This is a genomic window from Nostoc sp. 'Peltigera membranacea cyanobiont' 210A (assembly GCF_002246015.1).
Lineage (GTDB): Bacteria > Cyanobacteriota > Cyanobacteriia > Cyanobacteriales > Nostocaceae > Nostoc.
In genome coordinates this window covers 412,273-468,986 of record NZ_NOLJ01000001.1, presented here as the reverse complement: position 1 = coordinate 468,986, position 56,714 = coordinate 412,273, and the positions used below count along the sequence as shown (strand labels likewise).

Below are 56,714 nucleotides of genomic sequence, written 5' to 3'. Positions count from 1 at the left end.
TAAAAGCGTCCTCCTGCTAAGAGGAAACGGGTAGCTAATACCCGTCGCAGGTTCAAATCCTGTTCTCTCCGTTTTGAGAGTGTGGTGTAACTGGATAACATCTCAGTCTACGAAACTGAAGACGTGAGGGTTCAAATCCCTCCACTCTCGTTACATAATCTCTTCTTTTATCCCCTGGTAGCTCAGTTGGTAGTTAGCGCCTGTCTGTTCGCGAAGCGTGTCTGAAAGACAAGAACAGGAGGTCGTCGGTTCGATTCCGACCTGGGGGGCTTCGTTGCCTCATAGCTCAATGGTAGAGCAAGCGGCTGTTAACCGCGCGGTTGTAGGTTCGAGTCCTACTGAGGCAGCCATTCATTGCCGGGTGGACGAATTGGTAAGTCGCATCGCTCTGAACGATGAGGTTGCAGGTTCAAACCCTGCCCTGGCAATAAAGCCCTGTGGTGTAATTGGCAACATCGCGCCCTTTGAAGGCGAAGATTCCAGGTTCGAGTCCTGGTGGGGCTGCCAAACTTTGCTCTTGTAGCCCAACTGGAAGAGGCTGCCGTCTCAAAAACGGTAAGTTGTGGGTTCGATTCCCACCAAGAGGACCAAAATTTGCTCCTGTAGCCCAATTGGAAGAGGTGGCAGACTTAAAATCTGTTTGGTTGTGGGTTCGACTCCCACCAGGAGCACTAACGGGATGTAATTCAGCGGCGAGAAGCCATGCTTTGGGAGCATGGAGTCGCAGGTTCGAGTCCTGCCATCCCGATATGCCCCTGTGACGGAACTGGCATACGTGTTGGAATCAGAGTCCAGATTTTGCAGCTACCCTTCGGGAAGCCGCTTCGCGTCTACAAATCCTGTCAGGGGTACTAAGCTCTCGTGGCGGAACGGAAGACGCACGCTTACCGAGGATCTAGTTTTTTGCAGGTTCAAATCCTGTCGAGAGTACCAAAACATCTGGGTGTGGCGCAGATGGGAGCGCGGGAGTTTCGGTAACTCCAGTCGCAGATACCGTGCGGGAAGCCGCTAGGGCGTCTACAATCCCTGCCACTTAGACTTTGCCCTTGTAGCCCAACGGAAGAGGCGCTTCGCTTAGAACGAAGAGGTTGCTGGTTCAAATCCAGTCAGGGGTATTGGTGAATATGCGGGGATAGAGCAACGGTGGCTCGTTAGGCTCATAACCTGAATATCCACAGGTTATGAGCCTGCCCCCGTCACCAAATTTTAGATTTTAGATTTTCAATTTTGGATTGTTGATTCAAAATTGAAAATCTAAAAAGGTGTGAGAGCAAGCTTGTTTTATTTGTCCAACAAATAGGGAGCATCCCAAATCTACAATTCTTTACTCAAGCTCATATTTGAAGTTATGGGGTCAATCTAAAATCCAAAATCCAAAATTCAAAATTAGTGCTGGTGTAGCTCAATTGGCAGAGCAACTGACTTGTAATCAGTAGGTTGCAGGTTCAATTCCTGTTACCAGCTTGATGCGGGTGTGATGTAATCGGTAGCATCTGAGTGCGCCATACTCAGCGCGTGGGTTCAAATCCCTCCACTCGCTTGCGTAGTCCTGTAGCTTCAACGGTAGAGCAAGTGCCTTACAAGCAAGAGGTTGCAGGTTCAAATCCTGCGAGGACTACCAAATCTTGGGAGTGTAGCTCAATGGAATAGAGCTTCGAGCTTCTACCTCGAAAGTTGTGGGTTCAAGTCCTACCACTCCCGCCTAAAAAAGTCAAAAGTCAAAAGTCAAAAGAATGAATTTAATATTTCTCTTTCTTTTTAGTTTTTACTTTGCTCTTTTTACTTATTCGATGGGGTCATAGCTCAAATGGCTAGAGCGCCTGCCTTGCAAGCAGGAGGTTATGGGTTCAATTCCCATTGATTCCACTGATGGTATCTGAAGCCAAAGTGGTCGAGGCGCTGGTTTGTGGAACCAGTCATAGCGGGTTCAAGTCCCGTCAGACACCCCTGAATGGAAGATGTCGCTGAATGGACGGCAACTGGTCTTGAAAACCAGGGTATGGGCAACTGTAGGGGTTCGATTCCTCCATCTTCCACCTATCCACCTGAAGCCGAAAAGCGAGGCGCTGTGCTGATAACACAGAAATAGGAGGGGCAGTACCTCCCTGGTGGATTTATATGTAGTGTTGGTGTTACAAAGCTGCGATGTAATACGATCGCACTTGCTCATTTCTTTTTCAAATTAACTAGGGTGGTTGGCATACCGGCTGTGCAGCGGGCTTTTAACCCGCAGAAATAGGTTCGACCCCTATACCACCCACTAAACAATTAAAAATTTAAAATTTAAAATTCAAAATTAAGAAATGCAATCTTAGTTAGCCTTTTGGCAATTGCTAATATGCAACTTGAATGCGCGTTGGGTTATGAATAGCAACTAGCGATCGCTAGTTGAGCATGTTGCAATAATACATCTTTATCCAAAGCATGTATGGGATATTGCGGTGTTACTGCCAGTAGTTTCTCAATTCTTTCTCTAGCTGCTTCTACCACTGCTTCATCTAAGCTACCGTTACTGAGCGAATCAGCAAAATCTTCAGCAATCCGATAAGTTCTTTCAATAGATGATGAATTAATATTACGCGACACAATAAACAGATCGCAGCCTGCATTTAATGACCGCGCCACAGTACCAGCTTTCATAAACATATCTGAGATCGCTTTCATATCCAAATCATCAGATACAACCACTCCCTCAAAGCCAAGTTGCTCTCTAAGTATGGTTTTGAGGATAGCCTGAGAAAGCGTTCCTGGTACATCAGGATCTATCTTGGGAAATAAGATATGGACAGTCATAATCAAAGGAATCTGTACTTCGATTAAAGCTCTGAAGGGTATAAGTTCTCGAAGTCGCAGGTCTTCTAGAGTTAAATTCAGTATTGGTAGCTCAATGTGAGAGTCCTTGCTGGTGTCTCCATGTCCGGGGAAGTGTTTAGCGCATCCCAAAATTCCTAAATCTCGAAGTCCAAGGTAATAGTCACGGGCACCTTGAGTAGCGGTTTCGGGAGTGTTACCAAAGGCGCGAGGCCCAATCACGGGGTTGTCGGGATGGGAAAAAATATCGGCTACGGGTGCCCACGATAAGTTAATGCCCAGTGATTTTAGTTCTACTGCTGTGGCTTTTGCTACTTCATAAGCGTGCGATCGCAGTAATAAGGCATGAGGAAAGCGGGTAATTGGCGGTGGTGTACGAATTACACGACCTCCTTCATGATCGAGAGTGAGGAACATGCAATCACGTTCAGTATATTCTCGTATCTGTTTATTCAAATTCTTGAAGCTTTCCAACCAAACCTGATATGGAGTGCCATCCAAAAAGTTTTTAGCAAAAAATATCGCCCCAATCGGTTTCAATTCATTGAGTGCGCGTTTATCGTCATCGCTTAATGTCGTGCCCGAAATACCTAAAATCAGGTGATGTCCAAAGCGCTTTAGCTCCTGCGATACACCCATAATCTTTTACCTATAAGTTGTGCGGTAAACAACTTGGTTGTTCAACCTAGAGGACATAGACTTTTATCCTACACCCTTATGGGAAGCGGAAAGTTTTCCAAGTAGTCTTTAAGCAATACTCCAAATATTTCCTCAAAGCAAATACACGAATTAGGAAATAAATCAACTACTTTAAGACCGCATTTGGGATTACCCTATTTTCAGTCAAAGGAAATACTTTTGTTTGCCTAAATTTCTTCTATGTAAAGATAAATGAAATGCTCGCTCAAACCTATTGCCAACAATGGTATTAACAATTTGTTCGGGTAGGTGTGCGTAGGTAAAATTCCCTTTGGCAAAAGTTTTTTGGGGAAGCGATCGCACAATAACTGCCAAATGTAACGGATTGCAACGTATAATGAGAACGATAAAACGGTTAAGAAATATTGAAGAGCAGTAGGGTTACATGCGAGTAGCGATCGCGGGAGCGGGACTAGCAGGACTTTCCTGCGCGAAATATCTTACAGACGCAGGTCACACACCCATTGTCTTGGAACGTCGAGACGTTCTAGGCGGTAAAGTGGCTGCATGGAAAGATGCTGATGGAGACTGGTACGAAACAGGTCTGCACATCTTTTTTGGCGCATATCCCAATATGTTGCGGTTATTCAAAGAACTGGATATTGAAGATCGATTGCAGTGGAAAGAACACACAATGATCTTCAACCAGCCGGATGCACCAGGTACTTACAGTCGCTTTGATTTCCCAGATTTGCCAGCACCGATTAATGGTATAGTGGCGATTCTGCGAAACAACGACATGCTGACATGGCCAGAAAAAATCCGCTTTGGCATCGGATTATTGCCAGCCATGATTCAGGGGCAAAAGTACGTTGAAGAAATGGACAAATATTCTTGGACAGATTGGCTGCGTAAACACAAAATTCCAGAACGGGTCAATAAAGAAGTTTTTATTGCCATGGCCAAGTCGCTGAATTTCATCGGGCCAGATGAAATTTCGGCAACCATTCTTTTAACTGCCCTGAATCGTTTCCTCCAAGAAAAAAAAGGCTCGAAAATGGCCTTTCTGGATGGTTCGCCAACAGAACGATTGTGTCAGCCACTAGTGGATTACATTACCGAACGCGGTGGAGAAGTCCGCTTGAATGCCCCTTTGAAAGAGATTTTGCTAAACGCCGATGGTAGCGTCAAAGGATACTTGATTCGGGGGTTGAATGGCGAAGAGGATGAAGTTTTCACGGCAGATTTGTATGTATCTGCTATGCCAGTTGACCCTCTAAAGGTGATTTTGCCAGCACTTTGGAAAGAAATGGAGTTTTTCCAAAAGCTAGAAGGCTTGGAAGGCGTGCCTGTGATTAACGTGCATTTGTGGTTCGATCGTAAACTTACGCAAATTGATCACTTGCTATTCTCGCGATCGCCCCTCCTCAGCGTTTATGCTGATATGAGCAATACCTGCCGTGAATACGCCAACCCCGAACGCTCGATGCTGGAATTAGTTCTAGCCCCGGCAAAAGATTGGATTGCCAAATCCGATGAGGAGATTGTGGCTGCCACTATTGCCGAGTTAGAAAAACTCTTCCCCGACCACTTTGGGGGAGATAATCCAGCAACATTGCTGAAATCTCATGTGGTGAAAACGCCCCGTTCAGTTTACAAAGCGACCCCTGGTCGTCAACAGTACCGTCCCTCGCAAACAACCCCCATTAGTAACTTCTATCTCTCAGGGGATTACACCATGCAACGCTACTTAGCCAGTATGGAAGGTGCCGTACTTTCTGGTAAGCTGACAGCGCAGGCGATTTCTGAGGCCCTCCCGGTAGCAAATTCCTCAAACCTGCAAACGCTCACCCGACCGCCCGCAACGAATGCTGCAACTGCCTGATTCCCCCCCGCGCATGAAAACGCTGGTCTCTGTAGACGAGTCATACAAACTTTGTCGGCATCTCACAGCAAAGTATGCCAAGACTTTTTACCTGGGTACTTTGCTCATGAGTCCGGTAAAACGTCAATCTATTTGGTCAATTTACGCTTGGTGTCGCCGTACAGATGAATTGGTGGATGGCCCCGCATCTGCTATTACCACGCCAGAAACCCTAGACCTATGGGAACAGCAGCTGGAATCGATTTTTGCGGGGCGTCCATTAGAAAATTACGATGTAGCTTTAGTTGATACCCTCCAGCGCTTTCCGATGGACATTCAACCATTTCGGGATATGATTGCCGGTCAGCGTATGGACTTATATCGCAGTCGTTATGAAACCTTTGAGGATTTATACCTCTACTGTTACCGCGTTGCTGGCACTGTTGGCTTGATGTCAACATCAGTTATGGGTGTGGATAACACCATATATGCAGCACCGTGGCAACAGAACAAACAACCTTATGTTCCCATAGAAGAAGCGATCGCTCTCGGAATTGCCAATCAACTCACCAACATCCTGCGGGATGTGGGAGAAGATGCCAAACGAGGACGGATCTACATTCCCCTTGAAGACCTGGCAAAATTCAACTATACCGAGCAAGACTTCTTCAAAGGTGTGGTAGACGATCGTTGGCGGGCATTGATGCGTTTTCAAATTGACCGCGCCCGCCAATTTTACACCACATCCGACCAGGGAATTACTTACTTAGCATCCGATGCCCGTTGGCCTGTGTGGGCAGCATCAATGCTGTACGGTCAAATTTTGGAGGCGATTGAACGCAACGATTACGATGTATTCAGTCAGCGGGCTTACGTTCCCCAGTGGAAAAAGTTACGCACCTTGCCCATAGCTTGGATGCGATCGCAAGTCCTTTAAAAAATTAGTCATTTGTCCCTAGTTCTTAGTCATCAGTGTTTTATAAATAACCAATGACCATCACAAATGACCAATGACAAATGACTATTGACTCTTACTGGCAAGTCTGGTAACATTGATATTCGTGAGTCAGGAGAGGTGGCTGAGTGGTCGAAAGCGGCAGATTGCTAATCTGTTGTACGGCAGGCAACTCCGTACCGAGGGTTCGAATCCCTCCCTCTCCGTTTTTCAGCTTTTGATACACGGAGAATATTCTGTGTACAAAAAGAATTACTAAGATCGGCGTAAATATTTCTACTCCCAAAGATGGATGATATGATTTATCCTTTGGAGTCTTGATAAGATCCAGCTAAGTTACAAACCTAGTTTGGATCTTATTTTTAGGCTCCTAAATATCTGAGGAGTGAAAGTAATTTATGAGAAAAATTAGCGCCGCCTTAAGTTTAAGTATAGCTACCCTAGCAACTGGCTTCCTACTTGGGGCTTGTGGTGATAGCAGTACCCCGAACGGCACAGCTAACAACGGAAGTACCGCTACCCCAGCGGCAAACTCAACTACTACAAGCAGTGCTAAAGGGCTAAAAATTGGTTCCTTGCTACCGACAACAGGCGACTTGGCTTCTGTGGGACAGCAGATGTTAGGCTCTGTACCTTTACTAGTCGATACAGTCAACGCTTGCGGTGGAGTAAATGGCGAACCTGTTACTTTGGTGCAAGTAGACGACCAAACCGACCCGAAAGCTGGAGCTGCCGGTATGACCAAACTAGCAACTTTAGATAAAGTAGCAGGTGTAGTTGGTTCCTTTGCCAGTAGCGTTTCTAGTGCAGCAGTCTCCATTGCCACGCCGAATAAAGTCATGCTGGTTTCTCCTGGTAGTACCAGTCCCATATTTACCGATAAGGCTCAAAAAGGTGACTATAAAGGCTTTTGGGCACGTACCGCTCCCCCCGATACATACCAAGCACTAGCTTTAGCCCAACTTGCCAGAAAAAAAGGTTTCAAGCGAGTTTCTACAGTCGTGATTAATAATGACTATGGCGTAGGGTTTGAAAAAGCATTCGTGCAAACTTTTGAAAAATTGGGTGGAACTATAGTTAATAAAGATAAACCTGTCCGCTACGACCCAAAAGCCCAGACATTTGATACAGAAGCGGCTGCTGCATTTGCAGGTAAGCCAGATGCAGTACTGGCTGTACTCTATGCCGAAACTGGTAGTCTGTTCCTGAAAGCCGCCTATCAGCAAGGTGTGGCGAAGGGAGTGCAAATTCTGCTGACAGATGGGGTAAAATCACCTACTTTTCCCGAACAAGTTGGCAAAGGCAGTGATGGTAAATATATTTTAACTGGAGCGATCGGTACAGTACCGGGTTCCGATGGTAAAGCATTAGAAGCTTTCAACAAGCTGTGGAAGGATAAAAAGGGTAGTGCGCCAGGGGAATACGCTCCTCAAGCTTGGGATGCAGCAGCTTTGTTGACATTGGCGGCGCAAGCTGCTAAAGAAAATACAGGCGTTGGCATAGCCAGCAAAATCCGGGAAGTTGCTGATGGGCCTGGCACAGAAGTTACTGATGTCTGCGAGGGACTGAAGTTACTTAAAGATGGTAAAAAGATTAACTACCAAGGAGCTAGCGGCAACGTAGATGTTGATGCTAACGGCGATGTGGTCGGTGTATACGATGTTTGGACAGTAGGAGACGATGGCACAATCAAGGTGATTGACAAAGTTACCCCTAAGTAGAAACTTAGGAGTTAGGAGTGATGAGTTATAAATTTAATAATTTAATCTTAATAACTCCTAACTCCTAACTCCTAACTCTTAACTATTTAATCCCACTGAAGTTGTAACCAACTCCTAACAACAAGCCCACATCAGTTTCATCGAAAAATCCGGCATTGATAGCAGCTGTTGCCGTAAATTGAGAAGTTAGAGGCACATCAATGCCACCAGACACCAAAAAGGCAAATTTTGAATCATCACCAGTTTTGTAAGCTGCACCCACTCCGACGTAAGGTGCGATCGCTAATGGTTCGCTAAAAGCATCTGCTGATTTAAAGGTAAAATCGTAGGTGATCGGAAGTAGAACTGTGGTGTTGTCCCCAAATATGGCTGAGGGTCGCACTGATATAGAATTTGTCAGTCCGATTTTGCTGACTACTGCAAAGTTACCGTCGCCCAAAGACGTGTCACCACCATTCAAACCAATGTTAGCAGCGATGCCAAGATAGCTGCTGCCACCACGGGTATTTGTACCTAAATCAATATCCGATTGCGCCACTCTTGTCGCAGATGGTTGAGCAGTCGTTTGAGAAGTCGGTTGTACAGGTTCGGTGAGCGTTGCAGATGAGGTCGCCACTGTGCCTGGAACGGGTATGGGTGTTACACTGGCGTTTTCTTGTATCGCAGTGTTGGGCAATTGCTCTACCTTAGTTAAATTTGTGACTGTAAAAGTTTCAGTTGTTTCTGTAGAGAGATTTTGGCTAAACTCTTGGGGAGACACTACGGTTGCGGAAGGTTCAGTTAATGGCTGATTGCTCAACTTGTTTACTGTCTGGGCGCTTGCAGATAAACCGCTACTCAGGAATGCAAGAGCAGCTATACTTGGCAACCAAAAAACACCTTTACGAAGAAAAATAGTATTCACGTTCACTCCTAAAACAATGTTGCCATGAAAAATAAAGATTTTTGTTGATTTAAGTCAACAAATTCGGGCAATATTCAAAATTTAACATCAAAAAATCGGTTTTTGCATTCTGACTTTACTTGATTTCTCTAGTTAATATTTACTAACAAAAAATTAAATTTTATAGCAATCCTGAATCACTGATGAGAAACAAGATACCCAACAACTTTTACAAGGTCGGCGATTTTTGGGTTGTAATTTTCACAAATTAAATAGAATTGCTATATATATTTATTTTAAATATCCTGAATTAGATAGATGACAAATAGTCTCTTTGGTTAAAATTAAGATAGTGTTTGTTAAGGAGCCGATCGCGACCTCTCCTAATGCAGAGAAGAAGTTTTTTAGCATAGCTGTCTTACCGCCAAAGGCAGCTAAATTGTAAAGTGATATTACGAAGCTTGCAAAAATATTTAGAAATTGCCTAGAAGGCAAACATAGTTCTAACGTAGAACCTATTAGGAGAGACTGGAGGCAAATGTGATGATCGGAAATAATATTCAAAAGTATCGGTTTGTCTGTACCCTGACTTTCGGTGATATCTACGGTCAAATAATTGTTTGGTTAATTACGATTACCCTAAGTTTGGCATCAGCTTTGGCGCTGATGGGTGCCAAGCGGCCCGTGTACGCTTTAGCAACAGCGGGTCTGGTCGTTCTGTTATCGCTACCTTTCTTGTTGTTTGCGTTTGTCACTACCTTGTTAAATCATATTGAACTCACTCCTGTAGGGCCTGAAACCAAAATGGAACCCATGCCAGGTAATGTGTCTCAGCAACAACCTGTAGAAGCAACTAGCTAAAGAGTTAAGAGTTAGAAGTTAGGAGTTATGAGTCACTCTATCTGTCCCAATAATTCTTCATTTTTAATTTTTTACTCCTAATTCCAAAATTTGTAATTATATCCCTGTCATTTGTAGGCAGGGAATTTTTTTTTGAAAGATGCTACTGTTGCAACGCATTACCTGATTAATCACGTCTCTACAATAGAACAGCAGGGGTTTGCAGTCAGGGGCTAAATATGATTGAACATGATGTGATTATTGTCGGGGGTGGATTGGCAGGATGTCGCGCTGCTGTAGAAATTGCCCGTATTGACCCTAGTTTAAATATTGCTGTGGTTGCCAAAACCCATCCAATTCGTTCCCACTCGGTTGCGGCTCAAGGTGGTATGGCTGCATCGCTGAAAAATGTTGATTCCGAAGATAGTTGGGAAGCACACGCTTTTGATACTGTCAAGGGTTCTGATTACTTGGCAGACCAAGATGCCGTAGCAATTCTCACCCAAGAAGCGCCAGGTGTGGTGATTGACTTGGAACATCTCGGCGTTTTGTTCTCTCGCTTACCCGATGGGCGCATTGCCCAACGGGCTTTTGGCGGACATTCCCACAACCGCACTTGCTACGCCGCTGACAAAACCGGTCACGCGATTTTGCACGAATTGGTTAACAATTTGCGGCGTTATGGGGTGCAAGTTTATGAAGAGTGGTACGTGATGCGTCTCATTTTGGAAGAGAATGAGGCCAAGGGTGTGGTCATGTTCCATCTTTTGGATGGACATATAGAGGTGGTGCGAGCCAAGGCGGTGATGTTTGCCACAGGGGGCTATGGTCGCGTTTATAACACTACCTCTAATGATTACGCTTCTTCGGGTGATGGTTTGGCAATGACTGCGATCGCAGGTTTGCCCCTCGAAGATATGGAATTTGTGCAGTTTCATCCCACTGGTTTATATCCAGTAGGGGTGCTGATTTCAGAAGCGGTACGGGGTGAAGGGGCGTATCTGATTAATAGTGAAGGCGATCGCTTTATGGCGAACTATGCCCCCAGTCGCATGGAACTAGCTCCTCGTGATATTACCTCACGAGCGATCGCTTACGAAATTCGTGCCGGACGTGGTATTCATCTTGATGGCAGTGCTGGCGGCCCCTTTGTCTATCTGGATCTACGCCATCTGGGCAAAGAAAAAATTATGAGTCGCGTTCCCTTCTGCTGGGAAGAAGCCCATCGTTTAGTAGGTGTTGACGCAGTAACTCAACCGATGCCAGTCCGTCCGACAATTCACTATTGTATGGGTGGTATCCCAGTTAACACCGATGGTCAAGTTCGCAGTAGTGGCGATGGTTTAGTTGATGCTTTCTTTGCTGCGGGTGAAACATCTTGTGTTTCTGTACATGGTGCAAATCGTTTGGGGAGTAATTCACTGCTGGAGTGTGTAGTTTATGGTAAAAGAACTGGGGCTGCGATCGCCAAATTTGTGCAAAAACGTAAGTTACCTTCTGTAGATGAGCAACGGTATGTAACAGAAGCCCAGCAACAAATTCAAGCTTTGCTAGAACAACCAGGACAGTACCGCATTAACCAAGTCCGTGAAGCTTTTCAGGATTGTATGACTGAGTACTGTGGTGTTTTCCGCACTGAGGCATTAATGACTGAAGGGTTGCAGAAATTAGAAGAAATACAAAAAAAATACCCGCAAATTTATTTAGATGACAAAGGTAGTTGCTGGAATACAGAACTCGTAGAAGCCTTAGAATTGCGAAGTTTGATGGTAGTAGGGCAGACCATTTTGGCATCAGCCCTAAATCGCCAAGAAAGTCGTGGCGCTCATTTCCGCGAAGATTATTCCGAGCGAGATGATAGCAATTTTCTCAAACACACAATGGCTTACTATTCACCCGCGGGAATTGATATTCAATATCGACCGGTAGCGATTACTATGTTTGAGCCAAAAGAGCGGAAGTATTAACCAAAAGTAAATTTATGTGAGAAATCGAGGGGACTACAAAAATTGTGTCCACCTCGATTAAGAATATGAAATTATTAAGTTATCAATCAGAACCTAATTGTTTTTGAATCACAGCTATTATCTTTTCTTCCCAAGCCGGATCATTTAATTTTATTGCAGCATCACGATGACGAGATTTTCGTCTATCCATGTAAGCATAAAAGGCTTCCTTATCATCTCTGTGGGTGAGAAAGTAACTCTTTAGCTCTTGGTCGCTCATTGCTGCATAGTTTACCATATTCATAGTTCTATACTACATTCATGGTTCTATACTACCATCTGGCATAATTTCTAGCTGTATTCCTTCATTTTGGCCAGCTAATATAAATATATTGAGCGATCGTTCATCTAATCGCACGATGTGAATTGGCTGAAACACCACATTTGTAAGTTGATGGCAAAGTCTATATAACGATTGTAGCTGTTCTACTCTTGGTTGTAGCTCGTCCATAAATTTTCCTCTTTATAAATTTATATGTAACGAAATTATTAATATAAACCCATCAAGTGATGCTCTCATAGTTGTGATTCTCACATCCTATTTAGCATTCCAAATGAACTTCGCTTTCTCACCGGGATACGCTGCTCCCTCTTTGTCGCGCCACTCGAAGTATATTTCGATTGGCATTTTCAAATTCTTCATTAAGTGCAAAGTGTTACGCCACGCTAGATTTGAATCTACACCCTGTATCGAAATGTTTACCTCTGGCAAGTAGTGAAAACCAGAATTAATTTTTTCACCCTTAACGACATGAGATAGAGTTAGTTTGATCAGATCCTCTACTGAAAATCCTTGTCGAATAGCAATTTCGTGCGCTGCATCAACGATTTTGTTCCAGTTCGGTTGATGAATATCCTGACCACCAATGACGGCTCGAAGCACTCTGGTATGGTGCAAATTGCTTACAGCATCAGGTTCAATAACTCTATAATTTTCAGTTTCAGAAACTTGCTGAGGCTGATAACGTGCCTCATATTCATTCAATAACTTCTCAATAACAGTGATGGGTGTATCCTCGAAAGGGACAGCCAGGGCTTGGAGCCTTTTGTAAATGGGATCAGGTATTCTGATAACTGGCATCATATATCCTTGTGTATTTACTCTTATCTATATATAGACGTAACACATATATATTTAAAACGCCAACTACTTTCTAATCTGTATCAGTCCATCCAGATTTTCTGCTACGGCCAAAAGATAGCGAATTAACAGAGAAAATCTTTTGAGTGTAGAGTTAGCTACAGAAACGACCCTCAAGCATCTAAGATATTATTGAACCGTAAAAAAACTGATTATACAATTACACTTGCTAAATCCCAGATTCAGCAAGTGCGAAGGTATTTTCTGTATGCAGTAAAATTCTGACTATAAAAACAAGATTTTTATTTAAAATATGAACGCTCCACAAACTTGGTATATTGTCAAGCGCTCTGCTGGAAGTTGCGAAATTATCCCCAGCGACCAAGTTGATAACGATAATTTAGAAATTATAGAACAGTGGGGGCCTTTTAGTTCGCAAGAAGAAGCGATCGCTCGACGTGTCGGACTTATTAGGGCTGGAAAGTGCAAACCAGTTTAAGTTAGTAGTTAGAAGTTGGCAGTGATGGACTTTATTCCTAACTCCTCACTATTCACTCCTAACTTTATTCCTAACTCTTCATTTTTCTGCTGTAGGTGTCCCCTGAGCAGCAATTTTTTTACCTATCACTTCCACTGCTTTAGCGAATTGAGGGTCTGCAAGAGTCGCGAGTTTGTCACGTTCATGGAGCCACAAATCCTCCATCTGCTTTTTGCTCAAATCCACCTTCACATCTGGCGAAATGCCTTTGTGATTGATATCTGTACCATTGGGAGTATAGTAATGAGCAATTGTCACCGCTAATCCTGAGCCATCTTCCAGGGGACGCACCGATTGCACTAGTCCCTTACCAAAGGTTTGAGTACCGACCAAAGTAGCACGCTTATTATCCTGCAAAGCCCCTGAGAGGATTTCACTGGCACTAGCTGAACCTTTATCTACCAGCACCACCAATGGTTTAGTTGTCAAGGCTCGTCCGTTTGCCTCTTCCTTTTCTGCCTCTCCTTGGCGTTCAACTGTGGAGACAATCTTACCTTTATCTATCCACATCCGGGCAATATCGACACTGGAGAAAAGTAAGCCGCCTGGATTACCGCGCAAATCAAGGATATATCCAGCTACCTTTTTGCTTTCTAAATCTTTGATGGCAATTTGCATTTCTTTACCAGCATTGGCGCTGAACTGGTTCAAGCGGATGTAGCCAAGATTTCCGGCTGGGGTTTTCTTTTGAGAAAACTTAACTGGATGGATTTCAATGCGTGCCCGTTTGATGTCAAACTGTTTTGTCTTACCATCGCGCACAATTGTCAAGCTGACTTGAGATCCTGCTTCACCCCTAATCAAGGACACTGCCTGATTAGTATCCATCCCCTTAGTATCTTTGCCGTCAATTTTGAGAATGATATCTTTTGCTAAAACACCAGCTTTAAAGGCTGGTGTATCTTCGATTGGCGCAATTACAACCAATTGCTTGGTTTTTTCATCCTGACTAATGGTGATTCCAATCCCTGTCAATTCTCCAGAGGTATCCACCTGCATATTCTTGAATTCTTCTGGGTCCATAAATCGGGTGTAGGGGTCTTCTAGCTTTTTCAGCATTTCCCGAATGGACTTATACGCATCCTGCGGATTACTGTAGGACTTGCTCAAATATTCCTTACGAACAGCCTGCCAATCTACCTGATTAAAAGTACCGTCAACATATTGGCGCTGAACAATTTGCCAAACTTCATCTACTAATTCTTTAGGACTTGCTTTAAATAAAGCCTGACCTCGCGAATGAATGCCAAGGCTTGTAACAGCGATCGTGGAGAGTGTAACTGCCGTAGCACCCAAAACAAGCCTACTTTTTGTAATCACCATAATGACAGCTGCGTCAGAGGGAAAATTTATAGTCAGTATGCTCAATCTAACACAGGCTACTACTGTACAGACCGAGTATGTATTCTTAATTTAAACAAAATACTTGACAATCTGGCAAATTGGGGGATTGGGGACTAGGGATTGGAGATTGCTTATTCTTCCCCTGCTTCCCCTGCTTCCCCTGCCCCCCTGCTCCCTTTATGGTTCTACCCAGCGTTCATCTGCCTTAATGAGGTTAATTAATTCCTCTACACCTTTGTCTTCTGGGACTTTTTTAATTTCTTCTCGGCCACGATACAAAGAAATGTAACCAGGTGTTTTGCCAACATAACCATAGTCGGCATCTGCCATTTCTCCCGGGCCATTGACAATGCAACCCATAACTGCAATGTCAAGACCTGTTAAGTGTTTAGTGGCTTCCCGAACTTTGTGCAGCACTTCTTCTAGGTTAAACAAAGTGCGTCCACAGGAAGGACAAGCGACGTATTCCACCATCGTTTTTCGCAATCCCAAAGCTTGGAGAATGCTGTAACAGACGGGAATTTCTTTTTCTGGTGCTTCTGTGAGTGAGACGCGGATTGTATCACCAATGCCATCAGCAAGTAAGGTAGCAATACCAGCCGTAGATTTAATTCGCCCGTATTCGCCATCACCGGCTTCTGTAACGCCTAAATGTAACGGATAATCCATACCCAGGTCATCCATGCGCTTGGCGATAAGGCGGTAGGCGGCCACCATCACCGGGACTCGTGAGGCTTTCATGGAAATTACGAGGTTGCGGAAATCCAAAGATTCACAGATGCGGATGAATTCTATAGCAGATTCCACCATTCCTTCGGGGGTGTCACCGTAAGTAAATAGCATTCTCTCCGCGAGGGAACCATGATTTACCCCAATTCGCATCGATTTTCCTTGATCGCGCAAAGAAACTACTAGAGGTTCTAAGGTTTCGCGGATTTTATCGCCAATTTCGTCAAATTCGCTTTTAGTATATTCAGTTCGATTGATGTTTGGCTTTTCAAACACATACAAGCCCGGATTAATCCGTACTTTCTCTATGTGCTTGGCAACTTCAACGGCGATTTTCAGCCCATTGTGATGGACATCAGCCACAATTGGCACGTCTTGGTAAGTTTTAATTAATTTTTGTTTAATTTCCCCTAAAGCTTTAGCATGAGCCATACTCGGCACTGTGACGCGGACAATTTCGCAGCCAATTTCGTGCAGACGACGAATACCAGCCACGGAACCATCAATATCAAGAGTGTCTTCGTTAATCATTGACTGCACTACAACGGGATAGCCGCCGCCAATGGTGACATTTCCCACCTTCACAGGACGGGTTTTACGCCGCTTGATAGTTGTATCAAAGGTGGCTTGAGGTGATGTGATGCTTGAAGTGTTTACTGTGGGCAGAGTTTGCATAACCTGATTAGGTAAATTTGCTGTAGCTCAAATATCAGATTTAATAAATCTCTGTTTCCCAGATTGCCACAGCTAGCGCTTTTTTGGACGATTAGTATAGAAAAAAATGGAAAATAATACAGGCAAAGAAATAAACGAGCATTTGAGGAGTTTTGCTCATTTGTAAAGATATTTTGCTTAAAAATCCTTTTATTGAGTAGCTTGAGTAGCGATCGCTTTAACCAGACTAAGTTGCGTTGCTCCTAAATTTACAGACACCAGATACTATCCGCTTTGACTATACCTCCGTATTCATGGGAGAAAACATATTGACCAGATTCTAAACCAGTGGCATATTCCTCTAGCCAGTTGTGAAAACTTGAAGCGACGAGTTGTCTCTCGCCGTCATCGTGCCACATCTGAATAATTTGTCCAACTTTGCCACCTTTAGCAGGAGCTAAGTCTAGACAATCGTGATTGCCAGCACCGTCATAGGTTAGTGGTATCTCCACCAATCTGTACAAATTCCCGCATTTATGCAACGCCAATTTATTTAATAATACAAATATACTATAGGAATCCGGTTTGAATTTTGAAAACATACTGAGACTTAAATGCATATCCAGCAAGGATTTATCTCTAAAATCCGTTCAAAAATCAAATAGGAGTCCTATATTAAGTAAAGAGGATTGAGGAGCGATCGCTCCTATCACTAGCTAAATTAGACTTATCATCAAATTCTTTGACGCCAATGCTAGAAAAAACATCTACATTCCAGAAAGCCATAGAAGCGGTAGAAGCATTAGATCCAGAAGCTCAGGCTATTCTTGTAGATATTATCCAAAAGCGCCTCAAACAACAGCGACGGTATGACTTAGTAAAGGCGGTTGCAGAAGCTCGTGAAGCCTATGCTAAAGGTGAAGTACGTAGTGGAACTGTTGCTGATTTAATGGCGGAGTTAGATGGGGATTGAAGTTATAGATGTTATTACAGAATAAAAGCGACTGTAATTATGAACACCCAAATAACAACCCAACTACCAATTCCCCCACACTTTAATCCTGAAGAAGTGGGCAAAGTCTGGCGCGTACCTTATCAAGAACGTGCCGCCGAAGCTGAAATCTGGGCAAAACAACACGATATCAAACCTGCATCTTTAGATAAAACCAGCATTTGCTTACTGTTAATTGATGTTCAAAACACCTTTTGCATCCCAGGCTTTGAATTATTTGTAGGGGGAAAATCTGGGAAAGGGGCGGTGGATGATAATGTCAGATTATGTGAGTTTATCTATCGAAACTTGGGAGTAATTACAAAAATTGTACCTACTCTAGATACCCACACAGCAACCCAAATCTTCCATCCGATATTTTGGGTGAATGCTGCCGGAGAACATCCCACCCCAGCTGCGACTAGCATTACACCAGCAGATATTCAACAAGGTATTTGGAAAGTCAACCCAGCGGTTGCTAACACTGTTACTAATGGGGATTATGAATTATTAGAAAAACACGCTTACCATTACCTTAAAAAACTTAGTCAAGATGGGAAATATCCCCTCACTGTTTGGCCTTATCATTCTATGTTGGGTGGTATTGGTCATGCTCTAGTTTCATCGGTAGAAGAAGCGATATTTTTCCACGGCATTGCGCGTCAGAGTCAAACGCAATTTGAAATCAAAGGTGAAAATCCTTTAACAGAAAACTATTCCATCTTACGTCCAGAGGTGTTAGAAGATTTTGCACAACGTCCACTTGCTCAAAAGAACACACGCCTGATTAAACAACTTTTAGAATTTGATGTTGTCATTATTGGTGGTCAAGCTAAAAGTCACTGTGTCGCTTGGACAATTGACGATTTATTAACAGAAATTAAACAGGTAGATACCACCCTTGCTCAAAAAATCTATTTGCTAGAAGATTCCACTTCGCCTGTTGTTGTTCCTGGTGTTGTGGACTACACAGAACAGGCAGATGCAGCATTTGCAAGATTTGCAGAGGCAGGAATGCACATCGTAAAATCTAGCGAAAATATAGCATCCTTTATTTAACGCAAAGGATCGCAAAGGTTTCGCAGAGTAACACAGAGATTTCCTTTGCGTTCCTCTGCGCTTTCCTTTGCGTTCCTCTGCGTTTCAAAACAAACCTCATTTCTTCAAATAACCCTTGGGATCTTCCGCTACCCAACCCAGAGATGAGCTAGAACGTACTTCAAAATGGAGATGCGGTTGAGTGGATGTTGGTTTTCCACTAGTGCCTACTGTTCCTAGTAAGTCTCCTTTTTTCACTTGTTGACCGACAGTAACTTTGATACTGTCAAGCTGGGCGTAGCGGCTTTGAAGTCCGCCACTGTGGTTAATAATGACCAACTTGCCATAGGAACCTTGATCGTTGGCAAAGGCTACAGTTCCAGGTGCGATCGCTACCACATTAGTACCAACTGGTGATAATAAGTCAACACCACTATGGAAGAAAACTTCACCTGTCGCAGGATTTATTTGCCAGCCGTAAGCTAATCCTACAGTTGCCACTTGTGCTAAGGGGTATCCAGACAAAGATGCACGGTTTGGTGTACCTGCATCAGTAGGTAAAGGGGACTTAGTTACAACACCATTAGGCGACCAATTTACCCCCGGAACAAACACGATTCTGGGGTTTTGTTGGCAGCCATTCACCTCAAACAGGCTATCAGCACGAACTTTGTATTGTGCCGCCACTTGTCGCCAAGTTTGACCGCGAGGCACTTCGACTACAATCCCATTGTAGGGAGGAATCTGAAGCACACTACCAACGGCGGCAGCTGCACCGTTCTGCAAAGCTGGATTCATGCCAATAATAGTTGTCGGAATGAGATTGTAGCGCTGCGCTATACTCTCCAAAGTTTCGCCACGAACAACTTTATGGCGTTGGAAGCGAGATAAGGCTGGAGTTGAGCAACCACCCACAGCAGCGTTAGCACTGTTTGAGTTTGAGTATGGCAGTATGCTTACTAGGCCCAAGGCGCTAACTAAGCTACAGAGAAACAGTTGACGAAAGGGTAAAGTCATGTACACAGGTCAAGAGCGCATTAACTTTAGATTTTAGATGGGAAGAATGGGAATTGGGGACTGGGGACTGGGGACTGGGGACTGGGGACTAGGAACACAAAGGAGAATAATCATGCTCAATTCCCAATCCCCAATCCCTAATCCCCAATCCCTAACGCCCAGTCCCTAATTTCTCGTAAATTGATCTGTCCACTTGCCGTTCGCTTGACTACACTTAGAAATTAGCAACTGCATTGCTGTTATTGAGCAAAACAATTATGAAGTTATCCTTAAAGCAACTGGCGGTTTATGTGTTTTTACTGGTAATTGGCGGTGGTGCAGGTTTGTTTGGCAGTCGCTATCTCCTGCCACAAAATCGCTCGTTCCAACAGTTAAAAAATGTAACAATGGCTTCGCCTCCAGAATCCGTAGTTCCGAATTCTCCTAACGGAGCTATTGGAGCTACTGGTGGCGACAACGTGAATTTTATTGCGACGGCAGTGCAAAAAGTTGGTCCGGCTGTAGTGCGAATTAATGCCACTCGCAAAGTAGCCAATCCCATCTCTGACGCTTTGAAAAATCCCCTCTTGCGGCGATTCTTTGGAGAGGATGACCAACCAATTCCTCAAGAACGCATTGAGCGCGGTACAGGATCGGGATTTATTTTGAGCGAAGATGGGGAATTACTCACCAACGCTCATGTAGTGGCAGATACAGATACAGTACAAGTTACTCTCAAGGATGGTCGGAGTTTAGAGGGGAAGGTGGTAGGAGTTGATTCTGTGACAGATGTGGCGGTGGTAAAAATAAAAGCGAATGGTTTGCCGACAGTGAAACTGGGCAATTCGCAAAACCTGGTGCCGGGACAATGGGCGATCGCTATTGGCAATCCTCTGGGTTTAGATAATACTGTTACTATCGGCATCATCAGTGCTACCGATCGCACTAGCACTCAAGTTGGTGTCCCAGATAAACGAGTCAGCTTTATCCAAACTGATGCCGCAATTAATCCTGGTAATTCTGGTGGTCCCTTATTAAACGCCCAAGGCGAAGTGATTGGTATTAACACTGCCATCCGCGCTGATGCTCAAGGACTTGGTTTCGCCATCCCCATTGAAACCGCCGCCCGCATCGCTAATGAACTTTTTACTAAAGGGCGTGTAGAACATCCCTTCTTGGGTGTTGAAATGGCAGACCTTTCTCCCATCAGAAAACAGCAGATTAATCAAGAAAATCAACTAAATATTCAGCAGGATGCTGGAATTGTGATTAAAGGAGTCACAGATGATTCCCCAGCCAAGCGTGGAGGACTGCTTCCTGGAGACGTGATTCAAAAATTTAACGGCAAACCGGTCAAAACTTCAGCCCAAGTTCAGAGGCTGGTAGAGTCTAGCAAAGTTGGAGACATAATAGCTCTCGAAGTCAACCGCAGCGGTAAAGTTCAAACCTTCAAAGTACAATCAGGAGCTTATCCTGAAAAGAAGTAGTCAAAATAATTCGTAATTCCTAGAAAGCGTCATTCCGAATTACGAATTAGTAATTATTTGGTCAATAGTTCCAGAATGTTTGACTACTGACTATTAATTATTGGCCATTAGACAAATGCTCTAACTGCATTCTTTGTTCCATCTGGCGCAGAAAATACCCTGTCATCATGGCTGATGCTAGAAGCCCAGCTAAGTTTTCCCTATCTGTTGTGATTTGCACGTTGAAATTTTCCGCGGGGAGCATTCCCACTAGCCCTTGGACATTTTGCGAGATGATTTGTTTAATTTCGGGGCTGGCGGACTGAGCAACCCTAGCTAAAACATCAGGAGACTGATGCTGTAGATATTTGAGTAACTGATTAGGGTATTCCTCAGAGTGGTCGGAAAGAAGTTGATTAGGGTGTTCCTCGGAGTTGTCATTCAAAAAGTCAGGATTAAACACCATTGGCAGTTTTATTTAGCTTAATTGCTAACTCTACTCTAAACCATAGTACAAGGCTAGCGCATTCACCACGGGTATAAGTCTAGAGGAAGGGAGTGTGATTAAGGGAGAGATGACAGATGACAGGTTATAGGGAATAATCTGCACGCTGTAACCTGTACCCTATTCCCTTCTTTACTCCCCACTCGCCACTGCCTTTAGTTCTAGTTCTAGTTCTAATTGTTCTTCCTTCTGACTGGTAGAAAGTATTTGCGGGAGTTGTTCTATTTGGAAATATTGATGAAATTTTGGGGTTACTTGGAGTGAGTAGGAGCGAGAATCGCTGTCTCGGCGCTTGCGGATGAAACCAAGTTCGACGAGTTCTGGAACGTGTTGATATACTCCCGAACCGCGCAGGTTAATCAGGTCGCTCTGAAGTATGGGACTATTAAGAGCGATCGCAGCTAAAGTCCGTAATGCACCTACACCCAATTCCACTGGTATCATCGTTTGCACTAAATCGTGAAAGTCAGACCGGAGTTGCAAACTATAACCATCTGGGGTTTCTATTACCTCTAGGGCGCTATCTCGGTGAGCATAATTGTCCATGAGTTCAATTATGCCTTCTTTGACAGTGGCGCGATCGCACGCGGCATACTCGGCGATTTCGCCGAGCGACAAGGGTTTACCCTTTAAATAGAGAATTGCTTCTATCTTCGTCGCTGTGGCTGTAATCATTTAGTCATTAGTCGTTAGTCATTGGTTATTAGTCACTTGTACTGAGCGTAGTCGAAGTATTGGTCATTAGTACATGACAACTAACAATCAACAAGTGTGTGGCATTATATCGTAAATTGTCAAAGTATTGTTTGAAACTTTCAAATTGGGGACTGGGGACTTGGGATTAGGGATTGGGGACTGGGGACTTGGAGACAAGGGGAAAGATTTGTTGCAAGTTCTCACTCAAATCACTTTGTCCTCCCCTGCCTCCCCTGCCTCCCCTGCTCCCCAGTCCCTAATCCCCAATCCCTCTACTTGTGAGAATAAATTCTGCGATCGCTAAATCTTGTGGAGTGGTCACTTTTAAATTTGTTTCCTCTCCCTCGACAATTCGGACTTCGATGCCGCACTTTTCAAATAAGGCGGCGTCGTCAGTTACTTCCCAACCTTGACGGACTCCTTCAGCATGGCACTGTTTCAACAACTTGACATCAAATCCTTGGGGGGTTTGTGCCGCCCATAGTTGTCGTCTGTCGGGTGTATCTTGAATTATGCCTTGTTCATCAACAACTTTGATGGTGTCTTTGACGGGTACACCAGCAATTAAACCGGGACAGTGGCGAATGGCCTCGGCACAAGAGTTAAATAAATCTGGTGTGGCCAGGCATCTAGCACCATCGTGAATCAACACTTGTTCTGCGGCTACTGGCAGAGATTGCAAACCATTGTAAACAGATTCTTGGCGGGTGGAGCCACCTTGAATCAATTCAACTGGTTTAGTCAGCTTCAGATCGGCGAGAATTGCATTGAACTCTGGCCAATCGCTAGACTGAGAAATAATCCCGATCCAACTGATTGTACTGGCGGCTTCTGCGGCTAATAAAGTCCAAGCAATAATTGGTTGCGATCGCACGACTAGCAGGAGTTTATTGCGGTTACTCCCCATTCTTTTTCCGATTCCCGCAGCTGGAATTAGTAAATACACAGAATTCCTCAATCTTTAAGCTATATATTTTCCCCTAAAATAGGGAGCGAGTAAGCGTCAATAAATATTATGCGAGTAGTAGCCCTTGTACCTGGCGGAATTGGCGACCAAGTTCTCTTCTTTCCGACTCTAGATGACCTGAAGCGCCATTACCCTAACGCTCAGATAGATGTCTTTGTTGAACCCCGGTCAAAGGCTGCCTACCGAGTGAGCAAGTCAGTTCACGAGGTGCTGAACTTTGATTTTAATGACCGTAACAGTCTGGCAGATTGGGGTAATTTAGTGGGGACAATTCGCGATCGCGAATACGATGTTGTCATTACTGTTAAGCAAAATTGGTTGCTTGGTCTTTTACTCTGGTTGACGGGAATTCCTATACGTATTGGCTACCAAGGCAAAGGATCGGGTTTTCTAACCCATGCTGTGCCATTTAAAGCATCCCAATATGCGGCGGCACTATACCACGATTTGCTGCAACCGTTGGAAATAAATAGCCCTGTCCCAGAGTTAGCAGTAAATGTGCCAAAACCAGATATTGAGTGGGCACAAAAGGAACAAAAACGTTTAGGGGTTCATGAAACAGGCTATATCTTGATTCATGGCGGTTCTGGCCAGTTATCCCAGGCTAAAGAACTAGATAAAATCTACCCTGTCGAAAATTGGCAGCAAATTATTCAAGCCTTCCAACAAAAACAGCCGGATTTACCTGTGGTTGTTATTAAGGGTGTTGATGATGAGCAGTTTGTGCGATCGCTTCTGGAGTCTTCTCCAGATATCAAGGTGACTGCCCCAGATGATATTGGTAAGTTAACTGCCATAATTGCCGGGGCAAATTTGATGTTATCTACTGATAGCGCGGCACTACAACTGAGTGTTGCAGTCCAAACCTATACCATTGCCATCTTGGGCCCCAGCGATCCGGCTAAGTTGTTGCCGAAAAACGATAAATTCCTGGCTATTGAATCCCTCACGGGAAAAACGGCGGATATTTCACCAAACGCAGTTTTAGAGAAAATTTGGGGTGGCTAAACCAGTAACTTTTTGAAGAAGTCAGAATTCAGAAGTCAGAATCAGAAAGTGGGAGATTCAGACCCGCTATTACGAAAGTTGACCATAAAATCTATGATTTTATGGGGGTGCAATAAATGCCATTGATTTAGTGTTCGACTGAGCTATCATGCCGAAGTCCGCTTTTTAGTTCAGAATTCATACTGAATTCTGGCTCCTGACTCCTGAATTCTTTCTTGTTAAAATATCCCAAAAAAAGCATCATCTAATTCATAACCCAGCATTTGGGCCATGGACTTTAGGCGCGAGAGGCTGGGGATGTCTTGTTGTTTGAGCCAATCGCCTAAGATAAAGATTTTATGCATCAAAAATATCTCTAAGGCTTCAGGATTGTACTGAATACCTTCTTGGGAACTAAACTGGTGTGGTACAAGCATGGCGGCATAACGAGCAAATTCTCCAGCTTTCCAATCTAGTAAAAATGGCAACCAGGGGTATTTAGCATCTAGGCGCACAAACCACAGGCGCACCTCTGGAATTTCTGAGAGTTCCCGTGGATCGCCAGGTTCGAGATTGTAATTGATATCAAAGCGTAGCTGCTGTTCATAGGATATAACCCCATCTTGCAGCAGTTTTTCAATCACCGTTGACGCAGGCGACAAATCCAGATTGTTAATGAAGTCATTATTGAGTGCGATCGCAATTGTCATTGATTCAGCAGCCACTTTCTTGATGCTCAACTGTAGGATCGAGAATATACAGTAGCAGCTTTCAGGGATTGACGCTACATTGACTTTTAATAGGACAAAGTTTTCTTCACAAATCAATTAGTATTTACTGATACTTTTTTGCTGATAATTTCGTCAACCTATACAAGGTTTAGACACAAGTCTGAACTGCTTAAATTTATTTGATACTTTTACTTAATTTTCGCTAGTTATAACAAATATACATCCAGTTACTAGCCCTGATATGAGCCACTGGCTATGGCTACTCACTTCACCGATTTTTACTCAAGTTAAATGTTACTTTTATCGTTGCTATAATTACTCGCCTTTAGCTAAATAAATACTACACGATTAATATGGTACGCCATTAGAATTAGCCTACTTGGGTAAGGCAATGCCTGCCCCAAGGTGGACATTTACAGCAATTTTAAGTTAAAGTTGTAATGAGTTTGTTTTAGATTAAGGTCTGACATAGTAGCCGTCAACAAGCAAAAAAAAATCATTATCGCCACCTGTGACTTCCACAGCATCAAAAGCCAAAACATAAGTGCAGGTAAAACAGCGGTGTGCAATATCATTGCATATATTAAATAACCAATAAACATTTAGATGGGAAAATTCCCTCAACAGTTAACAAGCTGTAATATGCAAAAACAAACAATTACTACAAGACCAATTCGTTCCTTAGAAGATGCACTTGAGCGCTGTCAAATCCTGGGTATGCGCGTCAGTCGTCAGCGTCGCTTTATTCTGGAATTACTTTGGCAAGCAAATGAACATCTTGCTGCAAGAGAGATTTACGATCGCTTGAACCACCAAGGCAAAGAGATCGGTCATACCTCTGTTTATCAAAATTTAGAAGCATTATCCAGTCAAGGCATCATTGAGTGTATTGAACGCTGTGATGGGCGTTTGTACGGCAATATCAGTGACTCTCACAGTCATATAAACTGTGTGGATACAAATCAAATTCTTGATGTTCATGTGGAACTACCAGAAGATTTGATCCGCAAAATTGAAGAAGAAACAGGAGTGCGGATTACTGACTACAGTATTAACTTTTTTGGCTACCGCAATCCGCAGGAGGGTTAGGGGGCAGGGGAGCAGGGAGCAGGGAGCAGGGAGCAGGGAGCAGGGAGCAGGGGAGCAGGGAGCAGGGAGCAGGGAGCAGGGAGCAGGGGAGCGCGGAGATGAGGGAGATGAGAGAGATGAGGGGACAAGGAGATAAACAAAACTCCTAACTCCTAACTCCTAACTCCTAACTCTTAACTCCTAACTCAGCACGGGCTAAACCTTAGCTATCCGCTAACAGCACTCAGCACTCCTAATGCCCAATCGAATTAATTACCAAAAACTGTCTCATCATCGGCATCATCATCATCATATAAATCTGCTGACAAAATTGCGCCTTCACAGCTTTCAATTAGTCCGATCGCAGGGGTTTTGCTCCAATTGACGTTTGTGTTTGGCGTGATTTTCACGGTGTTTAAGAAGGGTTGCTGCGATCGCAAATGTTTCAGTTTTTGAAACATTTCTTTAGAGAACAAAGCACCATTATCAGCGGCCAATTTTTTGTCAGTCGCCGCAAGGATAGCGTCAAATAAGCAGGCGTTGGTGAGATCGGCAGAATTAAGATTTGTCCCCATCAGGTTTGCCTGTTGCAGGTTTGCGCCTGTGAGATTTGCCTGTTGTAGGTTTGCGCCTGTCAGGTTGGCGTTTTGTAAGTTCGCGCCTGCGAGGTTAGCCTGTTGCAAATTGGCTCCAGCCAAATTCGCCCCCATTAACTCCGCATTAGATAAGTTTGTTTGCTCAAGACTCACCCCAGTTAACATCACTTGCGATAAAGAGGCTCCCGATAAATTGAGTCCAGACAAAGACTTGATTCGGGTTGCAAAAGCGCTTTTATGCAAAACCGTTGTTCTAGCAATTAGCACACTCAGCACCTCTGGGTTGAATTCTGTTAAATTGACTGGATTCCCACAAGGCCAAAATGGAACTTTTGTTTCTCGGTAGCAAGCACAAAGCAATAAAAACACATTCAGTCCTACCGCAGCATTCACCTGTTCAACATTCACAGGGTTTTGCAGTTCGTGAAAATTAGTCAAAGCGTTGTGGGCTATCCCCTCATCTAACCAACGTCCTTGACAGTAAGCACGCCAGAAAGATAAAAGACGTTGAAATAAAACTTCAAACGAAAATTTGTGTTTTTGCTGGCGACGCAATCCGGCGATCGCCAGTTCTTCAATTTCTTGGCTAAGTATCCCGTAACCTAGTAAATTATAAATATTCTGGGCCACGCTACTGGGATCAAGTACAAAAGTGGGCGTACCATAAGCCTCATCTTGGTATTGAGTCAGAAATTTAAGTTGGGCAGCAATAGCATCTGCACAAAGAGATTCTCCTAACTTGAGATGCGAAAACTCAATTAAACTACTTTTCGCTGCGCTTTTCACATCCCAAATTTTAAAATAAAACGCTGGTAAACTATTAAATTCACCAGCTAGATTAATTTGATGACGCTGTGAGTGTAAAATTTTGAGAGCGATCGCTTGCATCTGCTCAAGTAAATCTTGGGGATGACGATTAGCGAGTAAATTAGCGATCGCTTCTGGAGTCCGGTGGATATGAGCCGATCCTGAACGTAGTAGCATCGTCTTGATCCCACCAATTAGCGGATAACCCAACAACCATCGACTCAGGCGATGATGAATTTCCCATAACAGAAAAGACTTTTGGGTATCAGCAGCTAACTGCAATAGTTCCTCATCTAGCAATCCCTCGCGGTGCAAAATGCCCAATAAATGCAGCATTAGGGGTTGACGGATAAGGGCAGATAATTCTCTTAACTTTAATTGGTTGGCAAATAACCCTGCCTGCTTTAACAATGTAAATAAATGTTGAGCAATGGGTAACGATTGCACTTTTGCCCACTGCTGAAACCATTGTTTGAGTTCGTCCCCGTCCAATGGCTGAATAATGATTCGCCTCAACAATAGCGGTAGTTCCGAGACGATTTCTGGTAACGTCGCTGAACGACTTGTCAACACAATTTTGTGGCGGTGCTGAGATTGAAAGTTCAGTAATTGCTGAATAAAAATTGCTTGTGCCCTGATACCCTGAGCAGAATGGGGCAATTCATCCAAACCATCCAGCAGCAATAGACAAGGGAGATTTTCTTGCTCTAACCAAGTTGAAAGATTGACACCAAAGGCAGAATTTAGGGTTTCGATTAAAGTTTTACCGTATTGTACATCTCGCAACCTAATTACTATAGGCATCCAAGTAGGGTACAATTCCTGTGCTACCTGTGCTGCCCAAAGTTGGCAAAAACTAGTTTTTCCATAACCCGGTTCTGACTCAATGACAGCGATCGTTTCTAAATCAGTTAACTGTTGCTGTGCCCATGTTTTTAAATCAACTGGTTTAACAGCTTTTTTATCCTGCTCAGAAATATTTTCCTCTATTGGTAAGCCTTTTTGTGACACATAGATATCCTTAAGAGCAAAGGATTCCATTAGCAAAGGGATACTGAGGTTTTTAATCAAACTTGCACGGTAATGTTCTCGGTGCAAATCAATTTTTTCACTAACTGTAGAACTAACTTCTGGGGTGATGAAACTGGGAGATAATGAAATCCCCAAACGGAAAAATTTTTGCAGTTGGGCTAAAGGTGCAGCATTTTCGGTGACAACTACCAATATGTCACCAGGTAGTGAGTTGACTAAACGCTGTGTTAGAAGTTTCGCTTCCAGTTCCTCTGCACCATTGGCAACTAACCAAGCGATAGCAGCGTTATTTATTTGTTGCACCAGTAATGAATCTGCAACCGAAGACAGTGCTTGTTCTGCTTGAGTATCAGTCAATTTACCTGGGCTGAGGGTTTTCAGCAATCCTTGTAGTTGCGGATCTTGGAGGATGAGTTTACCCACGTCCTCTTTAAGTATGTGTGGTTGCATGGGTATAATTGCCCGGTCTAACCACGGTTTTTGTAAGCTTGCTTCCTGCTCTAAAATTGCCTGCAAAGCTTGGAGATAGGCAATTTGAAACGCTAGCCACGTTCCTTCGTTACGTTTTAACGGTTTTTTTTGGCTGAGGCTACGCAAAAGTTTTTCTGTCAACTGGGAAATGACACTGATTTCTTCCCAAACAATACTTAAGGGCAGTTCTAAAACCTCTACCAAGGTACAGATATCAAAAGGCATGAGGCTTTTGAGTTCCATATCCTGAACAATACGGTAGGCAATACCTGCCAATTGCCCCTCAGAAAACTCTCTGATTTGATTGATTGCGATATGGCGTTCTGCCAACCAGTGCCGAATACTCAGGTTCATTTAATCACACAGTGAAAGCTGTTTATGGCAATTATGATCGATTTATCAGTTTGCGAAAACAGGTGACAATGGGGAAGACAAAGTTTTGTATAAAAGTTGTTTTCTGATTGGTAAAAAACAGTGCCGATCTAATTGAGTGGATTATGAGCGATCGCCCTTTAAAATTATTGTTAATCGACCAAGACCCGATTTTTCGTCTAGGATTACGGGTAGCTTTAGAAGCGATTCCTAACTTAGAAGCGATCGCAGTTGTAGAAACTGAGACCGTTGCCTTGCAGATTTTAGCAGAAATTGCTGAAAAAGACCCTAACCAAGTAAATTTGGTAGTTTTAGAATTCGGTAATGGTCGCTCTACCACCAGTCAACAGCTAGGTTTACAATTCTGTCGGCAACTCAGAGGCTTATATCCCAACCTACCAATCCTGCTCCTCAGTTCTATTCAAGAACAAGGACTGCTATTAGCTGCGAAATCTGTTGGTGTAAATGGCTACTGCCCCAAAGGTACACCACTTCCTGAGTTAGTCGCCGCCATGCAAGAAGTTGCAGATGGTGGTTCCTATTGGTTCCAGGACAGAGAAGCAATAATAACTCCTAATTCCTCACTCCTAACTCCTAACTCCTCACTCCCCTTCTCTAAACTGCGAAATAATTTACGTTTGTCAGGAATTGCTAACATTGATGCTACCCTAGCCGTAGTAACAGCACAATTACAAGTTCCCGGACTACCAGTACTAGATCGAGCAATTCTAGCTGGACAGCGGCGAGAACTGCTAGCGGCTCGTTGGTTGCTAAATCGGTTGTTGTTTTTACCACAAGAAAGGCAAGAGGAACAGATTCCGCTTGCTGATGAGCCGCCTGTGACTCCTTCATTAAGCATTCAACAAAGACAAACCCTATCACCTTTACTTAGTCCGGGAACCCTACAATCTGCCTTGTTTACATCTTGCGTTACTAAGCTTCAATTTCCTTTAATAAATGTCACGGATATACCTTTAGAAATTGATATCTTTCGTGAAGATAAAAAACGTGAATTGCTTTATCTAATCCTACAAAAATTGTCCGAGCAGTTAGATGAATTGCGTGCTTCTCAAATAGAGATAGATCAATTACATGAGCTAAAAAATACCTTAATACGTGATTTATGGCAAATAGCGATTATAGACTTTTTTGGAAAGTTTTCTCGGATAAAAGTAGCTAATCGAAACATAGAAATTGTTAAGTTATTGCTAGGAAATACAGAGGTTGTACAAAGAGAGATTCTTCAAAAAATCCCGCTATTTTGTGAGTTGTATTCTTATCTCTTATTTCAAACAGAATTGAACATTGATAATAGCTCATATCCAGTAGTTAGCGCTGAAGCCAAGTCCCAAGCATTGATGCTTTTAGAGAACTTATTGATTCAGGTAGCGAATGGAGTAGTTCAACCACTGTTAAATTATTTAGCAGATGTAGAAGAGATTAAGCAAAACTTTTATGGACGCCAATTGATTTCTACAAGAGAAATTGAACGGTTTAGAAATGATTTGTCGTGGAAATATAGATTAAAAAATTATATAAATGAGCCAAAAGCCGTTTTTGAAAGTCGCTATGAGCTATTTGTAATTGCACCTCGTGGCATTGCCAATACTTCAGTTTATGCTCCTCGAAATCAGGAATTAGTAAAATTTTCTAATATTCCTTTAATAGTGACATTGCTTCTAGAATTTAGTGATGCGATCGCACCGCGTTTAAAATCACTATTAGCTGTTTTCGGTAGCGGTATAGTTTTTATCCTTACCCAAATAGTTGGTCGAGGTTTAGGTTTAATCGGTCGTGGTATTCTTCAAGGTATTGGTAGCGTTTCGTCAGTAGAAAAGAACTTTAGACGAAATAGCGATCGACCTAAGTGAAGGAGCAGGGAGGATAAAGGAGACAAGAGGGACAAAGGAAATAACTTAATGACAAATAACAAATGACAAATAATTTTATCGGGCTAGCAATTTCTTATGTTTACGCTATCAGTCTGCTTGTGATTGGCGAGGGACTACGTAGGCTATTTGGTGTAAAGCCGGATTTGACCCGCAAGGTAATCCATATTGGTGCAGGGATGTGGGCTTTCGGAGTCCTGCTACTGTTTAAGAATTGGGAAATCGGAATTATACCTTTTGCTACCTTTATCGGACTCAATTACCTGTTTTACCGCTACCGAATCATCGGCGCAATGGATACCCAAGATAGCTCACCTGGTACGGTTTATTTCGCTATCTCAGTGACATTGCTGTTCGGGCTATTGTGGCGACCAGATGGGCCAGTAGATAGCGTTGCGATCGCTGTAGCTGGGATAATGGCAATGACCTGGGGTGACGCACTAGCAGCATTAATCGGTAAACGTTTTGGGCAACATAAATATCAAGTGGGAAGTTCTATACGTTCCTGGGAAGGTTCAGCAGCAATGTTTATAGCAAGTACAGTAGTAATTTTCTTGGTGCTATTACTGCTACCTGGTTCGTCGCTGAGTCCCCTAGCAACGCCTTTAAGTTTAGGTTGGGCCTTTTTGACGGCAGTAGTAACTGCTACTTTCGCAACTCTAGCAGAGGCAGTCTCGCCCCACGGCACAGATAACCTCAGCGTACCTCTAACAGCGGCGGGAGTAGTTTGGATTTTTATGCAAGTTTTTAAGGCACTCCCAATTACTTCGTTCCCAGTCTAAGACTAGAATTTCAGCCACTCATAATATAGATTCTCAATAAAAACAGCTATTTCACTGCGATGTCTGCGGCGGTCTATGACGCTCGACGGCTCAATAACGCTGTGCTATCGGTATCGCACTATTAAATTGGTGATTTATACCCCTAATTTTTAGCACCTAACTTTGGAGTACTGCTCCTTCATACTACTTCCATACTACTATTTTGAAGTTCGCAGTGTTCGGAAACACAACATGTCTGTGATCAAGAACACATATTTTTTAATTGAGACAACTATATGATCTTGCCCACATGGACATACAGCAAGAATACATTTTGCAACTTGATGTCCATCTTCTTTCTGTTAACTCCAGCTATACACAGTTATGCTTCATTTTCTGATTGAGCAGAAATTGTCAAAGCATATCTGAAAGGATTTCCCACAATTGAAGAAGGCAGAAGCCTGTAAGTATCAATCGAAACTTTAGTTGTGGGTGATTGCCCACTACTAGAAAAAAATTGTGTCGAGATATGTAACACCAGACACAAAGCATCCTTGCTTCAATCTCATGTTTTTAAGCGTGGGATTAAAGCAAAAATGCCTTCATACCTCGTACCTTCTGGCTTCTAAATGCATTTTTCATCAAAAAACAACTCTAGCAACATAGGTACAATCAATATGAACTTTAAACAATTTGGTGTATTACTGTCTATATCTACAATTCTTGGACTCAACGTGATTGCGACCAAGGCTTTGGCTGAAGAGCCTAGTATTACTTTTGGAGATGCAATTGGGTCTGGTGGATGTATTGTTGACGATCAGCTTCCTGGAGAGGATGGTAGAAGCTTATCGATCGTCTTGGATAACTTTAGTGCATTCAGTGGTGACCGTAAAAGGTGTATTTTACGCGTTCAAACTTTTATTCCAAGTGGTTTCATCGTCCAAAATGTACAAGTACTGTACCAAGGAAATACTGATATTGATAGCAAGAGTAAAGGTACCAGCTTAAGCAGAACTTATAGCTTTAGTGGTGGTGCTCTTGGGCAAGCCGTAGCTCGCCCTCAAACTACCAAGTTTCTAGCGACTAAGGCATTTGCGGAGCAAGATGAGATTACTGTTCTAGCTGCTTCAGGTTTATGTAGTGGTGGTGGGCAAGGACAATTAGGTATTAATATCGTTGCACAATCCTCATCAGGAAGTTCTATTTTCGTTGATACAGCCGATATCAATGCTGGGGATGTGATACTTTCTTTTGACCTAAAGCGTTGCGACTAGTTGCTTTTATCGATTCTGCTGATAGATGGTGATACACCGCACTAAATTCCAACTTTAGTGGTCTTCAATGAGTGGGAGATTTAGACACACCACTCATTGAATCTACTGAAGGTATTCTTCTTTGAAGATTACAAATATTCTGTTAATGGAGAATAAGATGATGTTGAGATTAAGTGATGCACGTAATTTTTTCATATTAATGTGCTTGTTTTTTTTCTCTTGTTATGATGCCAATTCATCTAGCGCTGCTGCTCCAATAAACAGCCAGCTACGATTTTCGGTTAATAGGGGATGTAATATAAGTTTCGATCCGAAAATAAGTCAATTTACACTTCGCTCTCCTATAACTGTAAAGGCACAATCGCCAAGGGCTAGATGTATCATTAGAATTGATACCTCTAATACTCAAAAGCAATTTAGGCTCGTGCCTTTAGCTGTAAAAGGTGTAGTCAAGAAAGCACCAGCACAAGTAGCTATCACATCATTTTTACTTGGCGATAAACCAACTCCATATCAAATAAGATATGGAAATGCCATAAATTTTGATTTGACCAAGCAAATACTTCCAACTAACTATACAAGTACAGGAAAAAGTGTTTTAGGTATTAATTTAGTATTAACAACAACCGGAGGAGAATTAGAGTTGACAGATTTAAAATTTGCAATTCAACAAAAATAATCAACTCAATTTTGAGGGATGCTCCCCAATTCTGATGACGTTGCGTTTGCAATCAAGGTGCTGTCAATATTGGCAAAGGTAGCGAGAACTACAAAGTCAGTATCCTTGTGGAAGTTAGTAATGATATAGGACTCATATCTGATTTTTGAACGAGATTTTAGATAAAACCCTGATAAAACGGGCTTTTCAGTCTCAAGATGTTTTCAGAAATCAAATCGGAGTCCTATATCAGTACCTTGTTTAAGTTCTTATAGTGACAACTCCGTGCGTAAGTGCTAATTCCAATTGCGGCGGAAATGGAAGAAGCCTTCTAAAAACTCTTGCAAAGGAATGTTGGTATTTAACTTTTGCTTACTCCACTCTCTTGCAGTTCGTTCCAGAATTTCTGAGAAACTGGGATAGGCAGGAGATAAATTTGCTAGATGTTTGACTTTAATTTTTTGTGATATTGCCAAGGCAATCAAATTAATTAATTCTCCAGCTTCTGCCCCCAATATCGAAGCTCCCAAAATTTCCCCATTGCGTAGCACAATTAATTTACACATACCAGTGGTTTCATCCCGAAGTTGGGCTGCTGCCACTGTTTTAAAATATTGTCGCAAAACTAAAATTTTATCTCGACTAAATAGGCGTTTTGCCTGTGTCTCTGTCAAACCCACTTGCGCCAGCATCGGCACAGAAAACATCGCCCAAGGAATTGAGGAATAATTTACTCGTAATCTAGGGAAAAATAGTGCATTGTTCAGGGCAATTTTTGCTTCATAATTAGCGACATTGGCAAAGTCGTAACCACCGATTACATCACCACAAGCATAAATGCGGTGGTTAGTGGTTTGCAGTTTATCATTTACCACTAAACTACGCCGATGCCATTTCACACCTACTGCTGCCAGATTTAGAGATTCAAGATTCGGCTGTTGTCCAGTCGCCACTAGAATTTCATCAGTTTCAATGGCCTTATCTCCTGCTTGAATCCACTTTTTATTTTCAATTAGCCTCACCTGAGTTACTGGTTTTTCGGTGAGGACGCGCACACCTTCTACTTCTAACTGCGCCTGAAGCAATATGGCTATCTCAGAGTCTAGATATGGAAGAACATAAGGATGCTTGACTACCAGCGTCACACTGCAACCAAACCTTGCTAAAGTTTGAGCAATTTCAATGCTTTGGGGAATTCCACCGATAATTACCCAATTTTTGGGTAATGTCGTTCCCTGGAAAGATTGCCAAATATTAGAAAGGGTTAGATAGCCAGTGGTTTGTAATCCTTCAATCTCAGGAATTTCTGGACGCGAACCACTAGCAAGCAAATAAGTACGGGCGCGTAGTAGGCGATTGTTAACGGCAAAAGCCAATTGGGGTGAAGATTGAAATTGACCACTGCCAACGATGATATCGACTCCCTGCGCCGCTAGGATGCCTGGGGAATGCTGTTCTTGGAGATTTGAGGCGACGCATTGAGCATACAGCATCGCTTCTTGCCATGCCATATATATATGGCATTCTTCTGAGGTATCAGTGTGTGTGGCATGAATACCAAAACCAGCCACATCCTTCAACTTCTGCGCTAGTTTACCAATTTCGGTAAGAGTATGGTGATGAGTAAACCCATAGTCTACTTTGGGTTGTACCAGGGCAACTGTAGCACGTAGTTGGGTTGCAGCAAGTGCAGCATAGTATCCAGCAAGACTGCCGCCAATAATTACAACATCGTAGTCAACGGTCACGTGAATTTAGATTAGAGTTAGGAGTTAAGAGTTAGGAGTTAGGAATTAGGAGTTAAGAGTTAGGAGTTAGGAATTAGGAGTTAAGAATTAAAACCCTTTTTTAACTTATAACTCCTAACTTATAACTTATAACTCCTAACTCTCTTTTAGCGCTGTTAGTAAGCGTTGGTTATCAGACTCTTCACGTACAGCAACCCGGAAAAAGCGATCGCCTAGTTCTTTAAAACTAAGGCAATCGCGGATTAAAATCTGGTGATACTTGAGTAATTGTTGCTGTAACTGGGAAGTAGATTCTTGAGACTCAACCAGTAAAAAGTTAGCAGCACTTGCTTGGGGTTGCAATCCTGGGATTTCAGTTAAACCCTGAAACAGTTGGTTTCGTGCAGGTGGTAGCCATGCCCAGGTTTGTTGCTGAAACTCCGTATCTTGGAGTGCTGCAATTGCCGCCGCTGCCGCTAGTGTGTTTACAGGCCAAGGATCTCGCCATAGCTGCCATTTAGCTAGGCAGTCAGGATGTGCGATCGCATATCCTAATCGCAGTCCTGGGAGACTGTAAAATTTGGTCAGCGATCGCAATACTACTAAATTCGGATATTCCTGCACCACCGGAATCAGGCTTTGTTCCTCATTGGGCGGCACAAAATCCATAAATGCTTCATCCACCACAACCAAAGCAAATTGCTCCAGATAGGGCAAAATAGACTCCCGTGTAAATAGTTTTCCGGTTGGGTTGTGCGGATTATTCAGCAATAGTCCTTTGTCCTTTGTCCTCTGTCCTTTGTCAAGGAATAATGACCAATGATCAGTGACCAATGACAAAGGACACTCCAGCACATTAGCGTTGTACGCTGCCAAGGTTCGGTAGTAGTCGCCAAAGGCTGGAGTGATTAAAATTGTCGCGGCTAATTGAGCTAATTCCCTACCGATTAAAGTGAGTAATTCTGCGGAGCCGTTACCCGGCAGAATCCACTCAGACGGCACTTGATGGAAGTGACTGAGAGCTAGTCTCAGTTCACTATAATTTGGGTCTGGATAGTGCTTAAGATTACCAATTTGGGACTTAATAGCAGCGATCGCGCTGTTTGGAGGCCCCAACGGGCTGATGCTAGCAGAAAAATCCAGAATAGCATCAGGGGGACAGCCAGCCAGTGCTGCTGCCCAGGCTAAATTTCCCCCGTGTGCAGGTTGCCGCATTAAAAAAGGGTTCCCGAAGACAGAACCTATGCTTTTGGGGGTGCTACCTTTTCTCTAAACAGTTTTCCTGCGGAGAAAGCAGGAACCCTCGTCGCTGGAATTTCCATTTTTTCATTTGTTTTCGGGTTGCGACCTTCACGGGCTTTACGTTCCCGTGATTCAAATGAGCCAAATCCCACCAATGTCACCTTATCACCAGAGGAAACCGCTTCAATAATCGTTTCCAAAGCCGCAGTTAAGACTGCATCCGCTTGTTTCTTGGTAACACTAGCCTTTTCAGCTACGGCATCAACTAATTCACCTTTGTTCATGTCAAACTCCTGAAGGTTTACTTGAGATTCTTTACGGATGCAAAATAATACATCTGTATTGAAATCTTTGTTCGCAGAAATACAAAAATCATCCTTTGGGAGTATTTTTACTCAAAACGGCTGTACATCCCATCGGCTCGACTTTTCAATGAATCATTCTAAGGTGTTGTAGCCTGATGTGGATAGATGAAACCATTAATTTATATAGATTTCAGGATTTTTTGTAATTTTAGAGTACTTGTTCCACTAAAAACCACCCCAAAAGTAGGAAAAAATACCTAGTAAATCCCGCAATTGCCAAGAAAACAGGGAGTGGGGAGGTGGGAGATGGTCAATGTTTGTTGGCATTCATTACCAATGTTGAAGAGTTATTGCTGAGATTAAGCAATTTTTATGGAAATTGAAGGCTCAGATTCCCGATTTCTCTAAAAAGTCGGAGATTTTACTCACTTTTCATCTGATGTGGAAAATTCAATGCAAAATTTAACCCCATAGCAAGCTTCTTTAGTAGGGAAGGGGTAAAAATTAAAGCTTCTCCGCTACAAGGCTATCCATTAATCACATCTTTCTTAACATTTATGGTGGCGATGCCTACGGCGGTAAACTACGCTGCGACAACTTCTCCTCTGCAAGACGTTACGCGTAACTTGCTTCCACCTAGTATTAACGTGAGTTCGATGAACCTCTCCCTCCCAGCCTCCCTCTCCGAAACGGAAAGGGAGGAGCAACGAAAAATTCAGCTTTTTGCTCTCCTCTCCGACACGGAGAGGGGTTGGGGGAGAGGTCAAATAAGACTTGTCGAACTCACGTAGTATTAGGGACTTCCAATTAAAAAAATAATCAATCGCTGTGTAGGCAGGGGAGCAGGGNGGGGAAAAAGAAAAATATCATCTAAATAAATTGGGTAATTTATTCTCTGGAAGTCCCTTATGACGAACGCAGGCACTCAACAAACCCTTGTAAGAATAAATGCTGAAAGCCCCTGAGTATGTGGCTGTTGAATATCCGCGCCTTCATACCGAGTGAGTCAATCCCTAGCAGAAATTTTTTGTTGCACCCAAGCCCGAAAAGCACGGGTAGTAGCAATTTCCCCATTCTTTTTAGCTTCTTGAATAAACCGAGGAATCTCCTTCACCGACACAGACACAAAAGTAGGGCTGGTTTGAACTTCTGAATATTGTCCACCTGCAAGCGTGTAAACTCTCAACACACTGCCGTTACAACGCCAAAATTCGGGGACTCCCATTGCAGCATAAAGCCTCAGCTTGTCTATTGCAGACCTGGAATATTCGACTTCCAGCACCAGATCAGGGGGCGGGTCGGTGGTGAGGTCAATATTTTCTTTATCTCGAACTAACGCTTCATTTTGAATGTAGTAGCTACTATCTGGCTCGGCTCCTTTCTCTAAATCATCTCGCGTTAAAGTTAATGAACCAGCGCGTCTAATTTCCCAGCCCAACTCTTGGCACAGGACAACAACAAAACCTTCAATTACACGGTTTGAGTTCTCCTGTGGCATTTGTGGGGTCATAATTTCTATCGTTCCATTGTCATAAGCAAATCGGGAATTACGCTCTGAACCCATTTCAGCCAGCATGGTTTTAAATGTCTGCCAGCTGATGTTTTGGAGTAAAACCCGATTTTCTGCGGATGTTGTTATTGCCACCATAGTTAACTTCTCCGCAACAAACTTTTTCGAGTACTGTACCCCTTAATATTACTGTTAAGGCTGAACGTAAGAAAGCGATATGATCGAAACGACTACTAGGGGTAATAGATTATGACTCAAGCCATACCAAAACTAGTAACCTTTGAAGATTTTGCAAGCTGAAGGTCTGCCAACTTAGCCACAACCCCACTTGCTGTTTTATAAGTATGTGATAAATAAAGTCTATAGACCGAACCTTTTACCAAATTCGTTGTATATCAAGTACAAAACCAAGTAAAACATTTTCCCCAGAAATAGTTTGAGGATATTTTAAAACTTCCACGTCTTGTCCTGGACGATAAATTTCTACTTCCTGTTTTTTTCGGTTGATCAACCAACCTAGACGACAACCATTTTCGATATACTCTTGCATCTTCTTCTGAGTTTTTTTCAAGCTGTCATTAGGTGAAAGTATCTCGATAACAAAATCAGGACATAAAGGAATAAATTTTTCTTTTTGTTCTTTAGTCAAAGCATCCCAACGAGATTTTTCCACCCATGAAACATCTGGAGAACGGTCAGCCCCTGAAGGTAAAGTAAATCCAGTTGATGAATCAAAAACTTCACCCAATTGATTTTGGTCGTTCCAGAACCATATTTGAGCGTTAATAGTAGAATTACTTTTTCCTGTTTCTCCTCCCGTAGGTGGCATTATAATTAACTCTCCTTCGGCATTGCGTTCTAATTTTAAATCGGGGTTCTCTTCACACAATTGATAAAATTGCTCTCTTGTCAGTTTAATTACAGAATTGAGGTTTAATGTAAGTGCTGTCATAAGAGTATTTCCCGTTTTTGTTAGCTGACTGGCTACAAACCTTGAGTTAAAGTTTTTTAATGATAATTATAAATCACAAAGACACGATAAATGGTCGTATTCATATTACATCTAGATTATTTCTCACATTTATTATAGTAATTCAATCAAAAATAAAAACTACATTAATACTAGTTACTCGATGCATGGGCTTTGTTCTTTTCTCGGTTGTGACTAATTCTTCTGCACCAACTGACAACGCCGCAGCTACATGAAGCACGTCCATAGCTGCTAAACCATACTGAGAAGCAATTTGGTAAGCCTCCTGAACAATATGAGCCAAATCACTCGCCCAGTAGGTAACATCACTAAAAAACTCTTCATAGAATTGAGCTTCTTCGGTTTGCTTGTTAAAAACCGCTTTTGGACTTACCTCCAATTTGACAAACTCACTACAAGCAAATTCCCGTTGGGAATCTCCTAATATTTCAAGGGCTTTATCGGCAATTCTACCAACACCATCTGTTGCGCTGATTAATACCCCTGAATCAATATAAGTTAGTTATTTTCATTCTTCTCTACCCTGTAGCCCACCTCTGCGGCTGGCGAGTTCTTTTTCGATTTCATCTTCATCTAATAAATGTTTACCAGAAGCAACAATCCTAGTGCGAATTTGCTGCAAACGTTCTCCCAATGAGACTTTATTTGCAGAGTTTTTCAAACCAAGAAATTCAACAAAATCTAAAACTTCCTCTTGTTTTTCTTGTGGAAGAGAACGCCACTTTGTTAATAACTCTTGTTCTGAACTCATTAGTATTTACCCACTACTGCTACTTCTATTGTGATTGGGTATTTTTATTGTAGAATGACATTTAAACTTAAACCTACTCGTAAAAAAGAAGATCCCCAACTTCTTTAAGAAGTTGGGGATCTGAGCCTTTAGCAGAGGTGATTCACCTACTAATTATCTTTAATTACCTGCCAGGACTCTTCAACCCACGACGCTCAAGGATTTGCCGCACTTCAGGGCTAGGGGCATAGTTATAGCCGTAGGAGGAGTTCTCAGAGTCGTCCATAATCTGAGGTGTAAGCAACACAATTACCTCTTGACGCTGGTTCTGTCGGTTTGTACTTCTAAATAGCGAACCAATCAGTGGGAGATCGCCTAAGATAGGAATTTTGGAGACAGCTGTCCGATCTTGGTCTTGTATTATACCACTCAGAATCAGTGTTTGACCATCCCGTAAGCGAATTAAGCCAGAAGTAAGAGAGCGCTCAGACACTAAAACAATTTGTCCATTTCCTGTATCTTGTGAGGCGGAAGGAGCGCTGACAGTAGGAGCAACCGATAGAGAAACGAACCCATTATCGTCAATCCGCTCAATTTTTACACTCAAGGTTAAGCCAACTTTTTGTTTCTCAATTGTTCTTTCTGTCCTAGAACCACCAGAAGTATCCGTTGTTTCCAGGGTTATATTTCCCACTACTTCTTGAGTCAGATTCACCAGAGCCTGTTGACCTTCTTGCACAATTAGGGTTGGGTCGGTCAAAATCTTGGCATTGCCATTTGTAACCTGAGCCTTCAAACTAGCGAGAAGACTTTTAGTAAACCTATATGGTGATGTAATAGTGCTAGCAACATTATTGATGATCGGTGTACTAGTCAAGCTATTTCTTGATTCATCACTAGTAGCTGGTCTAGCACCGCCAAAATTCAGAGAGGCGACACCACCATCATTGCTAAAGTAGTTATTACCAACCCCAAAAGAAAAGCTAGTGTTGTAGTCCTGAATATTCGAGAGGTTGACATCAATAATCTTGACGTTGACTACCACCTGACGACGGCGGATATCAAGCTGAGTTAGTTGAGCCATCGCAATCTCAATGAGTCTAGGAGGGCCAATTAAGGTCAGGGAATTGGTGCGCTCGTCTCCTAATGCCTGTAAACCTCTTAGTAATGGACTAGAGTCTTGAAAACTAGCGCGCTGGGTTTCTAGTCTGGTTTCCGTGGTCGTCTGAGTTTGGGTGATGGGAGCAGCCGTATTACCCACGGCTACGGCACTAACACTGGTAACTTGTCGTTCGCGGCTGACGGCACTTTCTGCTCCTAAGCCAACCAAAAAATTTAGTGCGGTTCCCACCGTTACCTGATTGAGTCGCATACTACGCATAACCATATCACGGGTCGCATTAGGTAGTTTGGCTCCGACAAAAACTGTACGACCACTACGGTTAGCTTCTAAACCACTCAGGCGCAAAACGTAGTTAAATACATCTTGCACTGGCTCATTTTCTATATCTAAAGAAATAGTTTGAGAAACTGCTGGTGAATTAGCACCGCCACCTGCCTGACCTCCACCACCTTGCTCACCTCCGACGTAAGCTAAGTTCAAACCAGCAGCACGGGCAAGCAATGATAAAACCTCACGTACTGGGGCATCTCGCAGTACTAGACGAGGTACACGTTCCTGAGTTGCTAAGTCAACGGTGCTAGGAGAAGCATCGGTAGCGGAAATAGCAATATCTCCCACTGGTGGGGCGACGGCTCGAGGTAAGAATGGTGGAGCCTGACTCAGAGGTTGACCTGGCCCAGCGGCTTGTGCAGGTTGTCCGTCAATAGTTACTTCCGGGTTAGGAACGAGAACACCTGGATTTTGACCAGGTTGGGCTGGAGTAGTAACGGGTGGTGCTGTGGATATTGGGGCTGTTGGGGCTGTTGGCGTTGGCGCTGATGCTGTAGTGCCTGTTGAAGGGCTAAAGCTGAGTGTAATTCCATTTGGCGATCGCATCACAGGTTGACTGCCAGGTGCATCGTTGCTCCCAGTTACCGTTACCCGAACACTATTAGCATCAAGCTGACTAACCTCAACAGATGCAATTCCTGGTGCTGGGTTATCTTGACGAAAACTATTACCTTGTGGTAATCGTAATTGAGTGTTGATAAGATCAGCGACTAAAGCCTTGCCTCTTTTCGTAGTGAAAACTTGGGGGCGTGACCCAGAAGAAGTTTTCAAAGCAACGCTAATTCCACCATTAACTGGATTTAACTGGACATTAGTAACTTGACTAATTTGTGCCCAAACTGGTTGAGCCGCCAAAAATACAAAAGCGGCAGTACCTAAAATAAAACTATTACCGTGAAGCTGTTTCACAGTTCATTCCTCACCTTATAAAACCCTGTTTACATACAATTTTGATTAGGCGGTTAGAAACCGCACGCCAATTGCTTATGGGGAAACCCCATTGGCGCTAGCCTCTTCCTGTGGGAGAAGACCGCGCTTTGACTACACGAGACTTTACCCACCTACCCTGCAAAAACGCCAACGGCGAACGTGAGTTTCAAAACCCTCAATTATTTCCTTAGTCTGCGGGAAGGTTTGTCTACGCTTGTGTAGCCGCGAATTCTATTCGTCCTAGCTCTAATGTGACTACTTTTTCGGGGCAGCTGTAGCAGCAGCTGCGGCTATTTCTTCTGGACTAAGTGGCATCAATACCTGTAACTGGAATGATGTATTAATCGCTGCTGGGCCTACCTGCATCGGCGTTTTATCTAATGGGGATCTTGTCTCTGCTGGAGCCAAAGTTGCTTGATAATCTTTAACTATTAACAAAGGCTGTAACCGCTCAATGTTACGAATTATCGATTGTGTTTGTTCATAAGTTGCTGTAATCTCAGCGCTGATAGTACTGCGTTGCAGCTTGCCGTTAACCCCTATTCCTAGACTTCCATCGGTAATCGGTTCTGGTTTTTGGGAAATTGGCACATATTTCTTCAGTTTGGCTCTTACTGCATTAATAGAAGTTGCAGTATTACCAGACTCAATTAAGCGGTTCAAATCCAACAGTAATGTATCTAAGGTTTTTTCGTTAGCAAATAAACTTAAAACCTGAACTTTTTGCTGCTTTGCCTGTGCTAGTTCGTCTTTAACTTTGTCAATCTGTTTGATATTGGCTTTTTTTTGCTCAATTTGCGCTTGCAGTTCAGTGCTTTTGGCTTGCTGCTGCTGATAGCTTTCCCAAGCTGGCATCAGCAGGTTTAACAATATATAACCTGCTCCTGCTAAACCAATTACCCCCACTAAGATCCCAATAATTTTTGGTGTGAAGGCAATACCAAATACCACACGTGGGGCTGGCCCTGCCTGATCGAATTCCCCACCATGTTCGGCAAAATTTAAATCATCACTCAGCGTCATTTTGAAATGACTCCTGTTTGTTGCATATTACGAATTCGAGTTACTAACCCCACTGTGCCTTTTTTTTCTAACTCTCGAATTAATTCCGACGCTGGAACGTCGTTCATGCTCGATTGAATAGTGTATTTAACTACTTGAGGTGGTTTAATAATTACATCAGTAGAAGATTGACTCGCACTTGCTGTTAAGGGAGCCTCTACTAACGTTGCTGTGAGAATTCTGGTTTCTGTGGGCTTTAAAAACTGAGACTGTTGTAAACTCAATAAGAAATCATTGACATCATTAAAGGAACGAGCCAATCCGTTAATTTCTAATCCCCCGGCGGGATTATTTGGTGGCTGACCTGCCGCTACCGCAATGGGTGGGATTTGCTTGATGTTCTCGATTTGCACTGCGCTTGGGATGCGATCGCGCAAATCTTGCAGCATTGCTGACCAAGGACGAATCTGGTCAAATACAGTTACTAAAGCTTGGGTTTCCCCTTTAATTGCGTTTGTCTCGGCTTTGATTTTGTTAATATTTCCTATTTCTGTATCTAACCTCTTGCTTTCTTGGTCTAGTTGTGCAATCTGACCATCTAATTCAACAATCTTCCCTTGCAGCAACCACCAACTAACTCCTAATAAAGCCGGAAGACCTATACCTACTGCAACTCCCACATACAGTAGTGTCAAATCCCCCGTAGGAAATTTTAGAGATATTCCTCCCTTTCTCTCTGGCTTTTTCTGGAATGCTGGGCGGTCTTTAAGAAAGTTAACATCTAGGCTGTACATTTTGTTACACCTCCCGCATTCCTAGACCAAGTACAATCGCCAAGCCAGAGCGTTGTACCTGTGGATATTTATCAGTGTCAACTTCCAAAGATAAAGACCCGATTGGATCTATTTGGGTAGTTGGCAAACTCAATCGTTGGGTAAAAAATTCGTCTAGCTGTTGAAGTCCACCTCCTGGCCCAGCTAATAAAATCTGCGCTACCTCCAAATTTTCACTTTGATTCAGGTAAAAATCGATGGAACGGCGCAGTTCATCCGTTAGTTCTCCCAAGACTCTCAATATGGCAGCCATGCCAGGATCGAGTTCGGTAACGCCAGTTTTACCGCCGTCTATGGGAGTTGCAGGAATAACCATTCCGTGTAACAGTTCCATATCTCGTGATGTAGGTAAGCTCATTGCCCTTGCTAAGGCAGTTTGCATTTGATAAGTCCCGATTGGGACTGTGCGCGAAAATTGCGGCACTCCGTTAACGATGATGGCTATTTCTGTACTGTCGAACTCGATATCAACTAGTACTGCTGCTTCTTGCGGGCCAAATTGTCGCAGTTGTTCGCGAATAGTCCGAATTAGAGCAAAACTGTTAATTTCTAAAACATCAATGTGTAATCCTGCCTGCTCGAAGGTACTTATATAGGTATCCGTGATCTCCTTACGGGTGGCAACTAGGAGGACGTGTACTTTTTCAATGCCATCTTCATCTACAAAATACCCAAGTTTCTGATAATCTACATCAGCCTCTTCACGAGGATAAGGTAAATACAAACCTGCTTCATGGTTCAGCACCATTTCCCGCAGTTCTTTATCATCTAACTCTGCTGGCACTGGTATAATCCGAACGATAGAATCTCGTCCTGGTACACCAGTAGCAACATGAGAAGTTTTGATTTTGCTTTCAGCTAGCGCCTGCTGGATTAATTGCGCCATTGCTGGAGGGTCGCTGATTTGACCATCGATAACTATCCCTTCTGGAACTGCTACCGATGTATAGATTTCTAGTTTCAAGCCTTGACCCTGCTTGCGTAGCTGAACAACATTCACCCGTTCGGGAGCAAGTTCAATGCCTACCCCTTTCTTCGATTTGCCAAACAGACTATTGAAGCTTTTTACCACAGTTGTGCCCGCTGGACTGCTAAATTGAAAATTTAAATTTGTTGCAGTAAAGGCGTTATATATTACGTCTTTACGGGTAATTTATTTAACCTATAGTCTCAACAATTCTGTCTAAGCTTTTCACACTGATCAAGCGTAAAAATACTGGGAAAATGATTCAATTACGAAAATTTAAACAACTTGTTGCTTTGGTACTGCTTGGCTTATTAACCAGTTGGATTGTAAGTTGCAGCACAGGTAATGTTAATACAAGTACAAAACAAGCTACTTCAGGAGTGGGAACTGTTGAGTTTTGGACAATGCAACTCCAACCTCAATTTACCGACTACTTCAAAAGCCTAATTGCGAATTTTGAATCGCAAAATCCAGGTATAAAGATTAACTGGGTTGATGTACCTTGGGCAGCAATGGAGAACAAAATATTAACAGCTGTCTCCGCAAAAACGCCACCTGATGTAGTCAACTTAAATCCGGGTTTTGCTTCCCAACTTGCCGGACGAAATGCCTGGTTAGATTTAGATGCGAAAGTCCCAAATGATGTACGTTCCTCCTATCTGCCGAATATCTGGAAAGCAAGCACGCTTAATGGTAAGAGTTTTGGGATTCCCTGGTATCTCACCACACGGTTAACCATTTATAACACTGATTTATTAAAACAGGCAGGTATCAATAAAGTCCCTGCAACCTACGCAGAATTGGCACAAGCCGCGCAACAAATTAAAGACAAGACGGGTAAATATGCCTTTTTTGTGACTTTCGTACCGCAAGATTCTGGTGAAGTGCTGGAATCTTTCGTGCAAATGGGAGTCACCTTAATAGATGCTGAGGGTAAAGCAGCGTTTAATTCAGCACCAGGGAAAGCCGCGTTTCAGTATTGGGTAGACTTGTATAAAAAAGGGTTGCTTCCTAAAGAGGCTTTAACCCAAGGACATCGCCACGCGATCGATTTATACCAATCTGGAGAGACTGCGTTTCTAGCTTCTGGACCAGAGTTTCTGAAAACGATCGCTAATAATGCCCCAAAAATTGCTCAAGCTTCAGAAATAGCACCTCAACTCACTGGTGACACAGGTAAGAAAAATGTTGCGGTGATGAACATAGTTATTCCCCGCGATAGCAAACAACCAGATGGCGCTGTGAAGTTTGCTTTATTTGTCACCAATGACGAAAATCAGTTAGCCTTTGCTAAAGCTGCAAATGTCCTACCTTCTACAATCAAAGCATTGTCTGATACTTACTTTAAAGATATTCCAGCTAATGCTTCAACAATAGAAAAAGCACGAGTTATGAGTGCTCAAGAACTGCCAAAGGCAGAAATATTAACCCCTACCTTGAAGGATTTTAATAAACTGCAAAAGGCAGTTTATGAGAACTTGCAAGCAGCAATGTTAGGGGAGAAAACTGTAGATAAAGCTGTAGAAGATGCGGCGCAAGAGTGGAATCAGAGGTAAATTTGTAATTCGTAATTCGTAATTCGTAATTATGATTTACGAATTATATTGGTGGTTGCTAAAAAATCGCCGACTAAATAAAAGGAACCACACAAAACGATTAAATCTTCTGTGGTAGCGGTTGAGGTTGCGGCTGCTAGTGCTGTGAATAAATCTGGATGGATTTGGCGATCGCTTAATTGGGGGCAGAGGCTGTAAGCTAGGTTTGATAAGTAGTCTAGATTAGCGGAAGTTCTACCGGCCCAAGGTTCTACTGGTATTGGTACTAAATAAAGGCGATCGCCTGGTCGCAGTAATGCAGTAAAAATATCAGTATGATCCTTATCGGCAAACATTCCCATAACCCAATTTATGGGTTTGGGGTTAACTGCGTCTAAGCTATCAACATACTGGCGGAGAACTTGGGCGGCGGCGGTATTATGAGCGCCATCAAGTAATAATTTATGGTTTTCCCAAGTAGTCCATTGCATTCGCCCCGGCCATTTAGTTTTGGCCATGCCGTTAATTATGGCTTTTTCTGAAATCTGCCAACCCTGTTGTTGGAGAATTTCTAAAGCAGCTATTGCCAAAGCTGAATTAGTTAACTGAATTTGTCCCACTAAGGGCAAAGGGTATTTAATTAATTTTGAATTTTGAATTTTGAATTTTGAATTTTGAATTGTTTCATACTCTGCCCATCCTGTAGCGATTTCACGGGCAGGTTGAGGTGTAAAAATTGGGCATTGTAATTCTAAGGCACGCGATCGCACCACTTTCTCTGCCTCTGGTGGTAATGGCCCAACCACAACGGGACATCCAGGTTTGAGAATACCTGCTTTTTCTCTAGCAATATCAGCGACGGTAGGGCCAAGTTGCTGCCAGTGTTCGCGGCTAATAGAAGTAATGAGCGTAACCAAAGGTTCCAAGCAGACATTGGTAGCATCTAAGCGCCCTCCTAGCCCAACTTCTACCACAGCCACATCAACTTGTTGCTGGGCAAAATATAACCAAGCTGCTGCTGTAATTACTTCAAACTGAGTTGCCGATTCGTCATCAGGGCGAATAACCGCTTGGACTTTTTCTAATAATTGACTCAATTCCTCTGAGGAAATTGGCTGTTCATTCAGACAAATACGTTCCGTCCAATCAACTAAATGGGGGGAAGTGTAGCGTCCTGTACGATAACCAGCCTCAGTGAGTACCGAGGAAAGATAGGCACAGACTGAACCTTTGCCATTAGTGCCAGCAACATGAATTACCGGGACTTGGTGATGGGGATTTCCAAGATTTGCCAATAGATTGACAATGCGATCGAGTCCCAGATGGACACCAAAGCGTTGCAGGGGTTGTATTACAGAATCGATATTCAAGGAATGGGAGTGGGGAGTGGAGACAAGAGGACAAGGGGACAAGGGACAAGGTGAATAATCAATGCCCAATGCCCCGTGCCCCATACCCGATTAATGAATTTAAGCTTCTCTATCCAAAAAGCCTTGAATTTGTCTTAAAGCCGCAGCGCCAATATTAAACACTGCCCAGCTAGCGGCAATGGCAACTGGTGCTAAAACGATCGCTATACGGTAATCGATATCCATATCTAGAATCCCTCTCTTATGTAGAAATTAAAGTTTTGTCAACTGCTCTCATTTTTATTTTTAGCTGAAGTGGGCAATTTTTCCAAATACAAATGTAAAGAATGTTTAAATTATGGGGTATTGAGGATTGGAATTGGGCATTAATTATTTCTTCCTTGCTCCCCTGCTCCCCTGCTCCCTTGTCCCTACTCTCTAAGCCTTGCTAAAGCCAATATCAGTACCCTTACCAGCATGAACTAAAGCTAACTTTTGGTAACGTTTAGCGTGTTCAATCAGTTCTGCGGCTTCAACATCTGTTACTTGGCGTAACACTTTACCTGGAATACCGACAACTAGAGATAAAGGCGGTACATTTTTAGTTACTACTGCGCCAGCACCAATAATGCTACCAGCGCCCACTCGTACTCCATCTAAAATCACTGCGCCAATGCCAATCAAACTTCCACGCTCAATGTAAGCAGAATGTACTACAGCGCGATGCCCTACGGTAACATGATCTTCTAAGATTGTTGGAAAACCAGCATCACCATGTAAAATTGCACCATCCTGAATATTTGTGCATTCGCCAATTTCAATCCGTTCTACATCTCCCCTCACCACTGCGCCATACCAAATGCTCACTCCTGTTGCTATATTTACTGAACCCATAACAACAGCATTGCCAGCAATAAAGGCAGCTTGAGAAAAATCAGGAGATGTCCAGTAAGAAGCGGTAGACACGATAGAATATGAATATGGTACCCAGGAACACTTGGAGAAACTCCAACCTTTGAGGCTGGTTGCACAACCAGGATATCACAGCGTCAAGCCTCTACGCTGAGGAAAACACTAGTGAACAATGTTCCTGCCGCAACACCGTGTCTATGCAGCAGCGAGCAAGTAACCCAAAGTGGTTGAGCCGAAGTGTATAATCCAACCCACTAGTGCTGGTGAAGACAAAATTATGTTTGTACGCACTTCATGATGAATCCAGGTTTGCAGTACCCGATGTTTGGGCCGGAAATACAGTGTCCCCATTGTCGCCAGACTATTCCGGCGTTGACACTCACAGATACCTATTTGTGTCCGCGTCATGGCGCGTTTGAAGCTAATCCTAAAAATGGAGAATTAATCCATTTGCAATCGGGGCGTCATTGGCGGAGGTGGAATAATGAATGGTATAGACAACATACTCATCCTGATGGTATTCGCTTTGAAATTCACGAAGCATTAGATAAGCTCTATACCCAAGGCTTTCGAGCAACACGAGTAATTATTGCTCGACGCTATCAGGAATTGATGAGTGGCTACTTAGAACGCAGCACGCCTTGGCGTTCTGGACAACCAGAAGCTACTGCGGCGCGTTTGTACGGTTTACCCGTGGAGTTTAGCCCCGATACTTCAGAAGATGACTGTTGGGAAGTGATTAATTTTGACTTGGAAAAAGAGCCTGGTGTCCCTGTACGCTACCCTTATTTCAGGTTGTTTGAGTAATGGTCATTAGTCATTAGTCATTTGTCATTAGTGAATAACAAAGGACAAATGACTAAGGACTAAGGACTAAGGACTAATATGCACCACGCCTCTATTCGGACTGCGAATATTCATCGAGCGATCGCTTTCTACGAACTTTTAGGGTTTACAATCTCAGAACGCTTTACCACAGGCTACACCTTAGCTTGCTGGATGGAAGGATTGGGCGGCAGAATTGAACTGATCCAAATTCCCGAACCAAAACCAGCCCCAGATGCTTTTGCTGACGAACATTATGTGGGATATTATCATCTCTCGTTCGATTTAACTGAGATTACACCAGATTTACCTAGCTGGTTGACAAGTTTACAAGAACGTGTATCGCTAGCTGCTGAGAGTCAACCCGAAGGATTAGAACCGTTGAAGGTGCTTTTAGAACCGACACAACAGCAAATAGGCGATCGCATTTACGAAGTGGCTTTCATCGCCGATACTGATGGTTTACCTCTGGAATTCATTCGGATTTTAGCAAAACTCCCGTAATTTAGCTTTTTTATTAGCTTTGTTGCTAATATATTGTTTTTCTGTATTGTTACTGAAGTCACAGATTTTTTCGCCAGATTAAAGTGTAGTCACTCTCCAAAATAACTATGTAACTTAATTTACAGATAAATCTGCTAAATACATGTATGGATTTTCCAAATTTTATTCTAAATTTTATAAATATCCCTTACCGTTATTACTTTTAAGTTTATGGCTAGTAGCTGTTTTTTTGTTGAGCGATCGACCTGCTCATAGCCAACATCCAGTGATATCTACTAACAAAGAAAAATATCAGTCAACCTTGCTAGCAAAAAGAATAATGCCCTCAACACTGACAGAAAATGTCCGTAAAACTGTGCTGGAGAATGGTCTAACTGTCCTGACAAAGGAAGTGCATACTGCGCCAGTAGTGACGGTGCAGGTGTGGTACAAGGTTGGCTCGCGTAACGAAGAACCGGGTGTGAATGGCATTGCCCACCAGTTGGAACACATGATGTTTAAAGGTACAAAAAACCGTCCAATTCAATTTGGACGTTTGTTTAGTGCTTTAGGTAGTGATTCCAATGCTTTTACCAGCTATGACCAAACTGCATATTACGGTACTGTGGAGCGAAACAAGCTGAAAGCGCTCTTGGTGCTGGAAGCAGACAGAATGCGAAATTCCCAGATTGAGCCGGAGCAATTAGCCAGTGAAAAGCGGGTAGTAATTTCCGAGTTGCAGGGTTACGAAAATAGTCCAGAATATCGTCTCAACCGCGCTGTCATGCAAGCGGTGTTTCCCAATCATGCTTATGGGTTGCCTGTAGGTGGCACTAAAGCTGATGTCGAGAAATTTGAAGTCGAGCAGGTAGAAAAATATTACCGCAATTTTTACAGTCCCGATAATGCCGTCTTAGTGATTGTTGGAGATTTTCAAACTGCAAATACTCTTGAAACAATTAAAGAGGTGTTTGGCAAATTACCCAGGCAGGAGGCAGGAGGCAGGGGGCAGGAGTTATTTCTCCCTCATCTCCATCACTCAGCACTCAACACTCAACACGGGCTAAACGCCCCGCTACCGCTAACAGCACTCAACACTCAGCCCTCAACACTCCCATAGTATTGCGAGAACCGGGAGCAGGACGGCTATTACAGGCGGTGTATCCGCTACCGGATGCAAATCAACCGGATGTCCCGGCGCTGGATGTGATGGATTACATCTTGACAGAGGGACGGAATTCTAGACTTTATCAGGCATTGGTGGAATCAGGTTTAGCTAGTGAAGTTACAGCATCCGTCACCAGTTTGCGAGAATCTGGCTGGTATGAAGTGTTGGTAACGGCTGGTTCTAAACAAGATTTGAAAAAAATTGACTCAATGTTGAGTAGTGCGATCGCTAATGTAGCAGAAAAAGGTGTGACATCTGAGGAAGTAGAACGAGCTAAAACTCAATTAACAGCAGATGTAATTTTGAGTAACCGTGATATCACCTCTCAAGCAATGCGATTGGGGACTGATGAGACAACTGTGGGTGATTATCGCTACACAGACCGCTATTTGGCTGCTGTTCGTCTGGTGAAGCCAACGGATGTTGTTGCTGTGATTAACAAATACCTGACGAAAGAAGCGCGGACAGTAGGCTTTTTTGAACCAACTCAGAAGCGGATAGCAGAAGTTGCTGACAAACCAGACTCAGCCCAAACTACAGAAAATTTCTCTCCTGGCGCACCTGTGCTTTTTTCTGAGGTGATGAAATACTTACCACCTGTGGATTTGGCTACAGATGCGATTCCCCAAGTCTTACCCCAGGAATTTAAATTGACTAACGGATTGCGGATATTACTGTTACCCGATCGGAGTACTCCCACCGTTACCTTGAGCGGTTATATTCAAGCTGGGACGGAATTCGATCCAGAGAATAAAGCTGGATTGGCTGCTTTTGTGGCAGATAATTTGCTAAATGGCACTAAGAGCAAGGATGTTTTAACTATTGCTAAAGTCTTAGGAGAACGAGGGGCAAGTCTAGACTTTCAAACCTACCGCGAAGGCGTGCATATCGAAGGTGATAGTTTATCAGATGATTTGCCAATACTCCTGGAGATGTTAGCAGATGTTGTGAAAAATAGTAGCTTTCCAAGCAAAGAGTTAGAACTGCATCGCCAACAAACTTTAACTGATTTGCAACAGGAATTAGATGAGCCATCAGAAGTAGCCAGAAGAGTATTTGTTCAGTCAATTTATCCGAAAAAACACCCCTTACATACCTTCCCCACAGAGGAGAGTTTACAGCAGATTCAGCGCCGGGATGTGATTGATTTCAAAACTAAACATTATCGCCCAGATACAACAGTGCTAGCGCTGGTGGGAGATTTCGATCTAGACAAAGTGCGATCGCTGATTAAAAATAAGTTTGGAGACTGGGAGGTTAGCGGAAAAGCACCCACATTAAAATATCCCCCGGTGGCAATGCCGGAGAAAATTGTCAGTGTCAACCCAGTTTTACCAGATAAAGCCCAAGCTGTAACTTATATGGGTTACACAGGCATTAACCGTTACGATCCTCGGTTTCATGCAGCCTTAGTATTGAACCAGATTTTGGGAGGCGATACCTTATCTAGTAGACTAGGTGCAGAAGTGCGCGATCGCCAAGGTTTGAGCTATGGAATTTATAGCTCCTTCCAAGCTGGGAAGAATGTAGGGACATTTTTAATTGAGATGCAGACTAGTCCTGAAGATAGCAGTAAAGCGATCGCTAGTACCCGTCAGATGCTACAGCAAATCCATCAAGAAGGTGTAACTGCACTAGAAGTAGAAACAGCTAAACGCACCCTCATCAGCAACTACAACGTTTCCCTGGCAAACCCAGAGGAATTAACAGATAGAATTCTGATGAATGAGGTCTATGGACTAGATAAAGTAGAATTGCACTCCTTCACTGATAAAATCCAGAAAGTCACCCTTGCCCAAGTTAATCAAGCGGCTCGTGAGTTACTCCACCCAGATCGAATCGTAGTCGTTACTGCTGGGCCATCTGTGTTAGCAGAGAAAAGTATTAGGTAGAGATAAGGCACTGGGCATGGATAATATAAAGAATAGGTAAAGTGGTTTTTCGCGCTACCTATTAATTATTCCTGCTCATCAGCATTGCCTTTTGAGAATTAGTGATGAAAATTTATAAATGTTTTTACGAAATTGTAATTAAATCCCTTAGTTTCACAATTCCTGCTTTGGTACAAATATTACGGCGTAACTACGTGATATTAACGTTACTCCTAGCTCTAAATTTTATCGCTGCTACTCGCTTACGTTGTACAATATCGGGACATACAGAAGCAGGTATGACTGGAGAGATTGCCATTAAAAATTAAAAATAATTGAGCTAAATACATGAATTCAGGTGATTAAATTCTCTGCGTACCTTTGCGCTTAACTTTGCGCCCCTCTGCGTTTAAATTTCAACCCTCAATTCATCACAATTTTAGACCAAACTGCACTAACTCCCATAGTGTTAAATTATAGATATTATTTCTCAATTAATCTAGAGAAAGCATTCATACTTCAGCGTCAAAGCCACCAGTAATTATTAATTTACCATGAACATTTTCAGTAACTTACTTTCTCAAGCTACTCAACCAGCACCAGCGAAAAAACAGCGCCGAGGAATTGAAATTAAATCGCCGCGTGAAATTGAAATCATGCGGCAATCATCGGCAATTGTCGCAACTGTCCTAAAAGAAATTTCCGAGCTAGTAAAGCCAGGAATGACCACGGCTGATTTGGATACTTATGCAGAAAAACGTATCCGCGAAATGGGTGCAACACCGAGTTTTAAAGGATATCATGGTTTTCCAGGTTCTATCTGTTCCAGTATTAATAATGAAGCAGTACATGGCATTCCAAGCCCCAAGAAAGTGATTCGCGTTGGGGATGTATTAAAAGTAGATACGGGTGCTTATTTCCAAGGTTTTCATGGTGATTCTTGCATTTCAATTGCTGTCGGTGAAGTGACCCAAGAAGCTGTTAAATTAATTCGTGTAGCCGAAGAAGCTTTATATAAAGGCATTGAGCAAGTAAAGGCTGGTGTATACCTGCTTGACTTAGCTGGAGCAATTGAAGACCATGTGAAATCTAATGGTTTTAGTATAGTCGAAGAATTCACTGGACACGGTGTCGGTCGTAACCTGCATGAAGAACCTTCAGTATTCAACTATCGTACTCGTGAGATGCCAAATGTTAAACTCCGCGCAGGGATGACGCTGGCAATTGAACCAATTTTAAACGCGGGTTCTAGACACACGCGGACATTATCTGACCGTTGGACAGCAGTCACTATGGATAATTCTTTGTCGGCTCAGTTTGAGCATACAGTTTTGGTAACGGAAACTGGTTATGAGATTTTGACTGACCGTTCTAAGGTGTAATTGTTAGTTGTAATTATCTATTGTTGAGAGGTGAAGCGTCGAAAAAGGACGATTTACCTCTTTATTTATTCAATAACCGCTATATAGCAATCCTATCTAATACCAATTTAATTAATGATTGCAACACATCCTTGGGTAAAGACGCGATGAATCGCGTCTCTACAAATGGTCTATTTGTCGCATTCTTTTTTCAAATTGGTATAATTTTTCACAAATGATTTAGGACTGCTGACTAGTCGCCGCATAATTAGTTTTGTAAATAGAAAGCATCTCTTTAGCTTGTACAGAGACAGACGTACTCTGTGGAATAGCTTTTAATAAATTAATTGCTTGCTGCCATTTATCTTGTGCTTGCTGCCGGCTTAGTTGTGAATTAGGTGAATTTTGAACAAATAAATTAGCTTCTGTTGCTAGCTTGTGGGCTGATTCTAAGTTTGCTAAAGCTTTCTTTTCAATTAGCACTCTTTGGCTGATAGATTTATAGTTAATTTGATAGTAAGCTAATTTCTTCTTTGCCCGGTCATAAACTGATGTTTTAGCAGGAATTTTATCTAATAAAATTATTGCCTGATACCATTTAGTTTCTGCTTGTTGCCAGACTTTTAGAGGATGCGGTGGTTTTTGAACCAGAGAAGCAGCCTCCATACCAAGTTTTTGAGCAGATTTAAAGTTGGCGTTCGCACTTCCTTCTTGAGTTAAACTTAGATTTTGCTCTCTAATTTTCAAACTACAAAAAGTTAAGATTAATAAACTTGAGGCGATAATCAAAGCTGAACGTACTATTTTTGGTGTTGAAAATTTTGGTACTGTTTCTACTGGCTGGTTACTAATTTCTTCTTTACTACTTTCCTGTTCAATCTTTTTCAAGCTTTGTTCTGCCTGTAGGCTTAAAGTATCACCCTGAATAATTAAAGCAGCAATTTGCTCTTGGAAAGAATCACAATCATTGAGGATATCTGTCAATTCTTGAAATTTTCCCTGACTCGATATGATTAATTCGTGGTCATCATCTAACCACTCTAAAGCAAAACCAGATTTCCCATAAAAAGCTGATACACCTAATAAAATATTTAATAAGCTACGACTATTTTTAATAGTATCAAAAATATAATCTAGTTTTTGCCCTAACTGTAATAGTTGTTTTTGATAATCTCTAATTTTTTCAACTTGCTCTCGTAAAATATTAGCTTTGTCCAAGGCTAAGTTAATTTTTAATCTATCATTAAATATTTTTAATTCATTGTATATACTTACATTAACAATGTCAGAATCTAGTTGGTTTACTAATTGAATATCACTGAGAATATCAGCGGCTATTGCTTGCAAAAAATAACCCCATTCAATCCAAGCATCAATTTTTGATTGTAAATCAGTTAATGAAATTTTAGTTTCTGAGTTCCCAAATTTTTCTGAGATCGCTGGATCTACTAATCCCAGACTAGGCATAAATAAAGTAGCTCCTGTGATTAATCGAGGAAGTGTAGCGATCGCAGAATTATTGATCCGATCAAATCTCAATTCCTGAGCGATTAATTTTTTAATATTCCGTAGCTGTTCCTGAGCATTATTGATTAGGATAATTTGTTCCATGATTTGATTAGAATCGCCAATAGTCAGTTTTAGATTCTGAATTATTGTTGGCAATTCACTAACAAGTATTTCTAGGTTAGCCATAAATACCCCTTGGGGATTTGTCGAAAGTTTATGCAAAACAATTAAAATGGCTTGAGTAAGAATACAACCACGCCTATTGCATCTGAGCATCCTAAATGAGTCACAAATCTTAGGAAGCTATAAAATGTATAGTTCCCGTAAATCCTGCTAAAGTAACAATTTCAGTTTAAAAATCCCAGAGAAAGAGAAAATTACCCATTCACTAACCTATGAATGAAGTTGATTTAGCATTTACCCCAGCACTAGAGTTGGCGCAATTAATTCGTCGCCGGGAAATATCACCGCTAGAGTTGGTAGAAATATATTTAGAACGGATTGGGCAATTAAATCCCCAATTAGGAAGTTATTTTACGGTGACGGCAGAATTAGCGATCGCAGATGCCAAAGCCAAAACAGAATTATTGACAACTACCTCAGAACTACCACCATTTTTTGGCGTGCCGATTTCCATTAAA

50 protein-coding genes, 18 tRNA genes and 1 pseudogene (2 of these 69 only partly in view) are annotated in these 56,714 nt (G+C 42.7%); 40 read left to right on the top strand and 29 right to left on the bottom strand.

The features are described 5' to 3' along the window. The 18 genes from CDG76_RS02095 to CDG76_RS02020 form a co-directional block, all read left to right on the top strand. Window positions 1-71 (top strand) — tRNA-Ser (locus CDG76_RS02095) (it extends 19 nt beyond the left edge of the window). Window positions 72-75: 4 nt separating this feature from the next. Beyond that, window positions 76-150, top strand: a tRNA-Arg gene (locus tag CDG76_RS02090). Between the two features lie 21 nt (window positions 151-171). Continuing rightward, window positions 172-269 (top strand) — tRNA-OTHER (locus tag CDG76_RS02085). Between the two features lie 6 nt (window positions 270-275). After that, window positions 276-350 (top strand) — tRNA-Asn (locus CDG76_RS02080). 5 nt (window positions 351-355) lie between these two features. Next, a tRNA-Gln gene (locus CDG76_RS02075) sits at window positions 356-428 on the top strand. A gap of 3 nt (window positions 429-431) precedes the next feature. Continuing rightward, window positions 432-507, top strand: a tRNA-Gln gene (locus tag CDG76_RS02070). 6 nt (window positions 508-513) lie between these two features. Further along, window positions 514-590, top strand: a tRNA-Leu gene (locus tag CDG76_RS02065). A gap of 6 nt (window positions 591-596) precedes the next feature. Then, a tRNA-Leu gene (locus CDG76_RS02060) sits at window positions 597-671 on the top strand. A 4-nt stretch (window positions 672-675) separates the two neighbouring features. Then, window positions 676-748: transfer RNA gene (locus CDG76_RS02055), tRNA-Pro, on the top strand. 107 nt (window positions 749-855) lie between these two features. After that, a tRNA-OTHER gene (locus tag CDG76_RS36855) sits at window positions 856-933 on the top strand. A gap of 109 nt (window positions 934-1,042) precedes the next feature. After that, window positions 1,043-1,115, top strand: a tRNA-Leu gene (locus CDG76_RS02050). A gap of 276 nt (window positions 1,116-1,391) precedes the next feature. Further along, a tRNA-Thr gene (locus CDG76_RS02045) sits at window positions 1,392-1,464 on the top strand. A 4-nt stretch (window positions 1,465-1,468) separates the two neighbouring features. Beyond that, window positions 1,469-1,540 (top strand) — tRNA-Gly (locus CDG76_RS36850). Between the two features lie 87 nt (window positions 1,541-1,627). Continuing rightward, window positions 1,628-1,701 (top strand) — tRNA-Arg (locus CDG76_RS02035). A gap of 91 nt (window positions 1,702-1,792) precedes the next feature. Continuing rightward, window positions 1,793-1,866, top strand: a tRNA-Ala gene (locus CDG76_RS02030). Between the two features lie 5 nt (window positions 1,867-1,871). After that, window positions 1,872-1,947 (top strand) — tRNA-His (locus tag CDG76_RS02025). 4 nt (window positions 1,948-1,951) lie between these two features. Continuing rightward, window positions 1,952-2,089 carry a hypothetical protein gene (locus tag CDG76_RS36935; protein WP_190240727.1) on the top strand — a complete coding sequence of 46 codons (138 nt, stop codon included), beginning with the start codon at window positions 1,952-1,954 and terminating at the stop codon, window positions 2,087-2,089. Between the two features lie 100 nt (window positions 2,090-2,189). Further along, window positions 2,190-2,260, top strand: a tRNA-Lys gene (locus tag CDG76_RS02020). A 101-nt stretch (window positions 2,261-2,361) separates the two neighbouring features. On the opposite strand, the gene CDG76_RS02015 is transcribed toward CDG76_RS02020, so the two are convergent. Further along, a complete protein-coding gene (locus tag CDG76_RS02015) occupies window positions 2,362-3,450 on the bottom strand; it encodes a glycoside hydrolase family 3 N-terminal domain-containing protein (protein ID WP_094347432.1) in 1,089 nt (362 codons plus the stop codon). 445 nt (window positions 3,451-3,895) lie between these two features. Between CDG76_RS02015 and pds the strand changes: the two genes are divergently transcribed. The 4 genes from pds (at window position 3,896) to CDG76_RS01995 (ending at window position 7,990) form a co-directional block, all read left to right on the top strand. After that, window positions 3,896-5,335 carry a 15-cis-phytoene desaturase gene (gene pds, locus CDG76_RS02010; protein ID WP_094347431.1) on the top strand — a complete coding sequence of 480 codons (1,440 nt, stop codon included), beginning with the start codon at window positions 3,896-3,898 and terminating at the stop codon, window positions 5,333-5,335. Then, on the top strand, window positions 5,319-6,251 hold the full coding sequence (gene crtB / locus CDG76_RS02005; protein WP_094347430.1) for a 15-cis-phytoene synthase CrtB: 933 nt from the start codon (window positions 5,319-5,321) through the stop codon (window positions 6,249-6,251). The genes pds and crtB overlap by 17 nt, the downstream gene beginning before the upstream one ends. A gap of 132 nt (window positions 6,252-6,383) precedes the next feature. Continuing rightward, window positions 6,384-6,475 (top strand) — tRNA-Ser (locus tag CDG76_RS02000). 192 nt (window positions 6,476-6,667) lie between these two features. Then, window positions 6,668-7,990 carry an ABC transporter substrate-binding protein gene (locus CDG76_RS01995; RefSeq protein ID WP_094347429.1) on the top strand — a complete coding sequence of 441 codons (1,323 nt, stop codon included), beginning with the start codon at window positions 6,668-6,670 and terminating at the stop codon, window positions 7,988-7,990. An 82-nt stretch (window positions 7,991-8,072) separates the two neighbouring features. Here CDG76_RS01995 and CDG76_RS01990 read toward each other — a convergent pair whose 3' ends face one another. Continuing rightward, window positions 8,073-8,894, bottom strand: a complete 822-nt coding sequence (locus tag CDG76_RS01990) for a hypothetical protein (protein WP_094347428.1) — start codon at window positions 8,892-8,894, stop codon at window positions 8,073-8,075. A gap of 522 nt (window positions 8,895-9,416) precedes the next feature. On the opposite strand from CDG76_RS01990, the gene CDG76_RS01985 reads away from it, so the two are divergent. Beyond that, on the top strand, window positions 9,417-9,734 hold the full coding sequence (locus CDG76_RS01985; RefSeq protein ID WP_094347427.1) for a hypothetical protein: 318 nt from the start codon (window positions 9,417-9,419) through the stop codon (window positions 9,732-9,734). A 218-nt stretch (window positions 9,735-9,952) separates the two neighbouring features. Further along, window positions 9,953-11,680: a succinate dehydrogenase/fumarate reductase flavoprotein subunit gene (locus CDG76_RS01980; RefSeq protein WP_094347426.1), complete on the top strand. Its 1,728-nt coding sequence runs from the start codon at window positions 9,953-9,955 to the stop codon at window positions 11,678-11,680. An 82-nt stretch (window positions 11,681-11,762) separates the two neighbouring features. On the opposite strand, the gene CDG76_RS01975 is transcribed toward CDG76_RS01980, so the two are convergent. From CDG76_RS01975 to CDG76_RS01965, 3 genes are all read right to left on the bottom strand, one after another. Continuing rightward, window positions 11,763-11,963, bottom strand: coding sequence for a DUF6887 family protein (locus CDG76_RS01975; protein WP_094347425.1), 201 nt, complete (start codon window positions 11,961-11,963; stop codon window positions 11,763-11,765). A 15-nt stretch (window positions 11,964-11,978) separates the two neighbouring features. Then, window positions 11,979-12,170 carry a DUF6888 family protein gene (locus tag CDG76_RS01970; RefSeq protein WP_094347424.1) on the bottom strand — a complete coding sequence of 64 codons (192 nt, stop codon included), beginning with the start codon at window positions 12,168-12,170 and terminating at the stop codon, window positions 11,979-11,981. Window positions 12,171-12,257: 87 nt separating this feature from the next. Next, on the bottom strand, window positions 12,258-12,803 hold the full coding sequence (locus tag CDG76_RS01965; RefSeq protein WP_223265100.1) for a T4SS efffector SepA family protein: 546 nt from the start codon (window positions 12,801-12,803) through the stop codon (window positions 12,258-12,260). 310 nt (window positions 12,804-13,113) lie between these two features. Here CDG76_RS01965 and CDG76_RS01960 point away from each other — a divergent pair, with 310 nt between their 5' ends. Further along, the gene (locus tag CDG76_RS01960; protein WP_094347422.1) at window positions 13,114-13,299 is read left to right on the top strand and encodes a DDE transposase family protein; all 186 of its coding nucleotides are present in this window, start codon (window positions 13,114-13,116) and stop codon (window positions 13,297-13,299) included. 78 nt (window positions 13,300-13,377) lie between these two features. Here the strand turns inward: CDG76_RS01960 and ctpC are convergent, their stop codons facing one another. From ctpC to CDG76_RS01945, 3 genes are all read right to left on the bottom strand, one after another. Continuing rightward, window positions 13,378-14,661 (bottom strand): carboxyl-terminal processing protease CtpC, encoded by a 1,284-nt coding sequence (ctpC, locus tag CDG76_RS01955; RefSeq protein ID WP_094347421.1) that lies wholly within the window; start codon window positions 14,659-14,661, stop codon window positions 13,378-13,380. A gap of 198 nt (window positions 14,662-14,859) precedes the next feature. After that, a complete protein-coding gene (gene ispG / locus CDG76_RS01950) occupies window positions 14,860-16,086 on the bottom strand; it encodes a (E)-4-hydroxy-3-methylbut-2-enyl-diphosphate synthase (protein ID WP_094347420.1) in 1,227 nt (408 codons plus the stop codon). 248 nt (window positions 16,087-16,334) lie between these two features. Beyond that, window positions 16,335-16,577: an SMI1/KNR4 family protein gene (locus CDG76_RS01945; RefSeq protein WP_223265099.1), complete on the bottom strand. Its 243-nt coding sequence runs from the start codon at window positions 16,575-16,577 to the stop codon at window positions 16,335-16,337. Between the two features lie 239 nt (window positions 16,578-16,816). Here CDG76_RS01945 and CDG76_RS01940 point away from each other — a divergent pair, with 239 nt between their 5' ends. After that, the gene (locus CDG76_RS01940; RefSeq protein WP_094347418.1) at window positions 16,817-17,038 is read left to right on the top strand and encodes a hypothetical protein; all 222 of its coding nucleotides are present in this window, start codon (window positions 16,817-16,819) and stop codon (window positions 17,036-17,038) included. A gap of 39 nt (window positions 17,039-17,077) precedes the next feature. After that, window positions 17,078-18,115, top strand: coding sequence for an isochorismatase (locus CDG76_RS01935; protein ID WP_094347417.1), 1,038 nt, complete (start codon window positions 17,078-17,080; stop codon window positions 18,113-18,115). Window positions 18,116-18,211: 96 nt separating this feature from the next. Here CDG76_RS01935 and CDG76_RS01930 read toward each other — a convergent pair whose 3' ends face one another. Next, the gene (locus tag CDG76_RS01930; protein ID WP_094347416.1) at window positions 18,212-19,111 is read right to left on the bottom strand and encodes a LysM peptidoglycan-binding domain-containing M23 family metallopeptidase; all 900 of its coding nucleotides are present in this window, start codon (window positions 19,109-19,111) and stop codon (window positions 18,212-18,214) included. Window positions 19,112-19,368: 257 nt separating this feature from the next. Between CDG76_RS01930 and CDG76_RS01925 the strand changes: the two genes are divergently transcribed. Further along, window positions 19,369-20,577 carry an HhoA/HhoB/HtrA family serine endopeptidase gene (locus CDG76_RS01925; RefSeq protein ID WP_094347415.1) on the top strand — a complete coding sequence of 403 codons (1,209 nt, stop codon included), beginning with the start codon at window positions 19,369-19,371 and terminating at the stop codon, window positions 20,575-20,577. A 97-nt stretch (window positions 20,578-20,674) separates the two neighbouring features. Here CDG76_RS01925 and CDG76_RS01920 read toward each other — a convergent pair whose 3' ends face one another. From CDG76_RS01920 to ispD, 3 genes are all read right to left on the bottom strand, one after another. Further along, window positions 20,675-21,022, bottom strand: coding sequence for a DUF760 domain-containing protein (locus CDG76_RS01920; RefSeq protein WP_094347414.1), 348 nt, complete (start codon window positions 21,020-21,022; stop codon window positions 20,675-20,677). 171 nt (window positions 21,023-21,193) lie between these two features. Then, window positions 21,194-21,736: an SMC-Scp complex subunit ScpB gene (scpB, locus tag CDG76_RS01915; RefSeq protein WP_094347413.1), complete on the bottom strand. Its 543-nt coding sequence runs from the start codon at window positions 21,734-21,736 to the stop codon at window positions 21,194-21,196. A gap of 277 nt (window positions 21,737-22,013) precedes the next feature. Beyond that, complete coding sequence (ispD, locus tag CDG76_RS01910) at window positions 22,014-22,703, bottom strand: 2-C-methyl-D-erythritol 4-phosphate cytidylyltransferase (RefSeq protein ID WP_094347412.1); 690 nt, start codon at window positions 22,701-22,703, stop codon at window positions 22,014-22,016. Window positions 22,704-22,772: 69 nt separating this feature from the next. Between ispD and CDG76_RS01905 the strand changes: the two genes are divergently transcribed. Continuing rightward, a complete protein-coding gene (locus CDG76_RS01905; RefSeq protein WP_094347411.1) occupies window positions 22,773-23,732 on the top strand; it encodes a glycosyltransferase family 9 protein in 960 nt (319 codons plus the stop codon). Between the two features lie 218 nt (window positions 23,733-23,950). Here CDG76_RS01905 and CDG76_RS01900 read toward each other — a convergent pair whose 3' ends face one another. Further along, window positions 23,951-24,421, bottom strand: coding sequence for a CRR6 family NdhI maturation factor (locus CDG76_RS01900; RefSeq protein ID WP_094347410.1), 471 nt, complete (start codon window positions 24,419-24,421; stop codon window positions 23,951-23,953). A gap of 663 nt (window positions 24,422-25,084) precedes the next feature. On the opposite strand from CDG76_RS01900, the gene CDG76_RS01895 reads away from it, so the two are divergent. Further along, window positions 25,085-25,531 carry a Fur family transcriptional regulator gene (locus CDG76_RS01895; protein WP_094347409.1) on the top strand — a complete coding sequence of 149 codons (447 nt, stop codon included), beginning with the start codon at window positions 25,085-25,087 and terminating at the stop codon, window positions 25,529-25,531. Window positions 25,532-25,779: 248 nt separating this feature from the next. On the opposite strand, the gene CDG76_RS01890 is transcribed toward CDG76_RS01895, so the two are convergent. Beyond that, window positions 25,780-28,770, bottom strand: coding sequence for a pentapeptide repeat-containing protein (locus tag CDG76_RS01890; protein ID WP_094347408.1), 2,991 nt, complete (start codon window positions 28,768-28,770; stop codon window positions 25,780-25,782). 143 nt (window positions 28,771-28,913) lie between these two features. On the opposite strand from CDG76_RS01890, the gene CDG76_RS01885 reads away from it, so the two are divergent. The 4 genes from CDG76_RS01885 to CDG76_RS36930 all read left to right on the top strand — a co-directional run bounded on the left by CDG76_RS01885 (window position 28,914) and on the right by CDG76_RS36930 (window position 33,391). Further along, complete coding sequence (locus CDG76_RS01885; RefSeq protein ID WP_094347407.1) at window positions 28,914-30,659, top strand: DUF3685 domain-containing protein; 1,746 nt, start codon at window positions 28,914-28,916, stop codon at window positions 30,657-30,659. Window positions 30,660-30,721: 62 nt separating this feature from the next. Then, entirely contained in the window at window positions 30,722-31,459 is a 738-nt protein-coding gene (locus CDG76_RS01880) for a diacylglycerol/polyprenol kinase family protein (RefSeq protein ID WP_094347406.1), read from the top strand. Window positions 31,460-32,115: 656 nt separating this feature from the next. Next, on the top strand, window positions 32,116-32,712 hold the full coding sequence (locus tag CDG76_RS01875) for a DUF4360 domain-containing protein (RefSeq protein WP_190240726.1): 597 nt from the start codon (window positions 32,116-32,118) through the stop codon (window positions 32,710-32,712). 424 nt (window positions 32,713-33,136) lie between these two features. Continuing rightward, window positions 33,137-33,391, top strand: a complete 255-nt coding sequence (locus CDG76_RS36930; RefSeq protein WP_094347404.1) for a hypothetical protein — start codon at window positions 33,137-33,139, stop codon at window positions 33,389-33,391. Window positions 33,392-33,666: 275 nt separating this feature from the next. On the opposite strand, the gene CDG76_RS01865 is transcribed toward CDG76_RS36930, so the two are convergent. From CDG76_RS01865 to pilM, 11 genes are all read right to left on the bottom strand, one after another. After that, window positions 33,667-35,118: a dihydrolipoyl dehydrogenase family protein gene (locus tag CDG76_RS01865; protein ID WP_094347403.1), complete on the bottom strand. Its 1,452-nt coding sequence runs from the start codon at window positions 35,116-35,118 to the stop codon at window positions 33,667-33,669. A 135-nt stretch (window positions 35,119-35,253) separates the two neighbouring features. Next, a complete protein-coding gene (gene cobD, locus CDG76_RS01860; protein ID WP_094347402.1) occupies window positions 35,254-36,312 on the bottom strand; it encodes a threonine-phosphate decarboxylase CobD in 1,059 nt (352 codons plus the stop codon). A gap of 26 nt (window positions 36,313-36,338) precedes the next feature. Beyond that, window positions 36,339-36,623 (bottom strand): HU family DNA-binding protein, encoded by a 285-nt coding sequence (locus tag CDG76_RS01855; protein ID WP_010998076.1) that lies wholly within the window; start codon window positions 36,621-36,623, stop codon window positions 36,339-36,341. 1,027 nt (window positions 36,624-37,650) lie between these two features. Then, the gene (locus CDG76_RS01845) at window positions 37,651-38,292 is read right to left on the bottom strand and encodes a Uma2 family endonuclease (RefSeq protein WP_094347400.1); all 642 of its coding nucleotides are present in this window, start codon (window positions 38,290-38,292) and stop codon (window positions 37,651-37,653) included. A 238-nt stretch (window positions 38,293-38,530) separates the two neighbouring features. After that, window positions 38,531-39,106 (bottom strand): Uma2 family endonuclease, encoded by a 576-nt coding sequence (locus tag CDG76_RS01840; RefSeq protein WP_094347399.1) that lies wholly within the window; start codon window positions 39,104-39,106, stop codon window positions 38,531-38,533. 142 nt (window positions 39,107-39,248) lie between these two features. After that, complete coding sequence (locus CDG76_RS01835) at window positions 39,249-39,593, bottom strand: type II toxin-antitoxin system VapC family toxin (RefSeq protein ID WP_317616113.1); 345 nt, start codon at window positions 39,591-39,593, stop codon at window positions 39,249-39,251. Window positions 39,594-39,653: 60 nt separating this feature from the next. Then, window positions 39,654-39,896, bottom strand: a complete 243-nt coding sequence (locus tag CDG76_RS01830; RefSeq protein ID WP_094347397.1) for a DUF2281 domain-containing protein — start codon at window positions 39,894-39,896, stop codon at window positions 39,654-39,656. A 163-nt stretch (window positions 39,897-40,059) separates the two neighbouring features. Further along, a complete protein-coding gene (locus CDG76_RS01825; protein ID WP_094347396.1) occupies window positions 40,060-42,237 on the bottom strand; it encodes a type IV pilus secretin family protein in 2,178 nt (725 codons plus the stop codon). Window positions 42,238-42,513: 276 nt separating this feature from the next. Then, complete coding sequence (locus tag CDG76_RS01820; protein WP_094347395.1) at window positions 42,514-43,281, bottom strand: pilus assembly protein PilO; 768 nt, start codon at window positions 43,279-43,281, stop codon at window positions 42,514-42,516. Beyond that, window positions 43,278-44,054, bottom strand: coding sequence for a PilN domain-containing protein (locus tag CDG76_RS01815; RefSeq protein WP_094347394.1), 777 nt, complete (start codon window positions 44,052-44,054; stop codon window positions 43,278-43,280). Before CDG76_RS01815 ends, CDG76_RS01820 begins: the two co-directional genes overlap by 4 nt. A 4-nt stretch (window positions 44,055-44,058) precedes the next feature. After that, a complete protein-coding gene (pilM, locus tag CDG76_RS01810; RefSeq protein WP_094347393.1) occupies window positions 44,059-45,165 on the bottom strand; it encodes a type IV pilus assembly protein PilM in 1,107 nt (368 codons plus the stop codon). A 152-nt stretch (window positions 45,166-45,317) separates the two neighbouring features. Between pilM and CDG76_RS01805 the strand changes: the two genes are divergently transcribed. After that, window positions 45,318-46,616: an ABC transporter substrate-binding protein gene (locus CDG76_RS01805; protein ID WP_094347392.1), complete on the top strand. Its 1,299-nt coding sequence runs from the start codon at window positions 45,318-45,320 to the stop codon at window positions 46,614-46,616. Between the two features lie 29 nt (window positions 46,617-46,645). Here CDG76_RS01805 and CDG76_RS01800 read toward each other — a convergent pair whose 3' ends face one another. The 3 genes from CDG76_RS01800 to CDG76_RS01790 all read right to left on the bottom strand — a co-directional run bounded on the left by CDG76_RS01800 (window position 46,646) and on the right by CDG76_RS01790 (window position 48,910). Further along, window positions 46,646-47,965 carry a bifunctional folylpolyglutamate synthase/dihydrofolate synthase gene (locus CDG76_RS01800; protein WP_094347910.1) on the bottom strand — a complete coding sequence of 440 codons (1,320 nt, stop codon included), beginning with the start codon at window positions 47,963-47,965 and terminating at the stop codon, window positions 46,646-46,648. Between the two features lie 99 nt (window positions 47,966-48,064). Beyond that, window positions 48,065-48,190, bottom strand: coding sequence for a photosystem II protein Y (locus CDG76_RS01795; RefSeq protein ID WP_069072075.1), 126 nt, complete (start codon window positions 48,188-48,190; stop codon window positions 48,065-48,067). 192 nt (window positions 48,191-48,382) lie between these two features. Next, complete coding sequence (locus CDG76_RS01790) at window positions 48,383-48,910, bottom strand: gamma carbonic anhydrase family protein (protein ID WP_094347391.1); 528 nt, start codon at window positions 48,908-48,910, stop codon at window positions 48,383-48,385. Between the two features lie 243 nt (window positions 48,911-49,153). Between CDG76_RS01790 and CDG76_RS01780 the strand changes: the two genes are divergently transcribed. The 4 genes and pseudogenes from CDG76_RS01780 (at window position 49,154) to map (ending at window position 54,585) form a co-directional block, all read left to right on the top strand. Then, window positions 49,154-49,663, top strand: a complete 510-nt coding sequence (locus CDG76_RS01780) for a TIGR02652 family protein (RefSeq protein WP_442937507.1) — start codon at window positions 49,154-49,156, stop codon at window positions 49,661-49,663. Window positions 49,664-49,741: 78 nt separating this feature from the next. Continuing rightward, window positions 49,742-50,185 (top strand): VOC family protein, encoded by a 444-nt coding sequence (locus tag CDG76_RS01775; RefSeq protein ID WP_094347389.1) that lies wholly within the window; start codon window positions 49,742-49,744, stop codon window positions 50,183-50,185. Between the two features lie 142 nt (window positions 50,186-50,327). Continuing rightward, window positions 50,328-53,224: pseudogene (locus CDG76_RS01765) on the top strand (M16 family metallopeptidase). Between the two features lie 533 nt (window positions 53,225-53,757). After that, on the top strand, window positions 53,758-54,585 hold the full coding sequence (gene map, locus CDG76_RS01755) for a type I methionyl aminopeptidase (protein WP_094347385.1): 828 nt from the start codon (window positions 53,758-53,760) through the stop codon (window positions 54,583-54,585). A gap of 219 nt (window positions 54,586-54,804) precedes the next feature. Here map and CDG76_RS01750 read toward each other — a convergent pair whose 3' ends face one another. Then, a complete protein-coding gene (locus CDG76_RS01750) occupies window positions 54,805-56,259 on the bottom strand; it encodes a hypothetical protein (protein ID WP_094347384.1) in 1,455 nt (484 codons plus the stop codon). A 209-nt stretch (window positions 56,260-56,468) separates the two neighbouring features. Here CDG76_RS01750 and CDG76_RS01745 point away from each other — a divergent pair, with 209 nt between their 5' ends. Then, on the top strand, window positions 56,469-56,714 hold the beginning of the coding sequence (locus CDG76_RS01745) for an amidase (RefSeq protein ID WP_094347383.1). The gene runs 1,158 nt beyond the window's last position; the window shows 246 of its 1,404 coding nt (coding positions 1-246); the start codon lies at window positions 56,469-56,471; its stop codon lies off the right edge, out of view.

What these genes read in the sequence shown, in the direction of transcription:
- CDG76_RS01890 (WP_094347408.1), bottom strand. Translation starts at nt 28,770, where the DNA reads ATGAACCTGAGTATTCGGCACTGGTTGGCAGAACGCCATATCGCAATC.
- CDG76_RS01980 (WP_094347426.1), top strand. Translation starts at nt 9,953, where the DNA reads ATGATTGAACATGATGTGATTATTGTCGGGGGTGGATTGGCAGGATGT.
- CDG76_RS01780 (WP_442937507.1), top strand. Translation starts at nt 49,154, where the DNA reads ATGAATCCAGGTTTGCAGTACCCGATGTTTGGGCCGGAAATACAGTGT.
- CDG76_RS01925 (WP_094347415.1), top strand. Translation starts at nt 19,369, where the DNA reads ATGAAGTTATCCTTAAAGCAACTGGCGGTTTATGTGTTTTTACTGGTA.
- CDG76_RS01985 (WP_094347427.1), top strand. Translation starts at nt 9,417, where the DNA reads ATGATCGGAAATAATATTCAAAAGTATCGGTTTGTCTGTACCCTGACT.
- CDG76_RS01750 (WP_094347384.1), bottom strand. Translation starts at nt 56,259, where the DNA reads ATGGCTAACCTAGAAATACTTGTTAGTGAATTGCCAACAATAATTCAG.
- ispG (WP_094347420.1), bottom strand. Translation starts at nt 16,086, where the DNA reads ATGCAAACTCTGCCCACAGTAAACACTTCAAGCATCACATCACCTCAA.
- scpB (WP_094347413.1), bottom strand. Translation starts at nt 21,736, where the DNA reads ATGATTACAGCCACAGCGACGAAGATAGAAGCAATTCTCTATTTAAAG.
- CDG76_RS01845 (WP_094347400.1), bottom strand. Translation starts at nt 38,292, where the DNA reads ATGGTGGCAATAACAACATCCGCAGAAAATCGGGTTTTACTCCAAAAC.
- CDG76_RS01815 (WP_094347394.1), bottom strand. Translation starts at nt 44,054, where the DNA reads ATGTACAGCCTAGATGTTAACTTTCTTAAAGACCGCCCAGCATTCCAG.
- CDG76_RS01885 (WP_094347407.1), top strand. Translation starts at nt 28,914, where the DNA reads ATGAGCGATCGCCCTTTAAAATTATTGTTAATCGACCAAGACCCGATT.
- CDG76_RS01775 (WP_094347389.1), top strand. Translation starts at nt 49,742, where the DNA reads ATGCACCACGCCTCTATTCGGACTGCGAATATTCATCGAGCGATCGCT.
- crtB (WP_094347430.1), top strand. Translation starts at nt 5,319, where the DNA reads ATGCTGCAACTGCCTGATTCCCCCCCGCGCATGAAAACGCTGGTCTCT.
- CDG76_RS01805 (WP_094347392.1), top strand. Translation starts at nt 45,318, where the DNA reads ATGATTCAATTACGAAAATTTAAACAACTTGTTGCTTTGGTACTGCTT.
- CDG76_RS01960 (WP_094347422.1), top strand. Translation starts at nt 13,114, where the DNA reads ATGAACGCTCCACAAACTTGGTATATTGTCAAGCGCTCTGCTGGAAGT.
- CDG76_RS01920 (WP_094347414.1), bottom strand. Translation starts at nt 21,022, where the DNA reads ATGGTGTTTAATCCTGACTTTTTGAATGACAACTCCGAGGAACACCCT.
- CDG76_RS01970 (WP_094347424.1), bottom strand. Translation starts at nt 12,170, where the DNA reads ATGGACGAGCTACAACCAAGAGTAGAACAGCTACAATCGTTATATAGA.
- CDG76_RS01930 (WP_094347416.1), bottom strand. Translation starts at nt 19,111, where the DNA reads ATGACTTTACCCTTTCGTCAACTGTTTCTCTGTAGCTTAGTTAGCGCC.
- CDG76_RS01900 (WP_094347410.1), bottom strand. Translation starts at nt 24,421, where the DNA reads ATGACAATTGCGATCGCACTCAATAATGACTTCATTAACAATCTGGAT.
- CDG76_RS01795 (WP_069072075.1), bottom strand. Translation starts at nt 48,190, where the DNA reads ATGGATATCGATTACCGTATAGCGATCGTTTTAGCACCAGTTGCCATT.
- CDG76_RS01895 (WP_094347409.1), top strand. Translation starts at nt 25,085, where the DNA reads ATGCAAAAACAAACAATTACTACAAGACCAATTCGTTCCTTAGAAGAT.
- CDG76_RS01855 (WP_010998076.1), bottom strand. Translation starts at nt 36,623, where the DNA reads ATGAACAAAGGTGAATTAGTTGATGCCGTAGCTGAAAAGGCTAGTGTT.
- CDG76_RS01995 (WP_094347429.1), top strand. Translation starts at nt 6,668, where the DNA reads ATGAGAAAAATTAGCGCCGCCTTAAGTTTAAGTATAGCTACCCTAGCA.
- CDG76_RS01820 (WP_094347395.1), bottom strand. Translation starts at nt 43,281, where the DNA reads ATGACGCTGAGTGATGATTTAAATTTTGCCGAACATGGTGGGGAATTC.
- CDG76_RS01935 (WP_094347417.1), top strand. Translation starts at nt 17,078, where the DNA reads ATGAACACCCAAATAACAACCCAACTACCAATTCCCCCACACTTTAAT.
- CDG76_RS01975 (WP_094347425.1), bottom strand. Translation starts at nt 11,963, where the DNA reads ATGAATATGGTAAACTATGCAGCAATGAGCGACCAAGAGCTAAAGAGT.
- CDG76_RS01830 (WP_094347397.1), bottom strand. Translation starts at nt 39,896, where the DNA reads ATGAGTTCAGAACAAGAGTTATTAACAAAGTGGCGTTCTCTTCCACAA.
- map (WP_094347385.1), top strand. Translation starts at nt 53,758, where the DNA reads ATGAACATTTTCAGTAACTTACTTTCTCAAGCTACTCAACCAGCACCA.
- CDG76_RS01905 (WP_094347411.1), top strand. Translation starts at nt 22,773, where the DNA reads ATGCGAGTAGTAGCCCTTGTACCTGGCGGAATTGGCGACCAAGTTCTC.
- pds (WP_094347431.1), top strand. Translation starts at nt 3,896, where the DNA reads ATGCGAGTAGCGATCGCGGGAGCGGGACTAGCAGGACTTTCCTGCGCG.
- cobD (WP_094347402.1), bottom strand. Translation starts at nt 36,312, where the DNA reads ATGCGGCAACCTGCACACGGGGGAAATTTAGCCTGGGCAGCAGCACTG.
- CDG76_RS01965 (WP_223265100.1), bottom strand. Translation starts at nt 12,803, where the DNA reads ATGATGCCAGTTATCAGAATACCTGATCCCATTTACAAAAGGCTCCAA.
- CDG76_RS01880 (WP_094347406.1), top strand. Translation starts at nt 30,722, where the DNA reads ATGACAAATAATTTTATCGGGCTAGCAATTTCTTATGTTTACGCTATC.
- CDG76_RS01940 (WP_094347418.1), top strand. Translation starts at nt 16,817, where the DNA reads ATGCTAGAAAAAACATCTACATTCCAGAAAGCCATAGAAGCGGTAGAA.
- ctpC (WP_094347421.1), bottom strand. Translation starts at nt 14,661, where the DNA reads ATGGTGATTACAAAAAGTAGGCTTGTTTTGGGTGCTACGGCAGTTACA.
- CDG76_RS02015 (WP_094347432.1), bottom strand. Translation starts at nt 3,450, where the DNA reads ATGGGTGTATCGCAGGAGCTAAAGCGCTTTGGACATCACCTGATTTTA.
- CDG76_RS01875 (WP_190240726.1), top strand. Translation starts at nt 32,116, where the DNA reads ATGAACTTTAAACAATTTGGTGTATTACTGTCTATATCTACAATTCTT.
- CDG76_RS01840 (WP_094347399.1), bottom strand. Translation starts at nt 39,106, where the DNA reads ATGACAGCACTTACATTAAACCTCAATTCTGTAATTAAACTGACAAGA.
- CDG76_RS36935 (WP_190240727.1), top strand. Translation starts at nt 1,952, where the DNA reads ATGGAAGATGTCGCTGAATGGACGGCAACTGGTCTTGAAAACCAGGGT.